Source organism: Pedobacter sp. GW460-11-11-14-TSB4 (assembly GCF_059423705.1).
Map to the genome: position 1 here is coordinate 57,672 of NZ_JBWKYI010000020.1, position 46,135 is coordinate 103,806.

At 38.1% G+C, this 46,135-nt stretch carries 48 protein-coding genes (1 of these 48 running past the window's edge); 23 read left to right on the forward strand and 25 right to left on the reverse strand.

Annotation, left to right across the window (positions count from 1 at the left end; all coding sequences use genetic code 11):
• Together ispG and AC07YT_RS17965 are read left to right on the forward strand one after the other, a co-directional pair.
• Window positions 1-931, forward strand: partial view of a (E)-4-hydroxy-3-methylbut-2-enyl-diphosphate synthase gene (gene ispG / locus AC07YT_RS17960; RefSeq protein ID WP_086547598.1) — the final stretch only. The gene continues 1,046 nt to the left of window position 1, outside the view; only the last 931 of its 1,977 coding nucleotides appear in the window; its start codon lies off the left edge, out of view; its stop codon occupies window positions 929-931.
• Window positions 932-1,179: 248 nt separating this feature from the next.
• Window positions 1,180-2,454, forward strand: coding sequence for a mechanosensitive ion channel family protein (locus AC07YT_RS17965; RefSeq protein ID WP_086547597.1), 1,275 nt, complete (start codon window positions 1,180-1,182; stop codon window positions 2,452-2,454).
• 11 nt (window positions 2,455-2,465) lie between these two features.
• Here AC07YT_RS17965 and AC07YT_RS17970 read toward each other — a convergent pair whose 3' ends face one another.
• The 3 genes from AC07YT_RS17970 to AC07YT_RS17980 form a co-directional block, all read right to left on the reverse strand.
• Window positions 2,466-2,999: a hypothetical protein gene (locus AC07YT_RS17970; protein WP_086547596.1), complete on the reverse strand. Its 534-nt coding sequence runs from the start codon at window positions 2,997-2,999 to the stop codon at window positions 2,466-2,468.
• Between the two features lie 27 nt (window positions 3,000-3,026).
• Window positions 3,027-3,854 carry an alpha/beta hydrolase family protein gene (locus tag AC07YT_RS17975; RefSeq protein ID WP_086547595.1) on the reverse strand — a complete coding sequence of 276 codons (828 nt, stop codon included), beginning with the start codon at window positions 3,852-3,854 and terminating at the stop codon, window positions 3,027-3,029.
• Window positions 3,855-4,100: 246 nt separating this feature from the next.
• Entirely contained in the window at window positions 4,101-4,481 is a 381-nt protein-coding gene (locus AC07YT_RS17980; protein ID WP_086547594.1) for a DoxX family protein, read from the reverse strand.
• 139 nt (window positions 4,482-4,620) lie between these two features.
• On the opposite strand from AC07YT_RS17980, the gene hemA reads away from it, so the two are divergent.
• The 15 genes from hemA (at window position 4,621) to AC07YT_RS18055 (ending at window position 19,373) form a co-directional block, all read left to right on the forward strand.
• Entirely contained in the window at window positions 4,621-5,847 is a 1,227-nt protein-coding gene (gene hemA / locus AC07YT_RS17985; RefSeq protein WP_086547593.1) for a glutamyl-tRNA reductase, read from the forward strand.
• Between the two features lie 334 nt (window positions 5,848-6,181).
• Entirely contained in the window at window positions 6,182-7,762 is a 1,581-nt protein-coding gene (gene hemC / locus AC07YT_RS17990; protein WP_478359745.1) for a hydroxymethylbilane synthase, read from the forward strand.
• Between the two features lie 185 nt (window positions 7,763-7,947).
• Entirely contained in the window at window positions 7,948-8,916 is a 969-nt protein-coding gene (gene hemB / locus AC07YT_RS17995) for a porphobilinogen synthase (RefSeq protein WP_086547591.1), read from the forward strand.
• 148 nt (window positions 8,917-9,064) lie between these two features.
• Entirely contained in the window at window positions 9,065-10,435 is a 1,371-nt protein-coding gene (gene hemL, locus AC07YT_RS18000; protein WP_086547590.1) for a glutamate-1-semialdehyde 2,1-aminomutase, read from the forward strand.
• Between the two features lie 90 nt (window positions 10,436-10,525).
• Complete coding sequence (locus AC07YT_RS18005) at window positions 10,526-11,392, forward strand: sensor histidine kinase (RefSeq protein WP_086547589.1); 867 nt, start codon at window positions 10,526-10,528, stop codon at window positions 11,390-11,392.
• 8 nt (window positions 11,393-11,400) lie between these two features.
• Window positions 11,401-12,105 (forward strand): response regulator transcription factor, encoded by a 705-nt coding sequence (locus AC07YT_RS18010; RefSeq protein WP_025146905.1) that lies wholly within the window; start codon window positions 11,401-11,403, stop codon window positions 12,103-12,105.
• Entirely contained in the window at window positions 12,105-12,620 is a 516-nt protein-coding gene (locus AC07YT_RS18015; protein WP_086547588.1) for a hypothetical protein, read from the forward strand. Before AC07YT_RS18010 ends, AC07YT_RS18015 begins: the two co-directional genes overlap by 1 nt.
• 225 nt (window positions 12,621-12,845) lie before the next feature.
• A complete protein-coding gene (gene hemE, locus AC07YT_RS18020) occupies window positions 12,846-13,871 on the forward strand; it encodes a uroporphyrinogen decarboxylase (RefSeq protein ID WP_086547587.1) in 1,026 nt (341 codons plus the stop codon).
• Between the two features lie 45 nt (window positions 13,872-13,916).
• Window positions 13,917-14,150 carry a hypothetical protein gene (locus AC07YT_RS18025; RefSeq protein ID WP_086547586.1) on the forward strand — a complete coding sequence of 78 codons (234 nt, stop codon included), beginning with the start codon at window positions 13,917-13,919 and terminating at the stop codon, window positions 14,148-14,150.
• Complete coding sequence (locus AC07YT_RS18030) at window positions 14,150-14,893, forward strand: ATPase (protein ID WP_086547585.1); 744 nt, start codon at window positions 14,150-14,152, stop codon at window positions 14,891-14,893. Before AC07YT_RS18025 ends, AC07YT_RS18030 begins: the two co-directional genes overlap by 1 nt.
• A complete protein-coding gene (locus AC07YT_RS18035) occupies window positions 14,890-15,450 on the forward strand; it encodes a CopD family protein (protein WP_086547584.1) in 561 nt (186 codons plus the stop codon). Before AC07YT_RS18030 ends, AC07YT_RS18035 begins: the two co-directional genes overlap by 4 nt.
• A 189-nt stretch (window positions 15,451-15,639) precedes the next feature.
• Window positions 15,640-16,797, forward strand: a complete 1,158-nt coding sequence (locus AC07YT_RS18040) for a lipid A deacylase (RefSeq protein WP_086547583.1) — start codon at window positions 15,640-15,642, stop codon at window positions 16,795-16,797.
• A 398-nt stretch (window positions 16,798-17,195) separates the two neighbouring features.
• Window positions 17,196-17,765: an RNA polymerase sigma factor gene (locus AC07YT_RS18045; protein ID WP_025146912.1), complete on the forward strand. Its 570-nt coding sequence runs from the start codon at window positions 17,196-17,198 to the stop codon at window positions 17,763-17,765.
• A complete protein-coding gene (locus AC07YT_RS18050) occupies window positions 17,746-18,507 on the forward strand; it encodes a hypothetical protein (RefSeq protein WP_086547582.1) in 762 nt (253 codons plus the stop codon). The genes AC07YT_RS18045 and AC07YT_RS18050 overlap by 20 nt, the downstream gene beginning before the upstream one ends.
• An 80-nt stretch (window positions 18,508-18,587) precedes the next feature.
• Entirely contained in the window at window positions 18,588-19,373 is a 786-nt protein-coding gene (locus tag AC07YT_RS18055) for an outer membrane beta-barrel protein (protein ID WP_086547581.1), read from the forward strand.
• Window positions 19,374-19,481: 108 nt separating this feature from the next.
• On the opposite strand, the gene AC07YT_RS18060 is transcribed toward AC07YT_RS18055, so the two are convergent.
• Both AC07YT_RS18060 and AC07YT_RS18065 read right to left on the reverse strand, forming a co-directional pair.
• Window positions 19,482-19,901, reverse strand: coding sequence for a PIN domain-containing protein (locus AC07YT_RS18060; protein WP_494945443.1), 420 nt, complete (start codon window positions 19,899-19,901; stop codon window positions 19,482-19,484).
• Entirely contained in the window at window positions 19,888-20,166 is a 279-nt protein-coding gene (locus AC07YT_RS18065) for a DUF6364 family protein (protein ID WP_086547580.1), read from the reverse strand. Before AC07YT_RS18065 ends, AC07YT_RS18060 begins: the two co-directional genes overlap by 14 nt.
• 150 nt (window positions 20,167-20,316) lie before the next feature.
• Between AC07YT_RS18065 and AC07YT_RS18070 the strand changes: the two genes are divergently transcribed.
• Window positions 20,317-21,309, forward strand: a complete 993-nt coding sequence (locus AC07YT_RS18070; RefSeq protein ID WP_086547579.1) for an ABC transporter ATP-binding protein — start codon at window positions 20,317-20,319, stop codon at window positions 21,307-21,309.
• Between the two features lie 8 nt (window positions 21,310-21,317).
• On the opposite strand, the gene AC07YT_RS18075 is transcribed toward AC07YT_RS18070, so the two are convergent.
• Window positions 21,318-21,728: a hypothetical protein gene (locus AC07YT_RS18075; RefSeq protein WP_086547578.1), complete on the reverse strand. Its 411-nt coding sequence runs from the start codon at window positions 21,726-21,728 to the stop codon at window positions 21,318-21,320.
• Window positions 21,729-21,860: 132 nt separating this feature from the next.
• On the opposite strand from AC07YT_RS18075, the gene AC07YT_RS18080 reads away from it, so the two are divergent.
• The gene (locus AC07YT_RS18080) at window positions 21,861-22,424 is read left to right on the forward strand and encodes a DUF4230 domain-containing protein (RefSeq protein WP_494945444.1); all 564 of its coding nucleotides are present in this window, start codon (window positions 21,861-21,863) and stop codon (window positions 22,422-22,424) included.
• A 216-nt stretch (window positions 22,425-22,640) separates the two neighbouring features.
• Here the strand turns inward: AC07YT_RS18080 and AC07YT_RS18085 are convergent, their stop codons facing one another.
• From AC07YT_RS18085 to ilvE, 17 genes are all read right to left on the reverse strand, one after another.
• Entirely contained in the window at window positions 22,641-22,991 is a 351-nt protein-coding gene (locus AC07YT_RS18085; RefSeq protein WP_086547576.1) for a cupin domain-containing protein, read from the reverse strand.
• Window positions 22,992-23,202: 211 nt separating this feature from the next.
• Window positions 23,203-24,453, reverse strand: coding sequence for a threonine ammonia-lyase IlvA (ilvA, locus tag AC07YT_RS18090; RefSeq protein ID WP_086547575.1), 1,251 nt, complete (start codon window positions 24,451-24,453; stop codon window positions 23,203-23,205).
• Between the two features lie 270 nt (window positions 24,454-24,723).
• A complete protein-coding gene (locus tag AC07YT_RS18095; RefSeq protein ID WP_086547574.1) occupies window positions 24,724-25,884 on the reverse strand; it encodes a 2-isopropylmalate synthase in 1,161 nt (386 codons plus the stop codon).
• A 10-nt stretch (window positions 25,885-25,894) separates the two neighbouring features.
• Entirely contained in the window at window positions 25,895-26,986 is a 1,092-nt protein-coding gene (gene leuB / locus AC07YT_RS18100) for a 3-isopropylmalate dehydrogenase (RefSeq protein WP_086547573.1), read from the reverse strand.
• A 4-nt stretch (window positions 26,987-26,990) separates the two neighbouring features.
• A complete protein-coding gene (locus tag AC07YT_RS18105) occupies window positions 26,991-28,451 on the reverse strand; it encodes an ATP-binding cassette domain-containing protein (RefSeq protein WP_494945445.1) in 1,461 nt (486 codons plus the stop codon).
• An 87-nt stretch (window positions 28,452-28,538) separates the two neighbouring features.
• Complete coding sequence (gene leuD / locus AC07YT_RS18110; RefSeq protein WP_086547571.1) at window positions 28,539-29,126, reverse strand: 3-isopropylmalate dehydratase small subunit; 588 nt, start codon at window positions 29,124-29,126, stop codon at window positions 28,539-28,541.
• Window positions 29,127-29,206: 80 nt separating this feature from the next.
• Complete coding sequence (locus AC07YT_RS18115; protein WP_086547570.1) at window positions 29,207-29,551, reverse strand: antibiotic biosynthesis monooxygenase family protein; 345 nt, start codon at window positions 29,549-29,551, stop codon at window positions 29,207-29,209.
• 32 nt (window positions 29,552-29,583) lie between these two features.
• A complete protein-coding gene (gene leuC, locus AC07YT_RS18120; protein ID WP_057931990.1) occupies window positions 29,584-30,996 on the reverse strand; it encodes a 3-isopropylmalate dehydratase large subunit in 1,413 nt (470 codons plus the stop codon).
• Between the two features lie 107 nt (window positions 30,997-31,103).
• Entirely contained in the window at window positions 31,104-32,585 is a 1,482-nt protein-coding gene (gene ilvC / locus AC07YT_RS18125; RefSeq protein ID WP_086547569.1) for a ketol-acid reductoisomerase, read from the reverse strand.
• Between the two features lie 126 nt (window positions 32,586-32,711).
• Entirely contained in the window at window positions 32,712-33,176 is a 465-nt protein-coding gene (locus tag AC07YT_RS18130) for a DinB family protein (RefSeq protein ID WP_086547568.1), read from the reverse strand.
• A gap of 18 nt (window positions 33,177-33,194) precedes the next feature.
• On the reverse strand, window positions 33,195-33,584 hold the full coding sequence (locus AC07YT_RS18135) for a glyoxalase superfamily protein (protein WP_086547567.1): 390 nt from the start codon (window positions 33,582-33,584) through the stop codon (window positions 33,195-33,197).
• A 97-nt stretch (window positions 33,585-33,681) separates the two neighbouring features.
• Window positions 33,682-34,320, reverse strand: coding sequence for an acetolactate synthase small subunit (ilvN, locus tag AC07YT_RS18140; RefSeq protein WP_086547566.1), 639 nt, complete (start codon window positions 34,318-34,320; stop codon window positions 33,682-33,684).
• A 47-nt stretch (window positions 34,321-34,367) separates the two neighbouring features.
• Entirely contained in the window at window positions 34,368-36,119 is a 1,752-nt protein-coding gene (ilvB, locus tag AC07YT_RS18145; RefSeq protein WP_086547565.1) for a biosynthetic-type acetolactate synthase large subunit, read from the reverse strand.
• A 21-nt stretch (window positions 36,120-36,140) separates the two neighbouring features.
• The gene (locus AC07YT_RS18150) at window positions 36,141-36,731 is read right to left on the reverse strand and encodes an ORF6N domain-containing protein (protein ID WP_086547564.1); all 591 of its coding nucleotides are present in this window, start codon (window positions 36,729-36,731) and stop codon (window positions 36,141-36,143) included.
• A gap of 48 nt (window positions 36,732-36,779) precedes the next feature.
• Window positions 36,780-38,462, reverse strand: a complete 1,683-nt coding sequence (gene ilvD / locus AC07YT_RS18155; RefSeq protein WP_086547563.1) for a dihydroxy-acid dehydratase — start codon at window positions 38,460-38,462, stop codon at window positions 36,780-36,782.
• Between the two features lie 246 nt (window positions 38,463-38,708).
• Window positions 38,709-39,287, reverse strand: coding sequence for an O-methyltransferase (locus AC07YT_RS18160; RefSeq protein ID WP_086549400.1), 579 nt, complete (start codon window positions 39,285-39,287; stop codon window positions 38,709-38,711).
• Between the two features lie 100 nt (window positions 39,288-39,387).
• Window positions 39,388-40,278, reverse strand: a complete 891-nt coding sequence (gene ilvE / locus AC07YT_RS18165; protein WP_086547562.1) for a branched-chain-amino-acid transaminase — start codon at window positions 40,276-40,278, stop codon at window positions 39,388-39,390.
• 605 nt (window positions 40,279-40,883) lie between these two features.
• Between ilvE and AC07YT_RS18170 the strand changes: the two genes are divergently transcribed.
• Window positions 40,884-41,834 (forward strand): alpha/beta fold hydrolase, encoded by a 951-nt coding sequence (locus tag AC07YT_RS18170; RefSeq protein ID WP_086547561.1) that lies wholly within the window; start codon window positions 40,884-40,886, stop codon window positions 41,832-41,834.
• A gap of 66 nt (window positions 41,835-41,900) precedes the next feature.
• Here the strand turns inward: AC07YT_RS18170 and atpC are convergent, their stop codons facing one another.
• Both atpC and atpD read right to left on the reverse strand, forming a co-directional pair.
• Complete coding sequence (gene atpC / locus AC07YT_RS18175) at window positions 41,901-42,146, reverse strand: ATP synthase F1 subunit epsilon (RefSeq protein ID WP_055912620.1); 246 nt, start codon at window positions 42,144-42,146, stop codon at window positions 41,901-41,903.
• Between the two features lie 74 nt (window positions 42,147-42,220).
• Window positions 42,221-43,723 (reverse strand): F0F1 ATP synthase subunit beta, encoded by a 1,503-nt coding sequence (gene atpD, locus AC07YT_RS18180; RefSeq protein ID WP_029276465.1) that lies wholly within the window; start codon window positions 43,721-43,723, stop codon window positions 42,221-42,223.
• Between the two features lie 161 nt (window positions 43,724-43,884).
• Here atpD and AC07YT_RS18185 point away from each other — a divergent pair, with 161 nt between their 5' ends.
• The 3 genes from AC07YT_RS18185 to AC07YT_RS18195 all read left to right on the forward strand — a co-directional run.
• Entirely contained in the window at window positions 43,885-44,787 is a 903-nt protein-coding gene (locus AC07YT_RS18185) for an SDR family oxidoreductase (RefSeq protein WP_086547560.1), read from the forward strand.
• 87 nt (window positions 44,788-44,874) lie between these two features.
• The gene (locus AC07YT_RS18190) at window positions 44,875-45,339 is read left to right on the forward strand and encodes a redoxin domain-containing protein (protein ID WP_086547559.1); all 465 of its coding nucleotides are present in this window, start codon (window positions 44,875-44,877) and stop codon (window positions 45,337-45,339) included.
• 153 nt (window positions 45,340-45,492) lie between these two features.
• Window positions 45,493-46,135 (forward strand): acyltransferase family protein (locus AC07YT_RS18195; RefSeq protein WP_494945446.1); only part of this gene is annotated, 643 nt, incomplete at its 3' end.

Sequence of the window (46,135 nt, forward strand, 5' to 3'; positions counted from 1 at the left end):
TCATCCGGTAGTGATGATCGATGTTTCGAAAGAAAATTTAAAAGACCCTTACTTTTTAAGTGCTGTTGGCTATAACTACAGTGCAGGTTTAGATAAATATAATTTAGCCGATCAGGCTTGCGATTTAGCCTTTTTAGGTGATAATTTGCCATCGTTCTCTTTCCCCGGAAATTTAAAGCAAGTTTATAATTACCAAACCTGGTTACATCTTAAAGATAAAAATAACTGTCACCCTTTATTTTCTTTTGAAGCTTTTAAAGAGGCAGAAGTTAAAGACGAATTTTTAAACTTTGTTCAAGTTGATGCCAAGCAATTAACCAATTTAACAATTAACCAGTTAAGCAATGTTGTATTAATTCTCGAAACATCAGCAGCACACGGCATGGCCGAGCAAAGATCATTTTTTGTTGCTTTACAGAAGAAAAACATCCAGATCCCGGTTATAGTAAAAAGAACTTACCAGGATGTAGATGCCGATCATTTAATGCTTTATGCTGCAACTGATATCGGCGCTTTATTTACCGATGGCTTTGGAGATGGGGTGTGGATTGATGCACAAGGTCAAAACCTTTCGCTGATTAATTCAACCAGTTTTGGGATTTTGCAGGCTACACGCACACGCATTAGTAAAACGGAATACATCTCTTGCCCAAGTTGTGGTAGAACACTTTTCGATTTGCAGGAAACCACACAGTTAATCCGCTCCCGCACCGACCATTTAAAAGGAATAAAAATCGGTATCATGGGCTGTATAGTCAATGGTCCGGGCGAAATGGCTGATGCCGATTACGGTTACGTGGGTACTGGCCCTGATAAAATTACTTTATACCGTGGTAAAGAAGTGGTAAAGAAAAATGTAACGACTGCCTATGCCTTAGACGAACTGATCGACATTATCAAAGATGATGGCAATTGGGTAGAAAAGGTTTAAAATGCGCTCCGTGGTTTGTGTTCCCACAAACCACAATATTGTCATTCTGAGCGCAGCGAAGAATCTGTATCTTGATTGAAACACTTATTCCTTGATCTGTGAGGATACAGACCGAGGAGTTTCGTATAATGATACTAAATCTCATTCTGAGCTTGTCGAAGAACCTTAAGATAAGCTCAACATGACACTCGAAAAGCAATCAATGCTATGCCGTTTAATTTCTGACCAATAAATCCTAAATTGCCTTAATGAATATCCCGGAGTTTCAATCCCTTTTTATCGAACTTAGAAACTGGCTCGCTGGCAAAGGCCTTGCCGGTGGCGAACTCATTTATTCTTATTTTTTTATAGGGCTTATTGGGGTTGTTTTATTTCTGTTTATCACCATATTTTTAACCCGACAGGTTTTTATCGGTGTGGTAAAAAGTGCCAAAACAAAGTCAGACTGGCAAAAAGCTTTGTTCGAATTTAGGGTTTTCAGAGCTTTTGCTTTAATATTTGGTGCCTACATCATTTATAATGTTGTTCCCTATCTTTTTATCGATTTTAAAAACTGGCTGTTTTATGCTTTAATATTTGCTAAAATCTACATGGTGTTAGCGGTGATGTTTGCCGTAAATGCATTTCTGAATGCTTTGGTTTCCATTATGGAATCATCAAAGAAATATGCCGATAAACCTGTTCGGAGTTACAAACAGGTCGCCAAAATTGTGTTTTACATTGTTGGTTTTGTGCTCATCCTGTCGATTATCCTGGGCGAATCGCCGTTATATGTTTTCGGCGGATTTGGAGCCGTTACTGCTGTTTTTATTTTGATTTTCAGAGATCCGATTTTAGGTTTTGTGGCCTCAGTACAGATGAGTGCCATCGATCTGGTGAGGGTAGGCGATTGGATTACTGTAGAGAAATATGGTGCCGATGGCGAGGTAACCGAAATTAATTTAACTACCATTAAAGTAAGAAACTGGGATAAAACAGTAACTATTGTACCGAGTTACGCCATTGTAAGTGAATCGTTCAAAAACTGGCGGGCGATGGAAGAAAGTGAGGGGAGGAGGATTAAACGGCACATCAATATTAAAATTTCGAGCATTAAATTCTGCGATGAAGAATTGATTGGTAGACTGCAAAGTATCGATTTTCTGAAAGATTACCTGAAAGAAACACAGCAATTTATCGAACGATACAATGCGGAAAATACGGTAGATCCCAATAACCTGGTTAACGGCCGCCACATGACCAATATCGGGACTTTCAGGGTGTATGCAGAAAAATACCTGGAGAGCAATCCGCATATTAATACCGATTTAACCTTCATGGTGCGTCAGTTACAGGCTACAGAAAATGGTCTTCCCATTGAGATTTATGTATTCTCAAAAGAAAAAGGCTTAAAACGTTTTGAAGAAGTTGCTGCCGATATCTTTGATCACCTGCTGGCTGCGGTGCCTTATTTTGATCTCGAAATCTTCCAAAGCCCAAGCGGAAGTGATATGCGTAATTTTGTGAGAAGAGGGGATGATTAACATTGAAAAAATTAGAACTCCCATAAATAATTTCCACCTAAGTAGTTTCTTAGGAAAACCAAAGAAATGATAATCAAAAAGACTAAAATTCCCTGAAGTGTAACGTTTTGTGCTAATTTATTATTGAAATAAAGAATTATTGCAAGCAAAATGCCTAAAGTACTGGTGATTAGTCCAAAAAAATCATCCTTAAAAAACCGAGCTTTACAAACAATAATTACATCAGGTTTCCGCAAACCATAATATAAGATAATGCCGGTTATTTTTGACCTATAGATTAACAGTGAATCATTTTCATTTATGATATTAAAAAGCTGGGCTGGGATTTTGTATTTTTTATTAGAGGTTTGTGCGGTAAAAATATGTGCTCTTCCGTTTTTTGAGCGATGCCCTTCAGAATCATTAATAAACTCGGCTTTTAATTTGACAGGTGAAAAATTACTATCAAAAGAAATAATAAAACAGAAAGATAACGTTAGTCCAATTAAGATCTGCTTAAATATGGCTTGATTAAAGCCTGAGAGGTTAATTTTATCTTGAGCCATAATTTATAATAGCCCAAGATAATTAATTTATTCTTCGTTTATAAAAGTGATTACCTTTTCGCAAACCTTAAACAAAAGTGGTGGCAAAGTTTCGTTGGTGTAGGGCTGCGTAGCACCATAAACGTGATTGGCACCTTCAATTTTAACCAATCTGCTATTTGGGTTGGCCTCTGCCAAAGTTTGTGCAGTTTCAAAAGGCACATTCACATCATCATCGCCATGAACAATTAACCAGGGAATGTTTACGCGTTTTGCTGCATCTAAAATATTCAATGCTGCTGCATTTTCTTTAAAATCTTGCAGTAAGGTAACATTTAACGGCATCTGCTCTTTGGTACGGGCATTGGTTACGAATATTTTGCCATTCTTTTTCCACTCAGCTTCCTGCTCTTTTTTCCACAGACTGCTAAAATCGCCAATGGCACTCCAGGTAATCAGTTTGTTAATTCTTAAATCGTTCGCAGCCTCGATGATTGATAATCCACCACCACGACTATGGCCTATCAGGTTCACTTTGGTATCTTTACCGTAGGCTTTTTCGATAAAATCGAGCATCGCATTGAGGTCAAATAGTTCTTTCGATACGGTATTGCTGGCAAAAGCATCCATATCAGTTACATCTTTCGGATCATCAACCGGAACTCCACTATGCGATAAATTGAACTTAACATAGCGATAACCGTTGCTGGCAAAATACCGGGCCACTAAATTGTGTGCCCCCCAATCTTTAAAGCCTTTAAAGCCATGTACAAAAAGTACAATGGGGGTATTAGGGTTTTTCTCATCGAAAGTAATATCGCCGATAATTAATTTTCCGTCAGCACCACTCAGGCTAAAATTGCTTTGCGTAATCATAATTTAAGGAATTGGTATAGATTATAAACCTACGAAATCTTATTTTGTTGTGTATTTTTTGTGTTTAAAACAGAAGCATATTGACCACAACTGTGAGTATAATAGCCCTGATGGAAATGGAAATCCCTTTTGGATAGGTAAATTGTTTTTTCGCCAGGTTTATCCAAAAGGATTGGAATGTACAGCAGGACAAAGCCTTTCCTATTCTCACTGACATTGCGCTTCAAAAAAAGAATACTTTATAAATTATTCTTTAGCGTAATAATACCACGCCCATCCGATAAACAGGAACTGCAAAGGCAATCTTACCCATGCAATAAGCGGTGTGACCAGTATTTTACCCAATATGAATGGTGCCATCCGGATCATGTAGATATGCGCGGGTAAAAAGGCAATCAACATCAGTATAATTAACAGTGCTGCTAGCTTTCTGGTCTTCTTAATCAACAATAAAAGCCCAAAAACAATTTCCAATATCCCCGAAAAGTAAATTAAAAAGCCAGGAGCAGGCAACCATTTTGGCATAATTACGTAATATACTGCAGTGGATAAAAAGTGGTTACATCCAGCCAGGACGTAGAAGAGGGCATAAATCCAAAGAAAAATGATACGGATTGGTTTGTTCATGTAAATCAATGTGCTTTGATTAATCTTTAAGTCCTTTATTTAAAACCGTTCTAAATTGATGTAAATTACAGGTTAATGACAGTCACATGCCTTCACCATGTTACTTTTGTATCCCGATAATAGTTAATAACGGAAGCACTTGGAATATTTAAAAGTAATAGCTTTTACGCATCACCACATCGACCTGAAATCTTTAGGGAAATTAGTTATTTGTGATCAGAGTTTAGATAGCAGGTTGAAGAATGTTCAAGCAGAACTTCCCGTTAGCGAAATTTTTTATATTGGAACATGTAACCGTGTAGAGTTTGTTTTCCTTACCAAAGAGAAAACCGACAAGGAATTTGTAACCAGATTCCTGACTGTTTTAGACATGGGACTTCCTCCTGAATTTATGGAGCGTTTTCTTGATAATGTTTCTGTTTACGAAAATGAGGAGGCTTTTAACCATTTACTGAGGACATCATGCTCTTTAGAGAGTTTGGTGGTAGGTGAAAAGGAAATTCTTGCTCAGATCCGTAAAGCTTACGAAAACTGTCGTGATGCAGGGTTTACAGGCGATTACATGCGTATGATTATGGACCGCGTGGTTAAAACCGCAAAAGAAGTTTACACACACACCAATATTTCAAAAAATCCGGTTTCTGTTGTTTCATTGGCGTACCGTAAGTTAAAAGAGTTAAATATGTGTGGCAACTCACGTATCTTGATTATTGGTGCTGGCGAAACCAACCAAAATATTGCAAAATACCTCAACAAACATAAATACTCTAATTTCTCGATTTTCAACCGTACATTTTCTAAGGCCGAAGCATTGGCAGGCGAGCTGGGTGGTAAGGCTTATCCTTTAGCCGCACTTGAAGATTTTAACGAGGGATTTGATGTAATCATTACCTGTACTGGTTCTACCGAGGCGATTATTACCGAAGCGTTATACGCTAAACTGTTAAATGGCGATCAAGGTAAAAAGGTAATTGTAGATTTGGCGATCCCGAATGATGTTACGCCAGCCGTGATCCATAACAACCCGGTACATTATATTGAGGTAGAATCGTTGAAAGAGGTGGCTCGCAAAAATATCCAGGAGCGTTATAACGAACTGGTACATGCCGAAGAAATTATCAGCAACAACATTACCGAATTTTTCTCTGTTTTAAAACAACGTCGTATCGAACTGGCGATGCAGGAAGTGCCAAGAAAGATTAAAGAAATCAAGAATACAGCCATAAACGGTGTGTTTGCCGATGAAATTAGTCAGATGGATGAGGCCTCGCGCGAAGTTTTAGAACGTGTGATGAACTACATGGAGAAAAAATACATCAGCGTTCCGATGGTGATGGCCAAAGAAATTCTGGTCAATCAATCTTAAGGTTTACTGCAAAGAACGCTAAGTCCAAACATCTTTTGTCTTTTAGCTAAATCCTGAAACCAATTCCCTTGTCGTCATGCTGAACTTTTTTCAGCATCTTTCTTGCAATCATCTTACATTCTTGATATGGTTCAACAGCCATCTAACATAAATAACATTTAAATTTTATTTATGGGGAACGTGTGTCGCTTAGCGATTAGAATGACAAACCGATTGCGTAATGTCATAGAAATCCTTTAAATTCCTTATTCTGTAACCTCACTGTCTCATTTTTAAACAATTCATGGTATAAACCACTAATTAAATTAAATTTGCAACTCATTTAACCTTTATAGTGAAGAAATTAACCATCGGAACACGCGGTAGCGACCTGGCTTTATGGCAAGCAAATCATATAAAAGATGAATTGGCTGCAATTGGAATAGAAGCAGAAATAAAAATCATTAAAACGCAGGGCGATAAAATCCTGAATTTAAGATTAGATAAACTGGAAGGCAAAGGCTTTTTTACCAAAGAACTGGAAGAAGAGCTTTTGGGTGGAACAATTGACCTGGCTGTACATTGCCTTAAAGATTTACCCACTGCACATCCCGAAGGATTGATTATTGCTGCCTTACCACCACGTGAAGAAGCAAGTGAATATCTTTTGATTTTAAAAGATTGTGTAGATGTTTCGCAAAAGCTTTCGTTAAAAAAAGGAGCAATGGTTGGTACTTCATCTAATCGACGTAAAGCGCAGTTATTGGGCTTACGTCCCGATTTAGAGGTTGAAGACCTACGTGGAAATGTGCCTACCCGTATCCAAAAACTTCGTGATGAAGATTACGATGCCATCTTAATTGCTAAGGCTGGTGTGAAGCGCTTAAATCTTGATGTGAGCGATTTACATGTGGAAGAATTGGAAACCACTGAGTTTATACCGGCACCTGCACAGGGAGCCTTGGCTATTCAGATCAGGGAAAACGATACCGAACTTTTTGATGCACTACAAAAACTGCATGATCCGGAAACGGCAGAGACTGTAACTGTAGAACGTAAGGTTTTAAACCTTTTCGAAGGTGGTTGCCACATGCCTTTAGGTTGTTATTGTAAAAAGGAAAACGGAAAATTCGAAATTTGGACTTCAAAGGCCGAAACTGCTGATCATTTTCCTGAGCGTTTGTTTTTACGTGCAGAAAGTACCGAAGGTTTGGCAGAAAAAATTGTAGCCAAATTTAATGTAGAAAGAAAGAAACCCGCAAAGGTTTTCATCTCGCGCGAGATTGGCGAACACAGTTATTTCCGTAGGGCATTAGAAAATAATAATATTGAAATAGAAGGACGTTCGTTAATCCGTACGTTCCCGATCGTAACTGTTTTAGATCAGTTTATCTTAAGACATGTGGATTGGGTTTTCTTCAGTAGCCGCAATAGTGTAGAATATTTTTTCAACTTAAAACCAGTATTGCCTAAGAAAACGAAATTTGGTGTAGTGGGAAGAGGTTCGGAAGATGCTTTGCGTAAGTTTGGTCATTTTGCCGATTTTGTTGGCGAGAGTGGCGATATTACCGAAGTTGCAGAAGATTTTGCGCAATTGGTTGGCGGTCAGCAAATATTGTTTCCAAGAGCACAGGATTCTTTACAATCGATTCAAAAATCATTACCGGCTGATGCTAAAATAATCGATCTGCCAATTTACGAAACGGTAATAGAAGATGATATTGATCAAAGTTATGCCGATGTATTGATTTTTACCAGCCCATCAAATGTTGATGCTTATTTCGCTGATAATTTATTGGAACCCGGCCAGCAGGTAATCGCCATCGGAAATTCTACCGGTAAGAAATTTGATGAAATGGGCGTGAAGTATGCATTGCCTTATTCGCCTGATGAAATTGGATTGGCTGAAGCAGTTTTTGGGATAGAGATGAGATAGGAAGGAAGAAGGTTTAGGGTGTAAGGTAAAAGGCACAAATCAGCGGAAAACCATTTATGAAATCCAAAATTTGTGTAATTATCTAATCTGATCAATCCGAAAGAAAAAAATATAGGATATTCAAGTCTTGATACTCGATACTAAAATGTCGATGCTTCAGCTCTTGATACTAAATACTTGAAAAAATGTTAAATCGTCCGCGCAGATTAAGGAAAAATCCTTTAGTGAGAGAGATGGTAGCCGAAACACGGTTATCGAAAGATATGTTTGTGTACCCTTATTTTGTGGTGCCAGGCAATAATGTAACCCACGCTATCGATGCCATGCCAGGGGTAAACCATTATTCGGTTGATACGCTGGTAAAAGATGTTGAGGCTGGAATGAAAAAAGGCCTTAACAAAATTATGCTTTTTGGTGTTGGTGATGAAAAATCGGAAGATGCAAAGTCTGCTTATCACGATCATTCTTTAGTACCAACGGCGGTTCGTGAGCTCAAAAAACAATTTGGAGATGATTTATATGTCATTACCGATGTTTGCGTTTGTTCTTATACCACCCATGGTCATTGCGGTATTTTAGAGAACGATTATGTTCAAAACGATAAAACGGTTGAAGTAATTGCAAAAATGGCTTTAACGCATGCCGAAGCTGGGGCGGATATGTTTGCGCCGTCGGACATGATGGACGGAAGGATTGAGGCGATGCGTAATCTTTTAGATGAAAACGGTTTTGTAAATGCAGCCATTATGAGCCACGCTACAAAATTTGCTTCTGCCTATTATGGTCCTTTTAGGGAGGCTGCAGACTGTGCGCCAAGTAAAGGCGACAGAAAGGCTTATCAGATGGATTTCAGAAACCCGTTGGAGGCGCTGCGAGAAGCCGCTTTAGATGAACAGGAAGGTGCTGATGTATTAATGGTGAAACCAGGTTTAGCCTATTTGGACATTATCCAACGGTTAAAACAAGATACCAATTTACCAATTGCAGTTTACAACGTTTCGGGCGAATACTCAATGGTAAAAGCAGCTGCCGAACGTGGCTGGATAGACGAACAAAAAGTAGTGATGGAAACCATGCATGCCTTTGCCCGTGCTGGCGCAAGTATTATAACTACATATCACATTAAAGATATTTTAAATAACAATTGGCTATAGAGGTGGAAGGTAGAGGGTTTAAGGCTTAGGGTTTTCCTTGCTAATCCGATATTTCCATTTCATACACAATAAATAGGTATTTAGTGTTTTATAAGCTTAGGCTTTGTGTCTTAAACCTTAAACCTTTTGCCTCATACCTTAACAAAAGATGTTAGATTCATTAAAAAAAATGTTTTCAGGCAACGAAGCCGATATTCCGGTAAATACAGGAAGTAAACCTGATATTTCGAGGGTAAAATCTGCCGAGTTATACGAGAAATCAAAAACGTATTTCCCTGGTGGGGTAAACTCACCGGTAAGAGCTTTTAAATCGGTTTACGGTACACCTCTTTTTATCGAAAAAGGTGACGGCTGTTATATATGGGATGCTGATGGCAATCAGTTTATCGATTTCTGTGGCAGCTGGGGACCATTAATTTTGGGACATAACAATCCTAAAATCCGCGAGAAAGTTACCGAGGTAATGCAGAACGGAATGAGCTTCGGCGCACCGACAGCTTTAGAAAATGAATTGGCTGAGCTGATTATCAAAAACAACCGTTTTGTTGAGAAAATCCGTTTTACGAGTTCTGGTACCGAAGCGGTAATGTCAGCGATACGTTTGGCAAGAGGTTTTACCAGTCGTGATAAAATTTTAAAATTCGAAGGTTGTTACCACGGTCATAGCGATTCGCTTTTGGTTAAAGCAGGTTCAGGTTTGGTTACTTTTGGCGAAACTTCTTCTGCAGGTGTGCCAAAATCTTTTGCTGAGGAAACTATTGTTGTTCCTTTAAATGATAAAACGGCTATCGAGCAAGCTTTTGCCCAGTTTAAAGATCAGATTGCTGCGGTAATTATTGAAGGTATTCCGGCAAATAATGGTTTAATTATCCAGGATGAAGAATATATTCATTTCTTGCGTAAAATCTGTACGGATAATGGTTCCCTTCTGATTTTTGATGAAGTGATTACCGGTTTCAGGGTAGGTTTTGAAGGTGCAGCTGCCCATTACGGTGTTACACCTGATATTGTTACTTATGGCAAAATTATAGGTGGCGGCTTACCTGTTGGGATGTACGGTGCACGTGCTGAAATTATGGCACATATCTCTCCTGATGGTGGGGTTTATCAGGCCGGAACCCTATCCGGAAATCCGGTGGCTATGGCAGCGGGCATTGCCACTTTAACAGAACTGAATAAATCAAGCTTTTACAAAGATTTGAATACCAAAGCGCAAGAATTTGTGGCCAGTATTCAGCGTTTTGCAACCGCACGTAACTATAAATTTAAAGTATTTACCATTGGTTCTATCTTCTGGTTTGCTTTTACGGATAAGGATAAAATCCAGTCGGCTGATGATATTGATGCAGGCAGCATGGAGAAATTCAAAATTATGCACCGTGAGTTATTAAATCGAGGAATTTATTTAGGGCCATCGGGATATGAAGTTGGTTTCGTATCTTCAGCACACACTAAGATCGAATTAGAGAAAGCGAAACGTGCTATTTTTGAAGCGTTAGATCTGGTGTTTAAGAAATAAGTTTATTTGAAAGATCGTCATTCCTCCTCGCAATGACGGACGAGAAAATAATCTGTGTCATCCAAAAATCTGTGTAATCAACCGAAGGGAATGAAGAAATCCATTATCATATTTTACGCATTATTGCTTTATGCACTGATTCAGCTCATTTCTTGGGGAACATTGGTGGTGCGTTTGCAGCCAAGCCGCATGACCATGATTATGGGCGAAGGTTCGGTATTTTTATTTTTGCTCTGTATTGGCGGTTATTTTCTTCACCAATCGTTAAAACGTGAAGATAAATTAAGGGAACAGCAGCAGAACTTCCTGATGTCGATTACGCATGAGCTGAAATCGCCTTTGGCGGCAATAAAACTCTCAATCCAAACCATTGTTAAACGGGATTTGGATAAAGCGCGCCAAACTTCATTGCTGAACAATTCGTTAAAAGATATTGAACGCTTGGATGATCTGGTGGAAAATATGTTGCTGGCCACCAAGATCGAAAACCGGTCCTATACTTTTCCTAAAGAGGAATTTAACTTCTCCGAATTGGTGTATAAAATTACAGATAGGTTACAGGTTCATTCTTGTGGATGCGAACAGATTATTAATGCCAAAATTCAGCCAAATTTGCAGGTGGTAGGTGACAAATTTGCCTTATCGTCAGTAGTAACCAATTTAATTGAGAATGCGGTGAAGTATTCTAACCCATGTGATGAGATAAATGTGCATTTAAACAAGGTTGATGGGCATATTCAATTAAGTGTGATGGATCAGGGGCCGGGTATTTCAGATGCCGAAAAAATGTTGATATTTGATAAGTTTTACCGCGTTGGTAACGAGAATGTCAGAAAAGCGAAAGGAACAGGTTTAGGCTTGTTTATTGTGAAAGAGGTTTTACAATACCATGATGCAGATATTACAGTAAAAGACAATCTGCCTCAAGGAAGTATTTTTGAAGTAACATTTAGTTAATCTCAATTATGTCACAAAAATTAAGAATTCTATTGGTAGAAGACGAGGATCACTTGTTAGATGCTATCAAATTAAACCTCGAACTTGAGGGTTATAAAGTTCACGCCGTTAAAGATGGCAAAACCGCTCTTAAAATTTTTAAAGAAGAACGCTTCAATCTAATTATTTTAGATGTAATGTTGCCTGAAATGGATGGTTTCCAGGTTTGCGAAACAATCCGTTTAGAGAATGCAGAAGTTCCAATTATGTTTTTAACAGCTAAAAACACTTCAGAAGACCGTGTTTTAGGTTTGAAAAAAGGTGCTGACGATTATTTGGTTAAACCTTTTAACTTAGAGGAATTAATTCTTCGTGTAGGTATTTTGGTAAAACGCAGTTTAAAATCTGATGATTTAAAAGAATTGAATTCTTATAAAATCGGTGATAAAACAATCTATTTTAACTCTTTCGAATTGAAACATGATGATGGTACCATCACACCGTTAACCAAAAAGGAAACGATGTTATTGAAACTGTTAATCGAGCGTAAAAACGATGCGGTTTCAAGAGAGCAAATTTTAGAAACCGTTTGGAATTATGATGTTTATCCATCAACCAGAACGATTGATAACTTTATTTTAACGTTCCGTAAGTATTTCGAACCAGACCAGAAAAACCCAGTTTATTTCCACTCAATCCGTGGTGTAGGCTATAAATTTACTGATAGTCATTAATGTACAATAATAAGGGTAGATATGCTTTAATGGCCGTTTTTGTGCTTGCTGGGTTGGTTTGTGTTTTTTATCATCAATACCAGCTGGCCGCTGTTTCAGGGCTGTTATTTGCCTTTGTTGTTTGGAGCCATTTTAAGCACAGTTCGGTTTTGATGGCATCGAAGCATTTTAAGAATAACGAATTCGGCAAAACCAAAGCCTTATTGGCTGAGGTGGTTAAGCCAGAACGCCTGGCCAAAAGCCGAAGAGGTTATTACGAATATATGCAAGGTAAAATGGCTTTGAGGGAGCATGATTCTGATAAAGCAGAATATCATTTTCAGCTTGCGAGTAGATTTCCCTTTGGTGGAAAAAACGAGAAATCTTATGTGTTAATCTATTTGGCCACTATTGCCTTGCAAAAGGAAGATAAGGAGCGGGCTGAAGCATATACCAAATTGGCCAAAGAACTTGCTGAAACGCAACGCTCGAAAGACATTATCGTTAAAATTGAAAAAGAAATAAGCAAATTATAATATTAATATTGTCATTTTGAACAAACGAAGCACCAGTTTTTGATAAAAAGGTACTTCGTTTTTTTTTTATTTATACCTTTGCAAAATTAAAATTTTTAGGCCACTCGTCATGCTGACCTGTAGCGAAGCCGAAAGCTACGCAATAAATTTAGCTCAGCATTTTTTTATTATTAAGACCCTGAACTGAATTCAGGGTGACGATTAGTGAGATACCAAATACAAATCATGAAGAATAACTTATTTTTAGACGCAGCATTTTCAAAACAAACCGAACGCCCACCAGTATGGATGATGCGTCAGGCAGGTCGTTTTATGCCACAATATTGGGAAATTAAAAACAAATACTCTTTTTTAGAGATGTGTAAAACCCCTGAAATTGCAGCAGATGTGACCATGTTACCTGTTGATTTGTTGGATATTGATGCTGCGATTTTATTCTGTGACATTTTGGTAACCGGCGAGGCCATGGGTGGCGATTTGAGTTTTACCCAAGGTGTAGGACCTAAGTTTGCCAATCCTGTACGTACGGCTAATGACATCGAAAACTTAAATGTTGATTGTTTAGACGAATTGCAATATGTTGCTGATGCGATTAAAGTAATTCAACAACGATTAGATAGCAGAATTCCATTAATCGGTTTTGCAGGTGCACCATTTACGGTAATGAGTTATTTAATTGAAGGTGGTTCTTCTAAAGATTTTAAATTAACCAAACTCTTTATTCACAATCAACCAGAGCTGGCCCATAAACTTTTGGCTAAAATTGCCAAAGTAACGGCTGATTACCTGAATCTTCAGATTGCTGCTGGTGTTAACGCTGTTCAGATTTTCGACAGTTGGGCGCTTGCTTTATCATGGAATGATTACCAGGAGTTTTCTCACCGGTACATCCAGGAAATCATTGCTAACTTGAACAGAAAAGATATCCCGGTGATTTCTTTCTGTAAAGGAAGTTCGGTTTTTGCACCGATTATGGCAGAAGCTAAACCAGATGTGATTTCAGTTGACTGGAACGCTGATTTATTGAACATTAAAAATGCTTTGCCAGCTGGTATTGCCGTTCAGGGAAATTTAGACCCACATATTTTATACGCAGATAAAGCGGTAATTAAAGCACAGATTCATAAATTATTCGAACGCCTGCGCGGTACGGAAGGTTTTATCTTCAATTTAGGTCACGGTATTATGCCAGATATTCCTTTCGATAATGTGAAGTATGCAATTGAGGTGGTAAAAGAGTTTAGGTATTAAACGAATCATTTGATTTTTGTATATTAGCTATGTAACTCCAATAATATGACTGTTAAATCTTTAAGTGATGAGGATAAGCTGCCGATTAAACAATTAATTAGAGCAGTTAATAAGAAGATGGAAGATGTTCTTAGGGTTGTTGATGCCTTAAATTTAGGTAGAACCGAAGTTAAAGCGGATGGTGTTTATAGAACATTCAATAACGGTGATACAGTTAAGGTAGCAGAAGGTAAATTTAATAGAAGAAGGGTTTCTGCAAAGAGAATTAAACTTTTTTAATGCCCCAACAGCCTAAATTGAGAATTTTTGCCGGTCCTAATGGCTCGGGTAAAACTACTTTATTTGATTCTATAAAATCGAGCTATTTTTCTACCAGAATTTTTGTTAATGCAGATTTATTGGAAGAAGAGTTTAAGAAGAAAAATTTTCTCAACTTATCTGATTTTGAAATAGATGCTACGAACGAGGATTTTGAGTCGTTTTGTTTTCAAAGTGGACTTTTTACAAAAGCAGGTTTCAGTAAAGACAGTTGGAATTTAATTGTTAGAGAAAATGTTGTTGTTAAAAATATAACATTTGCAACGGTTTACAATTCTTACCATTTTGCGATTATAGCAGATTTTATTCGATATTCATTAATCAGAAGTAAAAAATCATTCAGCTTCGAAACCGTATTTTCACATCCTTCAAAATTAGAGCTTATTGATTTTGCTCATCGTAATAATTATAAGGTCTATCTTTATTTTATAGGTACTGAAACGCCAAAGATGAATTTAGAGCGTGTAAAGGATAGGATTTTGAAAGGCGGCCATTTAGTTGAGGCAGAAAAGATTGAGAAGCGTTACTTTTTGACAATGGACTTATTAATCGATATGCTTAAAAAGGCAGATGAAACTTATCTTTGGGACAATTCAGGAATAAAACATGACTTTGTTGGAAACATTAAAGATGGAATTTTGAATCTGGAAGTTCTTAATGTTCCAAATTGGTTGGACAATTATATTTTGAATAAGATTAAATGATAGAAGCCTTACTGCCATATTACCAATATTTCAAAGCAGTACATATTGTATTTGTAATTAGCTGGATGGCTGGATTGTTTTATATCCTGAGCCTTTTTATTTACCACACAGAAGCGAACGATAAACCCGAACCCGAAAAAAGTATCCTTCAAAAGCAGTTTGTTAAAATGGAGGCAACTTTATGGAAAATTATTGCCACTCCGGCCATGATTATTTCTGTTTTGGCAGGCGCATCTATGTTAACTTTAAATCAGGGCTTGCTGCAGGCCGATTGGATGTGGGTGAAGCTTGCTTTTGTTGTTGGCTTACTCATCTATCATTTCATCTGTCAAAACATCGTTAAACAGCTTAAAAACAATCAATATAAGCTAAGCAGTTTTCAATTGAGGTTGTGGCGTGAACTGGCGACCATCTTTATGATCGCTATTGTATTTGTGGTGATTCTTAAAAGTGCCATTAACTGGATTTATGGTTTAATTGGCATCATGGGGGTAGCGATGGCCATTATGATTGCAGTTAAACTGTACAAGAACTATCGTAAGAAACGTGGAGAATAATCTTTGTACCACAAAGTCACTAAGCCACCAAGAATATTATTTTTAATTAATGGTGTTAAAAAAGCTTTGTGCTCTTTGTGCCTTAGCGATCAACCCCTATTAACTTTGTTTCCTTTGCGTAAACTTCGCGTTCTTTGCGGTTAAATAAACCAAAAACTATTCTAAATTTGGGCGATAAAATCAAAGCGCATGTTTACATCTACAGGTCTGAAAAAGACCTTACTCTTCATATCTTTTCTTTTTAGTACTTATTTCGCTTCGGCTCAGTTTAATCAATTGGCTTTTGAAAATAGAATCCGCCCCGATAGCAGCTTAACCAACGAGGTTCACTTCAACTTTTACAATTTAAACTACGTTCGTAATTACGAGTATACCAACGATTTTCATGATGGTTATACTTTGTACGGTACGCAGTTGCAGCCACAAATTGTTTATTATGCGCATCCAAATCTGGCCATCACCGCGGGTGCATTTATCAGAAAGGACTTTGGAAGGAACGGGGTCTCAGATGCGAAACCTTTATTTAGCGTAAAATACCATAAAAGAAACCTCACCTTAATTTTTGGAAGTTTAGAAGGCAACATTCAACACAAATATATTGAGCCGCTGTACGATTTCGAAAGAACCATAACCACACCGATTGAATACGGAACACAGTTATTGGTAGAACGTGAGAAATTTACTTTAGATGCCTGGATAGCCTGGCAGAAAATGATTTATAAAGGCGATCCGGCAAAAGAAGAAATTATCGGAGGTTTATCAACTGAAAGCTTTTTAATTAAAAATGATGACTGGAAATTGAGTATTCCAGCGCAGTTTTTAGCTTTCCACCAGGGTGGGCAGATTGATGTACTTAAAGAAATCCCGATTACGACCATGTTTAATGGCGCAACAGGTATAAAATTGCATAAAGATATCAACAGCAATATTAAACAGGTATATACGGATAACTACATAGCGGTTTACAAAGATTTTTCGCCGGATAAAAGAAGAGCCTACCAGGGTGGTTTTGGCTTATGGTTAAATGCCGGTGTAGAAAGTAAATGGGGAAGCCTGGTAGCTTCTTACTGGAAGGGTAATAATTTTATTTCGATTAAAGGGATGCCATTATACGAATCGGTATCTGATAATCTATATAGTCCAGGTTTGAAGCAGAGCGCCAGAAACATTGTTTCGTTGCGTTATGCTTACCAAAAAGAATTAATTCCGCATTTATACCTTGATGTGCGTTTTGAACCACATATCGATTTAGACCATACCGATAAACAACTTCAGTTTAATCACTCATTTTTCTTAACCTACAAACAGGATTTTAAATTGTTTAAGGTGAAAAAGGAGGGAAGGTAGATGGTAGAAAGGTTGAGGGTGATTAAACTCATAATAAATTTTAAACACTAACTCAAATTCCTAAACCTGATAGCAGTGAAAATCCTTTTTTCTGCAGCAAGCTTCAATATGGTGTCATGCTGAGGTACGAAGCATCCGCAACTGATGAAACAGATGCTTCGTGCCTCAGCATGACAGCAGTATAAAAAAGATTGTAACGAATAGCAGGACTAACGTTTCAAAAATGCACCTGCCATTGCTTTCCAAAACAAAAATCTATATCTTTCTTGAAAAATATTTTAATCATATCTATTTGATAATCAATAGATGTGATTCTTATTTTAACTTTATTTAACTTTTTTTTCTCTCCTCATGCAACCATTGTTTGTAATCTGCCATCTTCTATATACAAACACACAATGAAATTGACGCGAAGCTATACGATAAACGATTTGATGGAAGGCTGCAAGGCTGGCGACCGGAAGATGCAGGAGCTGCTTTACAAGCAAACGGCATCGAAAATGTTGGCCGTTTGTATGCGCTACGCCAAAGACAGGATGGAGGCAGAAGATGTGCTGCAGATGGGCTACATCAAGATCTTTCAAAAAATAAAAGAGTATAGAGGTGATGGTTCTTTTGAAGGCTGGATTAGGAGAGTAATGGTGAATACTGCGATTGAGAGTTACCGTAAAAATTTACGCAGCTTAAACGTAGTAGAAATAGATGAAGCTTACGAGCAACCATCAACCGGATTTGATTTTGGCACCTTAGGGATGCAGGATTTAATGAAGGTGATACAAAAACTGGCAGATGGTTACCGCATGGTTTTTAACATGTATGTAATAGAAGGTTATTCGCACAAAGAAATTGGAGAAACGCTTGGCATCTCAGAAGGCGCGAGTAAATCGCAATTGTCGAGGGCAAGAGCAATATTAAAAGAAGAAATTATAAAAATGGAGGGATTTGGTTATGCAACCTATACGGGATAAGGATTTTGATCAGTTATTTAAGGATGCTTTTGCTGACGCTGAAGTAACACCTTCGAGGGATTTATGGAGCAATATCGAAAGCGAAATAGCGCCTAAGAAAAAAAGGATCATACCTGTTTATTGGTTATCGGCAGCAGCAGTGTTATTAATTGCTACACTTGGAATTTTGGTTTATCAACAACAGGATACCACTAAGGGAGGTAAGCAATTGGCAGGTAACACCATTGAAAAAACTAAGCCAACAGTGCAAGAACCGATGGTTAAAGATGCTGCAAAGATTGTTGATCCAGTTGAAAATATCGCACCAGTTTTACCAGTTCAACCTAAGGCAGCGAGCGCCATTGCCAAAACCAAAGTGAAACAAGAAGTGAAACCGGTTATAGAAAAGGAAAAGCAAACGATAATTACTGCACCTGATATGCAAAAACAGGAAACCGCAGTAGCCAAAGTTGAGGAACCTAAAAAAGATATTAAAACAAAAATTGAGGAGGCGATTTTGCAGCCAAAAGAGGAAACCTTAATTGTTGCTAATCCTACAACTGTTAAAACAGATGAGCCTGTTAACGATAACGAGCAAACCAATAAAGGCATTCGTAATGTTGGCGACGTGGTAAACCTGATTGTTAACAAAATGGATAAAAGAAAAGACAAACTGATCCAGTTCCGTACTGATGATGATGATTCTTCTTTGGCATCGATAAATATTGGCCCATTTAAAATAGGTAAACGCAATAAGAAATAAAGAGTTTTTAATGATCAGTTAACAGTGTCTAACATTAAACATTTAAGTTTTACAACAATTAACATAACAAACACACAGATATGAAACGTCTAATTTATACAACACTTTTGGTAAGCGGGCTTGCCGGTGTTATGGCTCCAGGTGCTTTTGCTCAACAGGATAGTACCAAAAAGAAAATGGATTATAGTGAAGGACATGGCATCATCATTAAAACCAAAGCTGCAGATTCAGTTAAAAAAGGACGTTTCGTAGGTGGAATTACTTTTACAAGGGTTGATTTGGGCTTCTCCAGATTAATCGACAATGGCAGCTTTAACTTATCTCCAAACAACGATTTCTTGGATTATAAAGGTGGTAAAACCAGTACATTCTCTTTCGATGTGTTACAATTGGGCTACCGTTTCAACTCTAACTTTAAAATTTATGTAGCAGGTGGATTCGACTGGACATTAATTCGCTTAAGAAAAGATATTACCATTGCTAAAAATTCTAACGAATTTGTATACACCGATCAGGCGCCTGTACATTTTTCAAAAAACCGATTCTCGAGTAGCTATGTGCATATTCCCTTAAACTTCGAATTCCGTACTAGCGAAAACAAAAACAGCAAAAGATTTTACCTGGTTTTAGGCCCGGAGGTGAGCTTTTTGTTAAACGGAAAAATTAAACAGATAAGTGAGGAACGTGGTAAAGAAAAACAATATGATAGCTATCACTTTCAATCGGTTCGTTACGGCGGAACCATTAGGTTTGGTTATGGTGGTATAGGTTTATTTACCAAATATTACTTTAACGATATGTTTACTACCGCACAGCAAGCTGGTTTAAAGAACATGAGTTTCGGGGTTACCTTTGGCTTGAATTAACCCCTAAATCCCCTACAGGGGACTAATAAATTCTCCCAATGGGCAGAGAAAATTAATGCACAAATAAAACAGATCCTGTTTCGGTTAGGCGAGACAGGATTTTTTGTTTTATAATGTTTTTAGAAACATCGTAGGGGTTAGCACACTTAGTTTACTTTTTTTGTAGTCTTTAGTATTTCGCGTAACTATAACATTAATTGATCCATGGTTTTCAGCAGAAAAATTCTGGAGGGCATCTTCAAAATCAGAAAATTCGGAATCGATGGATTGTAAGATAACCTCTTTGTTCACAATTATTACATCCAAAAAGTTTAATAAATCCTTTATGCCTTGTAATATCGATTTAGGGCTATGTTCTTTTCTTAATAAATAATAGATGTTAGCAATAGCGATCCCAGTTACAAAACCTTTTAGTTTTCCAATCTCACACAATGCTAAAACTTTTGATGAATCGTCAGAAAAAGGTTTTCTATCAAGAAAATAGTCAAGAATAATATCTGAATCTATTAATACATTACTGATTTTCATTATTCAGGTATTTTTGATATCGCTCTTCTCTGATTTTATTTAATTCTTCTTTATAGTTAAAATCTGGAGACATTTTAAATGCACCTTTTAACGATTTCACTATTGGCGGGAGCTCATCATCTTTGCTCGCGACTTCTTCCCTTTTGGTTACAGCTTTTAAATAATTTTCTACCACCGCAGACAGGCTTCTGCCTTGCTGTTCTGCATAAGCTTTAGCTTGTTTAATTACAGACTTATCTATGGTTAAGGTTAGTTTAGTGTTCATGGCTCTATAATTACTGATGTCAAGATATATTGATGTAAAGATACATAGATGTCTGTATACGTGCAAAAATAAAATATAACACACGTGTAATTTTGTTTACGCTTAAACCCTCCTCCTCAAAACCCTCTACCTTTTTCTTATCTTTACCACGTGAGCAATACCATAATCAGTGTTAAAAATTTAACCAAGCAATATCAGGCAGAACAAGCCGGCGGAATTAAAAATGTAAGTTTCGAGATTAAACAAGGTGATGTAGTGGCCATTATTGGCGAGAGCGGAAGCGGAAAATCGACCTTACTGAAATCCATTTACGGGCTGTTGAAAACCGATGAAGGTGAAATCTTTTTCGAAGATAAAAGGGTTAAGGGACCTGATGAACAACTTATCCCGGGCCATAAGCAGATGAAAATGGTTACACAGGATTTTTCATTAAATATTTATGCCAAGGTTTACGATAATATTGCCTCACAGTTATCGAATACCGACCTTAAAACCAAAGCCGAGAAAACGCTCCAGATTATGGAACACCTTCGGATTTTACCACTTCAAAATAAAAAAATTATTGAACTGAGCGGGGGAGAGCAGCAGCGTGTGGCCATAGCAAAAGCTATGGTGGCCGATACACAGGTTTTACTTTTAGATGAGCCTTTCAGCCAGGTTGATGCCCTCCTTAAAAACCAGCTCAGGGCAGATATTAAACGAGTAGCCTCAGAAACCGGTGTTACCGTAATTTTGGTTTCTCACGATCCGGCTGATGGTTTGTTTCTGGCCGACCAGTTACTGATCCTGAAAAACGGAGAACTGTTGCAAACAGGAAAACCTTCCGAAATTTATCAGCATCCAAAACATATTTATACGGCCCAGATTTTGGGCAATGCTGTGGTTTTATCTCAAGCTGATGCTGAAAAAATTGGTTTAAAAACAGAAAGAAATTCGGTGGTATTTTACCCTGAATGGGCCGAAATAAGCAATAGCTGGAGCAGCAGGCGGTTTGAAGTAAAAGATGTGTACTACAAAGGTTTTTATGACGAACTGCTTTTAGAAAGAAATGGGGTCAGCATCCGTGCAATACAACTGAACAGAGGAGCGCACAAAAAAAACGACTACGTTCAATTGAACATTAGTCGTTTTTTAGCGTTTTAAAATATTAACTATAAATCGTTTCCAACAAGGACTATCTTAACCCTTACTGTTGACGTTGGTTTTATTGGAGTTGTGGCCTGGTAATCTGAACTTTGTACATCAATAGATACGCCACCTTTGTATACCTCATAGCTATAAGCATCTACATTATAAACAAATGGTAGGGCGATGTAACTTGCGCCGCTATTGTAAGAAATGTAAACTAAAGTTCCTTCATTATCAATATGGAACTGGTCTATTTCTGGAACGGCAATATTCGCGGAAAATGTTTTTCCATCACTACTTAATACCCAGGCATTAGCAGAAATATCTCTAACTACAGTTAAAATTGCGTTGCTCGGTTGAACAATAGTGTCTTTTTTGCAAGAAGCCAGACCTAGTGTGGCTATGCAAAGCATTAAGATGGTAAGTTTTTTCATTGTGATTAGTTTTTATTTGTGTGTGTGATATGGCTATTACAAATCTGCTGCCAAAAAAAATAAATCGGAGATTTATGGATTAATTATTGTGCAACAGATTAAATACACAAATATTAGCACCCTATTTTTCTTATGATGAAGCTCTTCTTTCGCCTCTTACCCTGGTTAATTTTAGTCGTTGCAGGGTATTTATTTATCTCTAAAAAGTTTAGTATCAATACCTCTGTAGAAAGTAAACACCAGCTTTTGGTCGATAAAATTGAAGCTATTGGCAAATTAGAGCTGGTGAGGTACCAGATTAGCGATGTTTTAGAACACAAAAATAAAACAGATTTTTTGCCCGAAGCCAGTGTGTTGCTGATTGTTAAAGCCGAAGCCGTAGGCTGTATCGATTTAACGAAAATTACCCGCGAAGATATTGATATTGAGGCGGACACTGCTGTAGTAAATTTACCACAGCCTGAAATATGTTATGTAAAAATAGATCATAAAAACTCCCGCGTTTACGATACCAAGATGGCTTTCTTTCGTGAAGCTGATTTAGTAGACGAAGCGTATAAAGCAGCTGAAAGGCAAATTACTGCTGAAGTTAAAAAATCAACCATTTTAACGCAAACCAAAACCAATGCTACAACAGTACTTAAACCGATTATTGAAGGATTGGGCTATAAGAATGTGCGGTTTACCTTTGAATGAGGTGGAAGGTAAAAGGTTTAAGGCGGAAGGTTCCTAGCGATCGACACACTAGATCACGTCATCTCGACTGAAGCGCAGTGAACTGGTGAGATCTAAATCAAAAATGTCTCGAGACAGGTTTAGCTTAGCTGAGCACTACGTGGTTCTCGACTGCGTTGCACTCCGTTCGAAATGACGGCATTTATTAATATATACCCAAACTTCCCGACCTCCGTCTTATTTTATAAAATCTTCCCTATGTGGATTAAAAATATCGATTAGTAATCCAGCTGTTAAACAAACCACGCCATGGAATACATTTGATGGCGCAAAGAAAACGTCGCCTTCGTTTAAGATTTTTTTACCATCGCCCATGCTCACCTCAAAACTTCCTTTAGCTACATAACTCATTTGCAAATGAGGGTGATTGTGAATGGTCCCAATGGCATCTTTTTCAAAGTCTACTTTAACCAACATCAGCTGATCATCATAAGCCATAATTTTGCGTTTAACGCCTCCGCCTAAATCTTCCCAATCGATATCATTGTCAGAAATTAATGCTTTGTTGCTTAAGTCTTTGAAATTCATTTTTTATAAGTTATGTCATGTTGAGCTTGTCGAAACACCTGGATTGTCCTTCGACAGGCTCAGGATGACAAATTAGAATAATTGATCATCATTCCTACTAAAGTGGGAATCTTAAAGCTTATTGCATTACGATTCCCAATCAAGTTGGGAATGACGACTCCTACTTTGTATACGCTGCGAAAAAACTCTTTGTTCGCTGTGGTTAAAATCCTTAAACCAAATATTCAAACAAAGTCTGGTCCTGGTTTAATTCGATAATTTCAAATTTAAAATCTTTCATGCGCTGTAATAAACTGGCATAATCGTTTTTATTAGAAAGTTCGATACCAACCAATGCGGGGCCATTTTCTTTGTTCGTTTTTTTAATAAACTCGAAACGGGTAATATCATCCTGTGGACCTAAAACCTCGTTTACAAATAATTTTAAAGCACCTGGTCTTTGCGGGAAACGTACAATGAAATAATGTTTCAAGCCTTCGAAAAGTAACGATTTCTCTTTAATCTCCTGCATGCGCTCAATGTCGTTATTTCCACCGCTTACAATACAAACCACCGTTTTACCTGTAATCTGGTCTTTAAGCTGATCTAATGCAGCCACAGAGAGTGCTCCGGCAGGTTCAACTACAATGGCATCTTCATTGTACAACTTTAATATGGTTGTACAAATCTTTCCTTCAGGAATTAAATGCATCTGATCCAGCAGCTCCTTACAATATTCATAGGTGATGTGGCCAATTCTTTTTACAGCGGCACCATCCACAAAACGATCTATCTCTTCTAAGGTAAAAGGGCCGCCATATTCCATTGCCGTAACCATTGATGGTGCACCCAGCGGCTCAACACCAACCAGTTTCACTTCAGGTTTAACGGTTTTCATATAAGCGCTTACGCCTGATGCTAAACCACCTCCGCCAACCGGCATTACAATCATATCCAAATCAGGCAGATCTTCATAAATTTCTACACCAACCGTTGCCTGTCCTTCAATTACTTTTTCATCATCAAAAGGTGGAATAAAAGTAGCCGATTTTTCAGCACTATAGGCCAAAGCTTCTTTTAAACAATCGTCAAAAGTATCGCCCACTAAAACAACTTCAACATTGTCGCCACCAAACATGTAAGTTTGTTTAACCTTTTGTTTCGGTGTAATTTCTGGCATAAAAATAACGCCCTTAATACCAAGTTTTTTGCATGAATAAGCTACACCTTGCGCGTGGTTACCTGCACTTGCACAAACTACACCGTTAATTAATGCATCTTGTGGCAAAGAGCTAATTTTATTGTAGGCACCACGTAATTTGTATGAGCGTACAATCTGCAGGTCTTCTCTTTTTAAGTAAATATTGGCATTGTAATGCGCAGAAAGTCCGGCGTTAAACTCTAAAGGCGTACGTTTTACCACGCCTTTTAACCGTTGCGATGCAGATTGAAAATCTAATGTATTCGGTGTTGTTGTATTCATAATTTAGTATCAAGAAGTGAGATTTTAGTCAAGACTTAATTTCACTTATATATTTTTTGTAAAGCAGGCTTCGGTGTTCTATTGGTTATTGAAGTCCTGCTTTACATTTTATTCCGCTGCGCTTCATGCCCATTCCAATCAGGTTTAGGGAGCAAGCTTGTGTTTCAAACTTAAATCCTCCCCCTGCCCCCTCCAAAGGGGGACACCCCTCAAAGTTTTTAAGGCAATTCGCCAATCGCTTTTAGCTTTAGTCTTTAACCTTTTGGCTTTTTAAGCCAAATGCAAAGCAACCAATTGGTTTAAATCCTGGTCGTTTATACCTTGTTTGCTATCAGCCAAAACCAAAAATTGTTTATAAACAATATCTAAATGATCTTTTTCCAATTTATGGCCTAAACGGTCTAAATGGTGTTTTAAAGCATGGCGTCCGCTTCTTGCAGTTAACACAATAGTTGCATCAGGGAAACCAACATCTTCTGGTTTAATAATTTCGTAGTTCTCGCGGTTTTTCAAGAAACCATCCTGGTGGATACCTGAACTATGTGAAAATGCATTGCCACCCACAATTGCTTTGTTCGGTTGCACCGGCATATTCATCTGGTTACGCACCATGTGGCTCATTTCATAGAAACGGGTCGCATCAATCTGGGTATTTAAACCTAAAATCTTGTGCGTTTTCAAAATCATGACGACTTCTTCCATTGATGTATTGCCTGCACGCTCTCCGATACCGTTAATGGTACATTCTACCTGGCGTGCACCATTTTGCAAACCTGCGATAGAATTTGCTGTAGCCAGGCCTAAATCGTTGTGGCAGTGCACAGAGATAATGGCTTTGTCGATATTTTTTACGTTTTCTTTTAAGAAAAGGATTTTCGAACCATATTGGTCTGGCAAGCAATAACCGTTCGTATCGGGAATATTAACCACAGTTGCACCGGCAGCAATAACTGCTTCAACCATTTTGGCTAAAAATTCAATATCAGCACGACCGGCATCTTCTGCATAAAACTCAACATCTTCCACAAATTTTTTCGAATACCTTACGGCTTCAACCGCACGTTCTAAAATTTCTTCGCGGGTACTGTTAAATTTATGTTTAATGTGGAAATCAGATGAACCAATCCCAGTGTGAATACGCGGTCTTTTTGCATAACGTAAAGCATCAGCAGCAACATCAATATCGTTTTTATTTGCACGGGTTAATGCACAGATTATGGGGTTGGTTACCGCTTTTGATAATTCAATTACACTGTTAAAATCCCCAGGACTAGATACCGGGAAACCAGCCTCAATCACATCAACACCTAAAAGCTCAAGTGATTTAGCGATTTCTACTTTTTGGTTTGTATCTAACTGGCAGCCTGGAACCTGCTCACCGTCACGCAATGTCGTGTCGAAAATATAAACTTTGTTCGGGTCGTGAATCATAATCTTAAGTTTAGGAAGTGATTAATTTTTGAGATAAGAATTTAAGGACCAATTTGCCCATTTCGGCTGTGCCTAAAACTTTAAATCGGTTGGTACTTTGGTCGGCAATATCATGTGTTCTAAAGCCTTCTTTCAATACCTGGTCGATGGTATCAACCAATAATTTGGCTTCTTCTTTTAGTCCGAATCCAATTTCTAACATTAATGCTGCCGATAGGATAGAAGCCAATGGATTGGCTAAATCTTTACCAGCAATATCGTGTGCAGAGCCATGGATAGGCTCGAAGAAACCTGTGCTTTCGCCAACAGATGCAGAAGCCAGCATACCCATTGAACCTGCAATTTGCGAAGCCTCATCTGTCAAAATATCGCCAAATAAATTGGCCGTTAAAACCACGTCGAATTTTTTAGGGTTTTTGATCAATTGCATGGCTGCATTGTCGATAAACATGTGCTCGGTTTCTACATCAGGATATTGTTTTGCAATTTCCTGAACAGTTTCGCGCCATAGGCGGGAACTTTCTAAAACATTTGCTTTATCTACTGAACATAATCTTTTGTTACGTTGTTGTGCCGCCTGGTAAGCTTTATGTGCAATGCGTTCTACTTCGTAACGGTGGTAAATCATCAGATCTGAAGCCGTATTGCGATCTTCAGAACGTGTTTTTTCGCCAAAGTATACGTCACCGGTTAATTCGCGGAAGAACAAAATATCGGTTCCTCTCAAAATTTCCGGTTTGATGCTCGATGCCTGAAGAAGTTCATCAAATAGTAATATCGGGCGGAGATTGGCAAATAAACCCAGTTCTTTACGGATTTTAAGCAAACCTTGTTCTGGTCTAACTTTTAAACTAGGGTCGTTATCATATTTGGCGTGGCCTATTGCCCCAAAGAGGATTGCATCACTTTGTCTTGCTTTTTCTAAAGTTTCGTCTGGTAAAGGTTCACCAGTAACTTCAATAGCCGCATGGCCCATTAAGGCCTCTTCAAACGCAAATTCATGGCCAAAAATCTCGGCAATTTTTTCTAACGCTGCTTTTCCCCAAGTGGTCACTTCGGGTCCAATACCATCTCCAGGTATTACTAAAATGTTCTTCTTCATTGTACTAAACGTTTTCTAGTATAGTTTCGACGACTTTTACTTCGCCTTTTTCTAACAATATTCTTTTTTCTATGCAGGCTGGCAGCTGCGATTCAAAATGGCCAACATAAATTAAGGTCATCCCATTGCTGCACAATTCATCAACCAACTGGTTAAAATGTCGTGTTTGCTGCTGGTCTAAACCCTGGCAAGGTTCGTCCAGAATTAATAGTTCAGGATTTTTTATAATCGTCCGCGCTAACAATACCAATCGTTGTTTACCGAGTGGAAGTGCGGTTAATAATTCATTTTTGTTTTCGGTTAATCCAAAATATGCAACAAGTTCATCAACCTGTGTGCTTTTAGTGTAGGGTAATACCTGAAATAAGCCAACCGTATCGTAAAAGCCCGAGGCAATACTTTGCCAAACGGTAGCAGTGGCATCGAAATACCAGTGAAACTCGGGCGATATCAATCCGATATGCTGCTTAATATCCCATATACTTTCGCCACTTCCACGTCTGTTGCCAAATAAATAAAGTTCGTTGGCATAAGATTGGGGGTGGTCGCCATTTACCAGGCTCAGTAAAGTAGACTTCCCTGAACCGTTATGGCCTTGTAAAAGCCATTTTTCTCCAGCCTTAATTTCCCAGTTGATATTTTTTAAAACCTGTTTCTCGCCATAGCTAATGTTCACATTAACCATTTTTACGATATCCTGAGAACTGTAAACAGGCGATTCTTTTAGGAAAGCCGGAATTTTCCTCAAGTGGATTTCGGTGTTTGCCACACTTTCCAGAGTCTCCACCTTAATAAGCTGTCCATCTCTTATCTCAGCAAAAGAATTGATGCTGGTTGGTAATTCGGTCTCATTACAGATCAGGATCAATTGAACACCTTCTTCTGAAACCTGATCCAATAAAATGTTCAGGTTTTTACGCGAAGCAGCATCAAGACCAGTGTACGGTTGGTCTATAACAAGCAATTGTGGTTTTAACCATAAGGCTTTAACCAGTTGCAGTTTTTTATGTTCACCACTGGATAATTCGATTAATTGTGAACTGGCGAATGTTGCAAATCCTAATGCTTCTAAAATGGGTTCAACCTGATCGAAGTGCAAGCCTTTTTCTTTACCATAAGAAACCAATTCGGCATGAACGGTTAACGTTTCTTTGGCCTGCTGACTGGTGTAACGTTGTTGGTAATAAAAATTGGCAACGCCCTCTAAATTTTTAAACTGATACCAGCTTTCTACATAAAGCACTTCTTTTGGAAGTTTGCTCAGTTCATCGAAATCAATTTCTATGTTTCCCTGAGTTTGAATCAAGCCTGCAATTGCTTTTGCTAACGATGTTTTTCCGGTTCCGCTTTTACCACCTATTACATAACTTTCGCCAACATTCATTTCCCAATACAAATCCTTTAGCACCGCTTTATTGCTGTAACTTAAGTTTAAATCCTGTATGTGAAGGAATGGTTTAAACATTATTTTTCTCCTTTCGGGATGATACGCTGATTTTTTTACTTTGGTCTTTATGCTTTAGTCTTATACCTTTTTCAGGCCTTCAGGCTTTTACCTTCTACCTTCTTCAAATTCTTCAATTAATTGTTTTTGGTTTAAGATGAAATCGATATCATCATAACCATTGATCAAACACGATTTTTTGTAAGGATTGATCTCAAATGATTCCTGAGCACCAGTTTCCACTATCGTAACGGTTTGATTTTCTAAATCAACCTCTAAGGCCGATTTTGGATTGTTGTCAACCGCCTTGAAAATCTGCGCCAGGAACTCATCACTTACCTGGATGGGTAATAAGCCATTGTTCAAAGCATTTCCTTTAAAGATGTCTGCAAAGAAACTGCTGATTACGGCATCAAAACCAGCATCTTGAATAGCCCATGCAGCATGCTCGCGACTACTGCCACAACCAAAGTTTTTTCCGGCTACTAAAACCTGACCGCTGTAGGTAGGATTATTCATCACGAAATCAGCTTTAGGCTGGTTATCGTTCTCATAACGCCAATCGCGGAACAAATTTTCGCCAAAACCTTCGCGGGTAGTCGCTTTTAGAAACCGCGCAGGGATAATCTGGTCGGTATCGATGTTCTCTATGTTTAAAGGCACTACTGCCGATGTTAATTTTGTGAATTTTTTCATTTTTTAATGATGATTACACAGATTTAAATGATTTCACCGATTGAGGGGCGATTTCATTGATTTAATATTTATAATAACCCTCAGTCTTCTACTCGTGTAAAGTGTTCAACTGTTGGAAAAGGATCATAAAAGTGATGTAATAACTTTTTCCAATCCTGGTATTCTGCTGATCCTCGGAAACCTTCGGTATGTGCCTCCAGTGTTTTCCAGTTTACCAGCAGGATATATTTATTTTCTACCTCTATACATTTTTGAAGCTGATGCGAAATGTAACCTTCCATCGAAGAAATGATTTTTTGCGCTTCGTTAAAAGCTTGCTCAAAATCAGCTGATAATCCAGCTTTTACATTTAATATGGCAACTTCTAGAACCCCCAACCCCCTTAAGGGGGCTTTAAATTGAGTGCTGGTAATATTATTATTCATCTTGCTAAAGTCCCCTTTAGGGGATTTAGGGGTTAACCTTCTACTTTATCCAACAAATCCCTTACGTCTGTAATTTTTCCTGTTACGGCTGCTGCGGCTGCGGTAAGTGGACTGGCCAATAAGGTACGTGCATTTTGTCCTTGTCTGCCTTCAAAGTTTCTGTTCGATGTAGATACACAATATTTACCTGCAGGAATTTTATCTTCATTCATTCCTAAACAGGCACTGCAACCCGGCTCGCGTAACTGGAAACCAGCGGCCTCGAAAATTTTATCCAAACCTTCGTTTTTAGCCTGTTGTTCTACCTGTTTCGATCCCGGAACAATCCAAACGGTCACATTATCTGCTTTGCGTTTATCTTTAACAAAATCGGCAACTTCTCGTAAATCTTCAATGCGAGAGTTGGTACAGCTTCCAATAAACACATAATCAACCGGTTTTCCGATCAAAGATGAATCGTCATCAAAGCCCATATAATCCAATGCTTTCTGGTACGAAAGTTTTTCTTTTTCTGGTTGTGCACCAGTTGCCGGAATATGTTCCTGAATGCCCATTCCCATTCCAGGGTTGGTACCATAGGTAATCATTGGAGCAATATCTGCAGCATCGAAGGTTAAAACGCTATCGAATTTCGCATCAGCATCGCTGTATAATGTTTTCCAATAAGCTAAAGCTTTATCCCACTCTTCGCCTGCAGGCGCAAATTCTCTTCCTTTAATGTAATCGAAAGTGGTTTGGTCTGGTGCAATTAATCCACCACGTGCACCCATTTCGATACTCATGTTACAGATCGTCATACGGGCTTCCATACTTAAAGCCTCGATTGCCGAACCTGCATATTCGATAAAATAACCTGTACCGCCAGCGGCAGAAATTTTGGCAATAATGTATAGGATAATATCTTTTGCCCCAACACCTTTTCCAAGTTCGCCGTTTACCTCGATTTTCATGGTTTTAGGTTTCGACTGCAATAAACATTGCGTTGCGAAAACCTGCTCCACCTGCGAAGTACCGATACCAAATGCAATGGCACCAAAAGCACCATGTGTGGAGGTATGGCTATCGCCGCAAACCATTGTTTTACCAGGTAAAGTAATGCCCAATTCAGGACCGATAACATGCACAATGCCTTGAAAAGGATGTCCTAAACCATAAAGCTCTACTCCAAATTCTGCGCAGTTTTTCGTTAACATATCAACCTGATAGCGCGAAAGCTCCTCTTTAATCGGCAACAATTGATTTAATGTAGGTACATTATGATCGGCAGTTGCTACAGTCTGCTTCGGACGAAAAACAGGTAAGCCTCTTTTGCGTAAGCCATCAAATGCCTGCGGAGAGGTTACCTCGTGTATTAAGTGTGTATCAATGTATAAAATATCAGGAAATCCTTCTTCACTTTTTACAACGTGAGCATCCCAAATTTTTTCTACTAATGTTTTTGACATTTTAACCCCCTAGCCCCCTAAAGGGGGAATTTAAGTTTGTAATTATTATTTTTATAAGACCTGTCCAAAGTCCCCTCTCTTTTAGGAGAGGGGATTTAGGGGTGAGGTTATGCTGTTTTAATCGCTTTCATCGCGGTCATTGCTTTACGCAAAGTAGCTCCGATTTGTTCTACTTCGTGTGAACGGATCGCCTCGTTGATATCAATTAATTTTCTGTTGTCCACTGCGCCATCTTTACCTTCGTTGAAATTTTTACCCACTAAATCAGTATCTACTTTTTTCATGAAATCACCTAAAAGTGGTTTACAAGCCTGATCGAATAAATAGCAACCATATTCAGCAGTATCAGAAATTACGCGGTTCATTTCGAATAATTTTTTACGTGCAATGGTGTTGGCAATAAGTGGTGTTTCGTGTAACGATTCGTAGTAAGCCGACTCTGGTTTAATACCTGCCTGTACCATGGTTTCGAAAGCCAATTCAACACCGGCACGAACGAAAGCAACCATTAAAGTGTAGTTATCAAAATATTCTTGCTCACCGATTTTAACATCACCTGCTGGTGTTTTTTCGAAAGCGGTTTCGCCAGTTTCAGCTCTCCATTTTAATAAATTTTTATCGCCATTTGCCCAGTCTTCCATCATGGTACGGCTAAATTCGCCACTCATAATGTCATCCTGGTGTTTTTGGAATAACGGACGCATAATGTCTTTCAATTCTTCTGAAATTTCGAAAGCTTTGATTTTAGCCACGTTGCTTAATCTGTCCATCATCGCAGTAATACCACCTTGTTTTAAGGCTTCTGTAATTACTTCAACGCCATATTGTACCAATTTAGAAGCATAACCGGCGTCGATTCCTTTTTCTACCATTTTATCGAATGATAGGATTGAACCTGTTTGTAACAAACCACACAGGATGGTTTGCTCGCCCATTAAATCAGATTTCACTTCAGCTACGAAAGATGATTTTAACACACCAGCTCTGTGACCACCTGTACCAGCGCAATATGCTTTTGCCTGTGCCAATCCTTTACCTTGAGGATCGTTTTCAGGGTGAACTGCAATTAAGGTAGGAACACCAAAACCACGAACATATTCTGCTCTAACCTCGCTACCCGGGCATTTAGGCGCAACCATAATCACGGTTAAATCTTTACGGATCTGCATACCTTCTTCTACGATATTGAAACCGTGAGAATATAATAAAGTAGCACCTTCTTTCATTAAAGGCATAATTGCATTTACAACAGCAGTGTGTTGTTTATCAGGAGTAAGGTTAATTACTACATCTGCATTCGGAATCAGTTCTTCGTAAGTGCCAACTGTAAAATTGTTTTCAGTTGCATTTTTCCAAGAATCGCGTTTGCCTTCAATTGCTTCCTTACGTAAAGTGTAGCTTACATCTAAACCACTATCTCTTAAATTTAAACCTTGGTTTAAGCCTTGAGCGCCACAACCTACAATTACCAGTTTTTTGCCTTTTAGTGCGTTAACGCCGTCTAAAAATTCGGAACTGTCCATGAAGTCGCAAACACCTAATTGGTTTAATTTTTCTCTAAGAGGTAATGTGTTAAAATAATTTGCCATTGTTTTTTATTGGTTAATTTCTATTTAATTATCAATTATATTTTGTTTTTTCATTCGGGTTGATTGCACAGATGGTTTGATTACACAGATTTTTTTATCCATTTTCCATCTCACATCTTCCATCCCTTACAATACTTTCTTTAACGCCCATGCGTAACCATAATGTACGTTATCATGGCCAATAGTTGTGATCAGAATTTCTTCTATGCTATTCATTTGTACACCATAGGTAGCGGTTGTGAAAGGAGTGATGTTCGAAAATTTTCCATTTGCATAATCTTCTTTTATTTTTTCAATGCTCGCTAATGCGATGGCTTTCAATTCTGCTACTTCTTCTTCAGTTACCGTATAAGATGGCTTGGTATCCTTTTTATAATACTCGTTAAATTTTACCGAAGCAGCATCTTGTAGTACACCCGTGCGCACGTAGCAAAGCGTTTGTGTACTCACTACAATGTGCCCGAAATTCCAGATGATGTTGTTGTTATAACCATCAGGAATTTTATTCAATTCTTCGATTGTTAAACCATCTATTAGCTGAATAAATGCCTTGCGCGAGTTGATTATAAAATCAAATACCTGGTTCATCATATTATATGCTGTATCTATCTAATTATCGTTTTGTTTTTCAGCTTCGGTTAATTCTTCGTTAAAGGTAATCTTGTTAAAGAACGGGTCGTTTACGGTTACGGCCCAGGTTCCGTAAAAAGTTTTTTCTAAACCTGGTCTGTTGTATTTGTAATTCTTTGCTGTTATTTCTTTATGGAATTCCTTTAAACCTACACAGTCAACATAAACATGTGCACCAGGAGAACTGTCTCCATGATGCTCGCTCAAATGTAATTCAATACCATTTAACGAAATCTGCATATAAACCGGAGTGTTTTCTTCAAAAGTATGTTCCCAGTCTATTTTAAAGCCCAACCAGTTTACGTAAAATTCAACTGCTTTATCGTAATCGAACATTCTTAAAATCGGTATGGCTTTATTGCATTTCATATTCTTTGATTTTTAACCGCAAAGCATGCAAAGATTTTTTGCAAAGATCCTTAAACGTTTTGCTTTGCCTTCAACCTTACACCCTCAACCTTCTACCTTACATAGTGAAAATCTTCTGTCCTTTTTCTAAAAACTCGTTTTCTACCAATTCTTCACCTGGTTCGAAAGCTTCAAATTCTTTCAGTTTTTCGTGGAATCCTGCGCTGTCTTTAATAATGGCTACTCTGGCAGATCTCACAAATTCAATCAGTTCGTAAGGTTCCAAAGCTTTTACCAAAGCATCCGTTTCTTCCCTGTGCCCCGTTACCGCAAAAACAGTATAATCTTTACGGATCACTACCGCACTGGCACCGTACTGTCTTAATAAACGCTCTACCGTTACTTTTTCTGCAATTTCATCAGTAGAAACTTTGTAAAGTGCCAGTTCCTGCCAGATAATTTCTTCGTTGGTGTTGAAATAAACTTTCAATACCTCAATCTGTTTTTCAATCTGGCGGGCTAGCTTTCTCACCACTTCGTAACCTTCGTGGATGACGATATTGAAACGGTGTATCCCATCAATTTCTGATGGAGAAGTATTTAAGCTTTCGATGTTGATTTTCCTTTTGGAGAAAATGATTGCAATCCTGTTTAATAAACCGATGCGGTTTTCGGCATAAACCGTAATGGTGTATTCCTGCTTTCCGTCTAAATCGGCTTTATCTATTTTATGTTCTATTGTATTTTCAGTACTCATGATAATTTCTTTTTTACCTTAAACCTTAGGCCTTTGAACCTTCTACCTTATTTCAGCCTGATTTCACTTACACTCATTCCTTGTGGAACCATTGGGAAAACGTTGTTTTCTCTACCAACCATTACTTCTAATAAGTAAGAACCTTCATGGTTGATCATGGTTTCTAATGCCTGTCTTAAGTTTGCACGTTCATCAACTTTGCTGGCTTCGATGTAATACGATTTTGCTAAAGCGACAAAATCAGGACTGGTGATATTAACAAAAGAATAGCGTTTATCATGAAATAACTGTTGCCATTGGCGAACCATACCTAAAAAGCGGTTGTTCAAAATCAGGATTTTTACTGCCGCACCAAATTGCATAATGGTACCCAATTCCTGAGGCGTCATCTGGAAACCACCATCACCGATAATGGCGATAACGGTTTTGTCAGGTGCACCATATTTAGCACCAATTGCAGCTGGTAAACCAAAGCCCATTGTGCCTAAACCACCTGATGTGATGTTGCTACGGGTATTGTTAAATTTAGCATAACGGCAGGCTACCATCTGGTGCTGACCAACGTCAGTAACAATTACGGCATCGCCACCACAAATTTCGTTAATGTTGCGCAATACTTCGCCCATGGTCATTTCATCACCTGTTGGGTAAAGTTCTGGAGTAATGACCTGATCAATTTCCTCCTGATTGTACTGTCTGAACTTAGCCAACCAATCTTCGTGTTTATTTTCGTTAACTAAATTGGTTAACAGGGGTAAGGTTTCTTTACAATCGCCCCAAACACCAACTTCGGCTTTAACATTTTTATCAATCTCCGCAGGATCGATATCCAAATGCACTACTCTAGCTTGTTTGGCATATTTATCTAAACGGCCGGTTACACGGTCATCAAAACGCATACCGATGGCAATAATTACATCGGCTTCGTTGGTTAACACATTTGGTCCGTAATTACCATGCATACCCAACATACCTACATTTAATGGATGCGAAGTTGGAATAGCACCTTCGCCCATAATGGTCCATGCGGCAGGAATTCCGGTTTTATTAATAAAAGCTTTAAATTCTTCTTCAGCACTACCTAAAATAACCCCTTGACCGAATAATACGAATGGTTTTTTAGCTGAGTTGATTAATTCGGCTGCCTGCTCGATATATTCAATCCTAACTTTTGGTTTCGGGCGATAACTGCGAATGTGGTTGCATTTTACATACTCAGGAAATTCCTCCAGCTGTAATTGTGCGTTTTTGGTTATGTCGATTAAAACCGGGCCTGGTCTGCCGCTTTTAGCGATGTAAAAAGCTTTAGCCAATACCTCCTGGATTTCTTTAGCATCAGTAACCTGATAGTTCCATTTGGTAACCGGAGTGGTAATGTTAATCACATCGGTTTCCTGAAAGGCATCTGTTCCCAATAAGTGGGCGAAAACCTGTCCGGTGATACAAACTAATGGCGTACTGTCTATCTGTGCATCTGCTAAACCTGTAACCAGGTTGGTTGCACCTGGTCCGCTGGTGGCGAAAACAACACCCACTTCGCCGCTTGCACGTGCAAAACCCTGAGCAGCATGGATACCACCTTGCTCATGGCGAACCAGTATGTGTTCTAATTTATCGGCATAATCATAAAGAGCATCATAAATAGGCATGATTGCTCCTCCCGGATAACCGAAAATGGTGGTTACACCTTCTTCAATTAATCCATTCAACAAAACCTGCGAGCCTGTTCCTTTGAATAAGGTTTTTGAGGTTTCTGCTTTCGCCTCGTTTTGTTGTATTGTATCTTGTGCAGTTTCCATAGTTATGTTTTTGCGGTTCTACTATTCTTTAATTTTAAACCCAATTCTTTGTCTGTCTTTCCACTTTATTTGTGCAATTTTTTCATCAATTAAGTTTTCCATTGCCTCATAAAGTTCGTTTAGCTGAACATCATGTTCACCAATCCGTTCTTTAATTTCTGTTAATTGTTCGTTAAGGTTGCTTTGTTTCAGCAAAATTTTACGAACATCAACAAAAGCCCTCATAATGGCAATGTTCATGTTAATGGCTTTGTCGCTATTTACAACACCGCTTAACATGGCTACCCCTTGCTCGGTAAAGGCATAAGGTAACTTTCTGGTGCCACCCCAACTTGAAATCACAATTTGTGATTTCAAGTTGGGGTGATCCTTTATCACAATTTGTGATGATGCACCCTGGTTAATCGCTTCTATTTGAAATTTTATATTTTCAAATTCTGCAGAAGTCAACTGAAACATGAAATCTTCCGGAAAACGTTTGATATTACGTTTTACAGCCTGATTTAATACTCTTGTCTCCACTTCATAAAGTGATGCCAGATCAAAATCGAGCATTACCCTTTCTCCCCGGATTTCATAAATCCTATTCTGAATACTTTTAATTATTTGCATAATCTATTTTCTTAGTAATCAATTAATCTGGGGGATGATTTTTTGATTTTAATATTCGTCAGTTACACAGCCACTCGCTGCGTCTGAAACTGTTTTAGCATATTTATATAAAACACCTTTTGTTACTTTTAATGCTGGTTGCACATAGTTTTTTCTACGCTCGGCAATCACTTCATCACTTACTTGCAGGTTGATGATGTTGTTTACCGCATCAATCAAAATCCGGTCTTCATCTTCTACTAGGCCAATTAAACCACCTTTGTAAGATTCAGGGGTGATGTGTCCAACCACAAAACCGTGCGTACCACCTGAGAAACGTCCATCAGTAATTAAAGCCACCGATTTACCTAAACCTGCACCAATAATGGCTGAGGTTGGTTTTAACATTTCCGGCATACCTGGTGCACCTACCGGACCAGAATTTTTAATTACAATTACATCACCAGGCTGAACACGTCCGCTTGAAATTCCCGCGATTAAATCGTGCTCACCATCAAATACACGTGCAGGACCTTCGAATTTTTCACCTTCTTTTCCACTGATTTTTGCTACTGAGCCTTTTTCTGCCAGGTTTCCATAAAGAATCTGCAAGTGACCTGTTGCCTTAATTGGCTCACTTAGCTTCTGAATGATTTTTTGATCATAATCCATAATCGATTTTACATCAGCCAAATTCTCAGCTACAGTTTTTCCGGTTACGGTCAGGCAATCGCCATGCAACAAACCCTCGTTTAATAAATATTTCAATACTGCCGGGATACCACCATATTGATGCAAATCCTGCATTAAGTATTTTCCGCTAGGTTTAAAGTCGGCAAGTACTGGTGTTACATCGCTCATGCGCTGGAAATCATCCTGGGTGATTTCGATGCCGATGGCTTTACCCATTGCAATAAAATGTAGTACTGCATTGGTACTGCCACCTAAAATGATAATAGAACGAATGGCATTTTCGAATGCTTTTCTCGTCATGATATCAGATGGTTTGATATCTTTCTCTAATAAAATTTTAATGTATTTACCCGCATCTAAACATTCTTGTTTTTTCTCCTCGCTGATTGCTGGATTTGAAGACGAATAAGGCAAACTCATACCTAAAGCCTCAATTGCTGATGCCATGGTGTTTGCCGTATACATGCCTCCACAAGCACCTGCACCAGGGCAAGTATGTTTTATGATGCCCTGATAATCTTCCTCAGAAAGGTTGCCACATATTTTCTGCCCCAAAGCCTCGAAAGCTGAAACGATGTTCAATTCTTCTCCTTTGTAATGTCCGGGAGCAATTGTACCACCATAAACCATAATTGAAGGACGATCTAAGCGTGCCATCGCCATAATGGCACCAGGCATATTTTTATCACAGCCAGGGATAGAGATAATGCCATCATAATATTGGCCACCGCAAATGGTTTCGATACTATCGGCGATTACATCGCGGCTTACCAGCGAGTAACGCATACCATCTGTACCGTTGCTCATTCCATCACTCACTCCAATGGTGTTAAAAACCAAGCCCACTAAATCATTCTTCCAGACCCCTTTTTTTACATCTTTTGCAAGATCGTTAAGGTGCATATTGCAGGTGTTACCATCGTAACCCATACTTGCAATACCGACCTGTGCTTTAGCCATATCAGCATCAGTTAATCCGATTCCGTAAAGCATAGCTTGCGCTGCCGGTTGTGTTGGGTCTTGTGTAAATGTTTTACTGTACTTGTTTAATTCGCTCATTGTTTAAAAGTGTATGTATGCTGTTGTATTTCAATTATTTCTTTTCGAGGCAAAAAAAAACCGCCTCTTTTTGGGAGGCGGTTTCGATTTGGTATATTTTTTATATTATACGCAACGATTTCCACCTCTCTTTTGAGAAATGACAATAATTAGGTTGCTAATAATGTTTGTGTTTATATTCATGTCTTTGATGAATCACAAACATACTAACTATTTAAAAAAAGCAAAGAACTATTTTAATCTTATTTATTTTTTTACGCCGATTACAATTCCTGTTGCCCAAACCTGCTTGGTTAATTGCAGGTCATCACGGGATTCTAAATCTTTAATCAATTTAATTGCCTTATCCTGATGACCATCAGGCCAATTGGATTGAGGCAGCATATCATCAATGATATAAAGTCCACCGGTGTTAAGCATGGATATCGCCTCATCTAAAAGCAAATATTTTCCATGCCAGGTATCAGCAAAAATATAATCGAACTTTTTGTCTTTATTCTTTTCGATCCACTCCGCACCATCGGTATCAACCAATGTTAAACGATCGTCACTGCCAAGAAATGTTTTGGCAATGGCTAAAAATTTAGCATCGTTATCAATCGAGGTAAGTGTACTATCTTGATCTAAACCATCTAAAATCCACGAAGTAGATAAACCTGTTCCGGTTCCAAGCTCCAGAAATTTACCTGAAGGTTTAGTGGCTGCAAGTGTTCTGAGTAAAGAGCAGGTCAACACATCAGATGCCATGTCAAATCCTGATGCTTTTGTTGCACCATTAATTTGCTGGTAGGCCTTCGGGAAGTGTTGATTAATTTCTTCAGTCATCTGCTTTTTGGATCTTTTTATTTTTGGTTGATGGTTTTTTGACTCATGGTTTATGGCCGAATTGGCTATCAACCATTTAACTATAATCTGTCAACCAATTTTAAATAATCACTTCATAATTTACCTTTTCCAATACCAGGTTTTTATAGGCACGTTGTATGGTATAACCGATAGATTCTCTCCATATTGGACGATAAACAATATCATCAATTGAGGCAATGCCAGCTATCTCTGTTGCTGTTCCGCATAAGAAAGCGCTGTCGGCATTTTTAAGATCTTCTATGGTTAGTTTCTTTTCAATACACTCTATATCCAAAACAGTGCAAAGCTCTTTTACTGTTGCACGGGTAATACCTGGTAAAATGTTTCCTAAAGATGGTGTAAATAATTTTCCGTCTTTTTCGAGGAAGATATTGGCTCCGGATGCTTCAGCAACAAAGCCATGCATATCTAAAAGCAAAGCTTCATCGTAACCTTTAATATTTGCGGCTGTAGTAGCTAAAATAGAATTAACATAGTTTCCACTCAATTTCGCTTCCATTGGAATTGATTTTGGGTTTGGTCTTTCGTAATCGGAAACGGTTAATTTTAATAATTTGTTGCCTGAATATGCATCCCATTCCCAGGCACAGATTAAGATCGAAACTCCACTCGGTTCGTTTAATTTCATGTTCGGGTGGCAAAATACCAAAGGGCGGATATAAGCATCTTTCAGTTTATTCAACTGAAGTAATTTATAGGTTGCAGCAATTAATTCTTGTTTATCCCATGGGAAAGGAATGTTTGCCAGCTGGCAAGAACGCTCTAAGCGGTCGAAATGTGCGGCAGCTTTGAAAATACGGTTGCCGTTGTGCGTTTTATAGGCTCTAATACCCTCGAAAGCAGCATAACCGTAGTGTAGCGACTGTCCGTAAAGGTCAGTACTGCTATTTACAGCCTTTTCAAACTGTCCATCAAGGTAAATAATCGTATTAGAATTATAGTATTTCATAATACTGTGTTTTGTTATTTAAAAAAAGCGTCCCGTTTGTATCGGGACGCTTTAGGTATATTTAGTTTTTTAAAATCTATTTAAACTGCGTCCGCTTGTTACCCCATAAAATGTTTAGGAGTAGGAGGTTAAGTAAAATGACAGGTAACAGCACTACATTGCCAGCTGCTTTTGCAGTAGTATATGTAGAAAAGATGTTATGCTGAGTGGTCATTATTATCTTATTGTTTATAAAAACCAATTTAGTTTTTGGTTCATTAATATGCAAGAGAAATCAGAAAAAAGTTAAATCAGTATATTATTCTTGTAATTTAGTCATAATCGAAATATTATTCTTAATCAGGGTTGTATTAGTTATTTAATGCCGATAGCCTTAGACTAAATATCAAAACGGTATACGGTCTGTTTGTTATGCTTGCATTATAAATTTTCTATTTTTCTGCCTAAAATGACCAAAAGTGCGCTGAAAATTGAAAATTCAGACAATATTTGGGCGTAGAAATGTAAGGAAAAATTCAAGCTTTTATATGGGCACGCAGTTACCGTTATACCCATTTACTACTTATTGAAAATAGTTACGTAATTTAATCGCATAAACTATCGCGATGAAAATAATTTATATCTTTTCGGTTCTTTTAATCGGATTATTCGTTAGTTGTTCTTCGACCGATTCGACACCCAATCTTAAGGGGGGTAATCAAACCATTTTAACTTCTGATACGGTGAAGTTATCTGTTAAGGTATCGGGCAAGGGGCCGGTTTGTATCTATTTGCATGGAGGCCCTGGTCAGGATTTTCTTTCCTTTGAAAAAATGGGTGGCGCCAAGCTCGAAAAATGTTTAACGATGGTTTATCTCGATCAAAGAGGATCTGGTCACTCGCAAAATGCAAAGAATTATAGTTTAGACCGGCTTGTTCAGGATGTTGAAGAACTGCGGTTAAAATTGGGAGTAGAAAAAGTGTACCTGCTTAGTCATTCTTTTGGTGGTATCCTGGCCATTAATTACGCGCTTAAATATCCTGAACATTTATCTGGTATGATCATGGCGAATACAATAGCCCATTTTATGAATCCGTGGCAGCTGCAGGAGCAAATAGCTTTTGGTTATAAATTATTGAAAAAAGATACCACTATTCGTGAAACTGATTTTAAAAAATTAATGGATCAAGCGGCTTTGGTCAGAAAGAAATTGAGTGCAGCACATCTCGGATATAAATATATTGCCAACGATGTAAATACCATTGTTAAAATGGATAGCATTGAAAGTTCATATAAGCGGACATCAGATTTTGGAATGACACTTTTTATGCCATTAATGGATCATACAAGAATTCAGAAATATCCCGAGTATTTTAAAAATTATGCTTTACTGACCAGCGAGATTAAAACCGCTACCTTAATTATAACGGGTAAGGACGACCATGCGGTTGGCCCGGATTATTATAAAAATTACAGGTTTCCGAACCAGGCAGTAGTACAGATAGATGGTTCGCATATGCTTTATTATGAAAAGAATAAGGAGTTTACTGCTGCTGTTTGTGGGTTTGTTAAGTAGGCAGATAAACAAAAAGCCTCCCAGATTTTTAAATCGGGAGGCTTTCTAAATGTTTAATTATTTTGCTTAAGCGATACCTTCGGCTAAAACCACAATTTTGTTGTGGATCGCTTCAACTACACCGCCTTTAATAAAAAAGCGTTGCTCATCAGCTTTGTTTGCTTTTATAATAACTTCTCCATCTTCTAAAGTAGAGATGATAGGGGCGTGGTCTTTTAAAATCTGGAAAGAACCTAAAGTACCAGGAACCGTAACTGCTGTTACTTCACCTTCGAAAACTTTTTTATCTGGAGTTAATATTTCTAAATTCATTCTTTTTTTCGTTTGGCGTGGAGCGTAGAGCGCAGCGCGTTAAAACGCTTAGCCCTTAATGCTTAACGCGTTTCTTAGTTCGCTTCTGCTAATAATTTTTTACCTTTTTCGATCGCATCTTCAATGCTACCAACCAAGTTAAATGCAGCTTCTGGGTACTCATCAACTTCACCATCCATGATCATGTTAAATCCTTTAATGGTATCTTTAATGTCAACCAATACGCCTTTTAAGCCGGTAAATTGCTCCGCAACGTGGAAAGGTTGAGATAAGAAACGCTGAACACGACGTGCTCTTGATACTACTAATTTATCTTCTTCAGATAATTCGTCCATACCTAAGATCGCGATGATATCCTGTAATTCTTTGTAACGTTGTAAAGTTTCTTTAACACGTTGTGCAGTGTTATAGTGCTCATCACCTAATACAGCAGGAGAAAGGATACGTGAAGTAGAATCTAATGGATCTACCGCAGGATAAATACCTAACTCGGCAATTTTACGTGAAAGTACGGTAGTTGCATCTAAGTGGGCAAAAGTTGTTGCCGGAGCCGGGTCAGTTAAATCATCCGCTGGTACATATACCGCTTGTACTGATGTAATTGATCCACGTTTTGTTGAAGTAATACGCTCTTGCATTAAACCCATCTCAGTTGCCAATGTTGGTTGGTAACCCACGGCTGATGGCATACGACCTAATAGAGCCGATACCTCAGAACCTGCCTGTGTAAAACGGAAGATGTTATCAACGAAGAAAAGGATGTCTTTTCCAGCGCCTTCGCCATCACCATCACGGAAATATTCTGCAACCGTTAATCCTGATAATGCCACACGTGCACGTGCACCAGGAGGCTCGTTCATTTGACCGAAAACCAATGTTGCTTTAGATTCTTTTAATTTTTCAGTATCAACAGCTTTCAAATCCCATCCACCTTTTTCCATTGAGTGTAAGAATTCGTCACCATAGTTAATTACACCTGACTCGATAAACTCACGAAGTAAATCGTTACCCTCACGAGTACGCTCACCAACACCTGCGAATACTGATAAACCAGCATAAGCTTTAGCGATGTTGTTAACCAACTCCATAATTAATACTGTTTTACCTACTCCAGCACCACCGAATAAACCGATTTTACCACCTTTTGCATAAGGCTCTAATAAATCGATTACTTTGATACCTGTAAAAAGCACCTCAGTTTCAGTAGATAAATCTTCAAACTTAGGAGGAGTTGCATGGATAGGGCGACCGTCTGTTTTATCAACTGTGTTGATACCGTCAATCGCTTCACCAACTACATTAAATAAACGACCTTTAATTTGGTCGCCAACTGGCATTTTAATCGCAGCACCAGTATCAACTACGTCCATTCCACGAACTAAACCGTCTGTAGAGTCCATTGAGATCGCACGTACGCGGTCTTCACCTAAGTGCTGTTGAACTTCTAAAACAATTTTTTGTCCATTTTCTTTCGTTATCTCTAACGCATCAAAAATTTTAGGTAGATGGGCATCATTAGCAAAGCTAACGTCAACCACTGGGCCGATAATTTGTGCTATTTTTCCTAAGTTAGGCATATCTGTTGTGAGTAAATTTATTACAGTCAATGAATTAAAGCTGTTTACAGGGGCTCCAATTCGGTTGGCAAAGTTAAGTTATTCTTACTTAATTTTAAATATATATTATAAATTTTTTCAACATGGTTTTTATAGATAATTTAGAGCCATAAATAAGGCATATGAAAACCATTTTAACAACAGGCAGCAACGGTCTTTTAGGGCAGAAATTAACTGAAAAAGTACTTGCCGAAAACAGGGCGAAGCTGGTAGCCACTTCAAAAGGCGAAAACCGCTATCCGGTAAAGGACGGCTATGAATATGCAGAAATGGATATTTTAAATGCTACTCAGGTTAGTGAAGTTATTGAAAGATACAGCCCTGACGCCATTGTGCACACTGCTGCGATGACCAATGTTGATACCTGCGAGGCTAATAAAGGACTTTGTCACCAATTAAATGTAGACGCCGTTCAAACATTAATATCAATATGTGAAGAAAAAAATATTCAGTTGATTCATTTAAGTACTGATTTTGTTTTTGATGGTGCTGATGGGCCTTATAAAGAAGAAGATGCTGTTAATCCGGTAAGTTACTATGGCGAATCGAAAGTACTGGCAGAGGAGCTGTTGAAAAACTCAAAAGCAAATTGGGCAATCTTAAGAACTATATTGGTATATGGGATCACCAGCGATATGAGCCGAAGCAATATTGTACTCTGGGCCAAAGGGGCTTTAGAAAAAGCATCGCCTATTAATGTAGTAAACGACCAATGGCGTATGCCCACTTTGGCTGAGGATTTAGCAGAAGCCTGCTTGTTAGCTGTAGAAAAAAACGTAAGTGGAATTTACCATGTGTCGGGTAAAGATTACATGAGTATTGCAGATTTAGTGCGAAAAGTTGCCGATTATTGGGGCCTTGATCAATCTTTTATTAATGAAATCAGTTCTGCAAGTTTAAACCAAGCGGCTAAACGACCCATTAGAACAGGTTTTGTTTTGGATAAGACGATTAGAGATTTAGATTACCGTCCGCATAGTTTTGAAGAGGGATTGGTAATTTTAGACCAACAGATGAAAGGTTAGTTTTGAGTCTAAAGTCTAAAGTCTTGAGTCAAGAGTCAAAGCAATCAAACAATTTAACAATATATTTAACCCATAAAAAAAGACATAATGGCATTACAAGTTGGCGATACCGCCCCTGATTTTAAATTATACACTTCTGACTTGACGGAAATTTCGCTTTCTGGTTTCAAAGGAAAAAAAGTAATTATTCATTTTTTCCCGATGGCTTTTACCGGAACGTGTACCGAGCAATTATGCACCATGCGTGATAATTTCAGTTATTATGAAGGAATAAATGCACAGGTAATCGGCATTTCAGTTGATTCTCCGTTCTCTTTGGCTAAGTTTAAAGAAGTGCAAAGTTACCAGTTCCCTTTACTGTCTGATTTTAACAAAGAAGTATCAGCAGCTTACGGTGCATTTTATGATGAATTTGTGTTCGGATTGAAAGGAGTTTCTAAAAGAGCAGCTTTTGTAATCGATGAAGAAGGAAAAATAGCTTATGCAGAAGTTTTAGAAGATGCCCATGATTTGCCTGATTTTAAAGCAATTAATGAAGTTGTAGCTAAATAACTTAGCGCTGAATGATATAAATTCATTCATCAAAAATAGCACTTGATATTAACCAATAAATATAAGCTCTAGATTTGCTAGAGCTTTTTTATTTAGGAATGTTGCTGTTGCTAATATTAAGATGCATATTGAGTTTTATTTTTAGATCTAAATATGGGGTTAATTCGATTTTTGTTAGCACTTTCAGTTGTCGCTACTCATTGTGGTTCTATTTTTGGATTTCAGTTTGTTGGCGGGCCAGTAGCTGTGCAGTCCTTTTTTATCATTTCAGGTTTTTATATGTCAATGATACTGAATGAAAAGTATACTGGTGTAAACAATTCCTTTTGGCTTTTTATTTCGAATAGATTTATCCGGCTTTACCCTGTTTATTGGGTGATTTTATTAGTAACTATTTTCGCCTATATTATTTTGGGTTTTACGACCAATTGGAGGGTATTTCCGGTTTTCGAAAGCTATCTATCCGTCAAGACTAATTTTATTTCTTTTGCTTATCTTATTTTTACACATCTCGTCATTTTTGGGCAGGACATTATGATGTTTATGGGGATAAGCCCCGGTAATGGTAGTTTTTACTTTACACCGAAGTTTTGGGAAACTACCCCACAACTCCATACTTTTCTATTTGTTCCTCAAGCATGGTCTCTGGGCCTGGAACTTACGTTCTATTTGGTAGCCCCATTCATATTAAGACGTGGTGTAGGCGTTGTAGTTATTTTAATATTTTTGTCACTATTTCTAAGGCTTTTTATCTATAATTTTTTGCATTTAGAAAATGATCCATGGTCCTATAGGT

Bases quoted from the DNA above. Each gene is read 5' to 3' on its own strand.
- AC07YT_RS17965 (WP_086547597.1), top strand. From the start codon at position 1,180: ATGAATATCCCGGAGTTTCAATCCCTTTTTATCGAACTTAGAAACTGG.
- AC07YT_RS17970 (WP_086547596.1), bottom strand. From the start codon at position 2,999: ATGGCTCAAGATAAAATTAACCTCTCAGGCTTTAATCAAGCCATATTT.
- AC07YT_RS17975 (WP_086547595.1), bottom strand. From the start codon at position 3,854: ATGATTACGCAAAGCAATTTTAGCCTGAGTGGTGCTGACGGAAAATTA.
- AC07YT_RS17980 (WP_086547594.1), bottom strand. From the start codon at position 4,481: ATGAACAAACCAATCCGTATCATTTTTCTTTGGATTTATGCCCTCTTC.
- hemB (WP_086547591.1), top strand. From the start codon at position 7,948: ATGTTAAATCGTCCGCGCAGATTAAGGAAAAATCCTTTAGTGAGAGAG.
- hemL (WP_086547590.1), top strand. From the start codon at position 9,065: ATGTTAGATTCATTAAAAAAAATGTTTTCAGGCAACGAAGCCGATATT.
- AC07YT_RS18005 (WP_086547589.1), top strand. From the start codon at position 10,526: ATGAAGAAATCCATTATCATATTTTACGCATTATTGCTTTATGCACTG.
- AC07YT_RS18010 (WP_025146905.1), top strand. From the start codon at position 11,401: ATGTCACAAAAATTAAGAATTCTATTGGTAGAAGACGAGGATCACTTG.
- AC07YT_RS18015 (WP_086547588.1), top strand. From the start codon at position 12,105: ATGTACAATAATAAGGGTAGATATGCTTTAATGGCCGTTTTTGTGCTT.
- hemE (WP_086547587.1), top strand. From the start codon at position 12,846: ATGAAGAATAACTTATTTTTAGACGCAGCATTTTCAAAACAAACCGAA.
- AC07YT_RS18025 (WP_086547586.1), top strand. From the start codon at position 13,917: ATGACTGTTAAATCTTTAAGTGATGAGGATAAGCTGCCGATTAAACAA.
- AC07YT_RS18030 (WP_086547585.1), top strand. From the start codon at position 14,150: ATGCCCCAACAGCCTAAATTGAGAATTTTTGCCGGTCCTAATGGCTCG.
- AC07YT_RS18035 (WP_086547584.1), top strand. From the start codon at position 14,890: ATGATAGAAGCCTTACTGCCATATTACCAATATTTCAAAGCAGTACAT.
- AC07YT_RS18040 (WP_086547583.1), top strand. From the start codon at position 15,640: ATGTTTACATCTACAGGTCTGAAAAAGACCTTACTCTTCATATCTTTT.
- AC07YT_RS18045 (WP_025146912.1), top strand. From the start codon at position 17,196: ATGAAATTGACGCGAAGCTATACGATAAACGATTTGATGGAAGGCTGC.
- AC07YT_RS18050 (WP_086547582.1), top strand. From the start codon at position 17,746: ATGCAACCTATACGGGATAAGGATTTTGATCAGTTATTTAAGGATGCT.
- AC07YT_RS18055 (WP_086547581.1), top strand. From the start codon at position 18,588: ATGAAACGTCTAATTTATACAACACTTTTGGTAAGCGGGCTTGCCGGT.
- AC07YT_RS18060 (WP_494945443.1), bottom strand. From the start codon at position 19,901: ATGAAAATCAGTAATGTATTAATAGATTCAGATATTATTCTTGACTAT.
- AC07YT_RS18065 (WP_086547580.1), bottom strand. From the start codon at position 20,166: ATGAACACTAAACTAACCTTAACCATAGATAAGTCTGTAATTAAACAA.
- AC07YT_RS18075 (WP_086547578.1), bottom strand. From the start codon at position 21,728: ATGAAAAAACTTACCATCTTAATGCTTTGCATAGCCACACTAGGTCTG.
- AC07YT_RS18080 (WP_494945444.1), top strand. From the start codon at position 21,861: ATGATGAAGCTCTTCTTTCGCCTCTTACCCTGGTTAATTTTAGTCGTT.
- AC07YT_RS18085 (WP_086547576.1), bottom strand. From the start codon at position 22,991: ATGAATTTCAAAGACTTAAGCAACAAAGCATTAATTTCTGACAATGAT.
- ilvA (WP_086547575.1), bottom strand. From the start codon at position 24,453: ATGAATACAACAACACCGAATACATTAGATTTTCAATCTGCATCGCAA.
- AC07YT_RS18095 (WP_086547574.1), bottom strand. From the start codon at position 25,884: ATGATTCACGACCCGAACAAAGTTTATATTTTCGACACGACATTGCGT.
- leuB (WP_086547573.1), bottom strand. From the start codon at position 26,986: ATGAAGAAGAACATTTTAGTAATACCTGGAGATGGTATTGGACCCGAA.
- AC07YT_RS18105 (WP_494945445.1), bottom strand. From the start codon at position 28,451: ATGTTTAAACCATTCCTTCACATACAGGATTTAAACTTAAGTTACAGC.
- leuD (WP_086547571.1), bottom strand. From the start codon at position 29,126: ATGAAAAAATTCACAAAATTAACATCGGCAGTAGTGCCTTTAAACATA.
- AC07YT_RS18115 (WP_086547570.1), bottom strand. From the start codon at position 29,551: ATGAATAATAATATTACCAGCACTCAATTTAAAGCCCCCTTAAGGGGG.
- leuC (WP_057931990.1), bottom strand. From the start codon at position 30,996: ATGTCAAAAACATTAGTAGAAAAAATTTGGGATGCTCACGTTGTAAAA.
- ilvC (WP_086547569.1), bottom strand. From the start codon at position 32,585: ATGGCAAATTATTTTAACACATTACCTCTTAGAGAAAAATTAAACCAA.
- AC07YT_RS18130 (WP_086547568.1), bottom strand. From the start codon at position 33,176: ATGATGAACCAGGTATTTGATTTTATAATCAACTCGCGCAAGGCATTT.
- AC07YT_RS18135 (WP_086547567.1), bottom strand. From the start codon at position 33,584: ATGAAATGCAATAAAGCCATACCGATTTTAAGAATGTTCGATTACGAT.
- ilvN (WP_086547566.1), bottom strand. From the start codon at position 34,320: ATGAGTACTGAAAATACAATAGAACATAAAATAGATAAAGCCGATTTA.
- ilvB (WP_086547565.1), bottom strand. From the start codon at position 36,119: ATGGAAACTGCACAAGATACAATACAACAAAACGAGGCGAAAGCAGAA.
- AC07YT_RS18150 (WP_086547564.1), bottom strand. From the start codon at position 36,731: ATGCAAATAATTAAAAGTATTCAGAATAGGATTTATGAAATCCGGGGA.
- ilvD (WP_086547563.1), bottom strand. From the start codon at position 38,462: ATGAGCGAATTAAACAAGTACAGTAAAACATTTACACAAGACCCAACA.
- AC07YT_RS18160 (WP_086549400.1), bottom strand. From the start codon at position 39,287: ATGACTGAAGAAATTAATCAACACTTCCCGAAGGCCTACCAGCAAATT.
- ilvE (WP_086547562.1), bottom strand. From the start codon at position 40,278: ATGAAATACTATAATTCTAATACGATTATTTACCTTGATGGACAGTTT.
- AC07YT_RS18170 (WP_086547561.1), top strand. From the start codon at position 40,884: ATGAAAATAATTTATATCTTTTCGGTTCTTTTAATCGGATTATTCGTT.
- atpC (WP_055912620.1), bottom strand. From the start codon at position 42,146: ATGAATTTAGAAATATTAACTCCAGATAAAAAAGTTTTCGAAGGTGAA.
- atpD (WP_029276465.1), bottom strand. From the start codon at position 43,723: ATGCCTAACTTAGGAAAAATAGCACAAATTATCGGCCCAGTGGTTGAC.
- AC07YT_RS18185 (WP_086547560.1), top strand. From the start codon at position 43,885: ATGAAAACCATTTTAACAACAGGCAGCAACGGTCTTTTAGGGCAGAAA.
- AC07YT_RS18190 (WP_086547559.1), top strand. From the start codon at position 44,875: ATGGCATTACAAGTTGGCGATACCGCCCCTGATTTTAAATTATACACT.